This window comes from Xenorhabdus vietnamensis (assembly GCF_002127535.1).
In the GTDB taxonomy this organism is placed as follows: domain Bacteria; phylum Pseudomonadota; class Gammaproteobacteria; order Enterobacterales; family Enterobacteriaceae; genus Xenorhabdus; species Xenorhabdus vietnamensis.
Window position 1 is genome coordinate 1 of the sequence record NZ_MUBJ01000009.1, and the last position, 57,671, is coordinate 57,671.

The following is a 57,671-nucleotide window of genomic DNA, read 5'->3' on the forward strand; positions in this document are numbered from 1 at the left end:
GACGGCCTCAACTAAAGTCCGGATGTATGGCTGCAATCTTAACCTGGTTCGGGTCATAACAAATGATTGTTTGGCAAACAAGGGGCGTCCATGTATGCATGATAGAATCATTGGATATTATCTGAACATTTATCATTACCAATAAATTGGAATTATGACCTATTTTTGTTATCTATGTGCTATCCCGTGGGTTATTGAAATTGCTATAGCAACCCAATAAATTTTTTTTCTTTATCCTGTTTTTTCATTTCTGTTTAACGTCATTATGATAAGCCATTATATTATAAAAAAACATCTTCTAGAAAATACATAAATTCGATTACAAATTTAAGATAATTTATGTATTTTGTTTTTTATTACAAACAGTTAATTTCTTTGTTTTTTATTGTTTCAATATTTTTACTTTATAATTTTAAAGAAAGAAGTTTTAATTTTAAATTAAATAGGGGTGTTGTTAAAAATGGGATGTAATTATCTCAAATAAAGATATTTCTTCATGGTTAGTACTGAATGGGTTTAAATATAATAATATTTTTTATTTCACGTGTATTGACATTGATTTATTTGAATGTAACCTGATTTGTAATCTAAGTAAAAATATCTTTCCAAAAAATCAGTGTGATTTTTTTCTATAAAGTAAGTTCTAAATGTAAATGTTTTCATTCCTATTGTTTTCTAAGCAGAGTCAAAATTTGCTGTTAACCACATATCACGCAGAAGGTGGTTTTCGGTTAAAAATAAAATTTATACTTTGAAAGGATAATATAATGGCTAACATGACAACAGTTCCTGCTGATAATAAAAATATTATCAAAGGACAACCCTTCAGTGTGGTTGTTTCGATATCTGGTGAAAATAATATTAAGAGTACTGTGGAGGTCAGTGCCACTCTCCCACCGGGTATAACACTAATAAAGAAATTCCCAGGCCAAGTTTATGAGCGAGTATTTTCCCAGCAACTGATATTCCAAGCCGACGAAAGTAGCAATGCTCACAAAATCAAGTTTACCTCAAACTCACCGAGCACAGCAAATACGGAGGTAACCTATAACCCTATTGTTAACCCAGAACTGACTCCAGATACTTGTACACTGAGAGGAGCAGTGGCTTATTTGTATGACTCTACGCCTGCTGGATTAACGGGGAACCCCCCTACAACCAACCCATTTGTTTCAGCATCAATCAATCCGATGTTAAAAAGTGGTGGGCCAATCTCAAACTATGATATTCCGCTTCGTACAACAGCCCCACTGCGAATATTCACCGAGGACATGGTTGAATTTCCTCCTTATAAGACTGATGAGGAAAACTCGTATTATTACTACCTGATACAAAAAACATCAAGTGAGGCGGTGAACCTAAAAATATATGCCACTCAGGGTATTTCTAATTTCGTTGAGCTTGATACGATATTCAATGATGAGGCATACAATCAAAGACAAGTCATATTTATGACAACCGTTCCGACTAGCGAATCCGACAATCTTCAACCACCAGGGATTGAAGAAACATTTTTGTCTTCTACTTTGACAAGGCCAGATGAAGAAGATGATTTTACTTTCCAGGTTCCGAACTACAAGGGGGCCAAAAGCGGTGATTTTGTCATCGGATTTGTGACGGATGATAAAAAAGACGCTTTAAAGAAAGAACTCTTCGTTGGACGGCTAACGGTTTTGGAAAGCGGATATTACAAATTTAAAGTCGCCTACAGTGATCTGTATTCAGGGGATAATCATATTAGCTATGTTGTGCTTAACCAAGCAGGTACACCGGAAAGATCCAAGTTTGATTACATCAATTATGATAACGGCGGTATTAACGGTCCAAATCCCAATGACGAGCACCGGACTTTGGTTGCTCCAAAGATATATGATCAATATGGTCGCTATATTGGAATATATAACCCAATTAATATCAATAGCATCGGCACAAAAGGGCTTGAGGTTCGACTACTATCCGATCCTAGTAATCTAGATCATACAATTGCCGCAGGTGACAGGATCACACTTAAAGTCTATATCTCGCATTATGTCGATATCTATCCAGAAAAAGCCCGTCCTTTACCGATTGTGATGAATTTCACTGTGAAATCGTCAGCCATAGTCAATGGCTATTATACGACTACCATCACGCCCGCTCAACTGATGGGGTATGACGCAGCAGATGGTTATGATGTAGCAGTACTCACGATAGACTACAGTCGTCTTGCCCAGAACCAGAAATCAAAACTGTTCACCAGGAGCTTCGGTACAGTAGCACCAGGGGAAGAGGACTCGGCAGAGTAGCCCCCTAACCAGAATAGGTGACTGCTAATAGCTATTGCTTTTTAGCAGGCACCTCCATAAAGGTAATTGCTTGTAAAAGGTGATAGTATGTCTATAAAGAACACAATATTGAACGCCGTCCTTGTTCCTCTTGCTTTACCACAAAGCTACAATGGTGTTATTGATGAATCAGAACTATCTCAAGATGAACTGGTCACCATAATAAAAAGGTATGAAAAAGTTCGTCTTGGATATCAAATCATTGTTCATCTGACGCCATATCTATCATCAATACCATTTTTTATCACAGATGAAAATATAGAGAATCCAACGTATCAAATAACCATACCTTTTTCTGCTATTCCTTTCGGAAGCTATGATATTTACTATACCATCACTGATTTGGTAGGGAATAAAGCCAAATCTGAAAGTACCCATGTCACAATTAAAAAGTCAGATTCTCAACAACCTTTTCTTGCAGCCACACTAATAATAACCGGATATCAGCCAATCGGTGACGAATACGTAATACTTACAATCCAAATGAACGATAAAAAAACATCAGAGTTAATTAAAAATGAGAATTTTAATTATAAAACAATCCAACCTGAAAATATAAGTTACGTATCAGAAATTGGCTCAAACCCAGATACAATAAACCCAATGACTACAAATGAGTATGGGCAACTTAAAATAAACTTAAAAGGTCAGAAGGGAGGGTATTGCACTATAAAAGTGACGACTGATAAATATGTTGGCAGCATAAAATATACTATGGGACAATTTTAAGGAGATATTATCAATGGCAACGACAACACTTCATTTTCCAGATATTAAAAATGGTTGGTATATATCGTATTTTTTTCAGAAATTCGCTGGATATGATTATACAGTGAAAATACAAGATAGCGCTACTGGGGAAAATTACGCTACTTGGTACAAATCAGGTGAGTGGAATTCTAAAGATTCTAATTCATTTCTATACACAGGAGAAAATGGAAATCTTATATGTATAGTTGATTGTCCATCGAGTAGCCAGCTTGATAATACCTGGGCTGAAAGTCTTATAGTACCAAGTTCGGGAGAGCCAACTCTGGGAAGAACCTATTGTGCAGCCTTTGAAGATCACGGTGGCAAACTCGAATACAATAACCTTTTTGTCTGTCTGGTAGGATGGAAATACAACGACGAATCGTAGGACGTTAACCACTAATAAATTGCTTCGCACCATTTTTTCATCAGAGTAACTCTCTGAAAATTCTCCACCGTGGGCATCCCCCCCCACGGTTTTCTGTTAGTTACAGTGGCACTAATTTAATCACCACATTACCTTTATGCCGACTTTGGCCTTCAGCTCGTAGCTGTCTGCAAAATTATTCAGGCTGGTGTTGGCTGAGGCCTGACCATAGACGGAAGATTTTCCATTATCCCAACTGTAGGAGCCTCCTGCACCCACGTCTCCCCAGATGCGGTCATTACCACTGATAAAGGCAACATCGGCAACGTTAGTCAAGTCATTACGCCCCAAGATCTCCTGATTAATATTGAAAAAACCATATAAATGACTCAAATCATCGTGCCACTTTTGCCGATAGTCTATCGTCGTGCCTATGCGAAATTTCATACTCTCGCTTCGGTCAAAATGGATTTTGGCTCCAAACGGATCATGGAACTCATTCATATCTATAGAAGAGAACACCAGTTGTACTTGTGGGATCAATGACCATGCCTGATTCAAGTCAAGCCCTTGTCCTGCTTCCAGACTCAATGCATACCCCAGAGCGGATCTACTGCTTCCCAAAGGTTGGCTGGCAGTCTTTGAATTTAGGTCGTTGTCAAAGTAGGTTATCTGGGCTAAGCCATCCAAATAAAACTTATTCTTGCCGTACCACGTACTTGTCGTACCCAGCGTATAACCGTTTGCACGAATGTGACCTTCACCATGCACAGAACCGACGTTTGCATCGATATTCGAATATTGCAGGAAAATACCGCCAGTGACTGACCCTTGGTTATTTTCATAAAAACGTCTGTCCATGCCAACCTGAGCACGAACCATGTTATAGGTGGTCGCATCCGCACCGGATGTAGAGACTCGTGGCGACAATTTTCCATAAGAGGCTGTCATTCGTCCCCATACCCCATTGGGCATCTGGCTTGTACTATCGTCTGTGCTGTCTTCACCAGTGGGGTTTCTGAACTCATCTATGTCAGGCACCCGATCCTTACGTCCTCCGGTGCGGTCACGCAGGGACTCTGGCGCATTCAGGGTCTGCAACATTTGTCCATAAGCTTCGTAAACGCTAACTCCGGCCTGATAGTGCTGCGTTGGTTTCGGTACAGGCTCTGGGCTGGGCTTTGAACTGGCCAACGATGAGCGCAGATACCAGTTTTCATCTGAATTGTCGGTGCTATTCTTATAAAGACGGTAGGCATAAGCACCCGCCACAATGGCGGGTTCACCCTTATAACTATAGTCACCAGCTAAAGTGAAAGTTCCGTTTGATGTACCTTTTACATCAACAACTTTGATACCTTCATTCGTCGGCGCACCTTTTCCTCCGGCATTTTTGATCACGAGATGAGTTGAACCCGATGTGTTGCCCTTTATCACAAGTTTGTCAGTCTTTGAGTGATCTCCGCCCAACACAGTTGATAAAGTTACAGTGCCGTTATTTCCCTTGTAATCACCCGCGATAGTCAGTGTACGCCCAACGGTTTTGTTATCTCCGCCAATTAATACTCCGCCACTGTTACTCAAGGCGGAAATTGTCGCATTAAATCCGCCCATATCAAGCGTACCATGTTGCCCGACTGTATAAGGCGAAGTTGGGCTGAGAGCACCCTCTTTGCCCTGACGAAATGTGCCCCTCGGTACTTCTGTCATGCCTGTATAATTATTAGCGCCAGTCAGAACAAGGGTTCCTTCACCGTTTTGAACCAGTTTGCCTTCACCAGTGATATTGCCGCCAAAGGTCACATTATCTGAACGGTCAAAGATAAGAGTACCTTCACTTCCTGAGACGATATTGCCAGAGATACTGCCTTTGGTGCTGCCATCACCTATCTGAAGAACACCTCGTGTAATCTTTGTACCATCGGTGTAATCATTTTCACCCTTCAAAACCAGCTTGCCGTAATCCGTTGTCTCGAGCGTAGCCGAACCCGTTAAGTTTGACTCAATTGTTGCAACCATATCGGTTGCTGACTTCTTCCCCGTTCCAACGCGAATTTTAGCGCTGCCTTTTGGATCATTTTTTAAAGTTAATGGATTACCGCTGATTGTGTAACCGCTGGTGCTAAACTGCATGCCATTTACAGTGACATTGCCACCGCTATTATCGACCTGCACAGTTCCTGCGGTGCCGGAGAAGATGGCAAACAGGTCGGTATTACTCCAGCCTGAATTACGTTCGCCTGTGAGTTTATCTGCTTTTAACGTCCAATTATCCTGTCCGCCGATCTGCCAAACGCCATTACCTCCATCAATTTCACCATTGTTGTGTTTGCTGGTATCACCGCCATCCCAATAGTTCAGGCTCATACCTGCAGTGTTGATGAGATAGACTTTATTTTTTCTATGCGTATCGAGAGAGAGTGAACCCGGTTTTCCACCTGTGAGCAGCGTCGTGCCGTTATCGGTTAATGTGCCACGATAGTTGAATATATCGTATTCACCGATAGAGAAGCCGCCAAGATCCGTGACATCAAACGTTCCTGCCAGTGTCAGATTGCCTTTAACATCAAATAATGCGGACGCGGATACGTTCTCCGCCCCAAGTGATATATCTACATTTGCGCCGTTATTAAAAATAAGATCGTTGCCAAATGTCAAAGTATTACCTTGATGACCGACAAGATGCCCACCGTTTTCAATCGTTGTCGTACTACCGATTAGCCCCGCGCCATCAACCGTTCCCCCTTTTTTAACATTGAAGGTTGAAGTTGTTGTACCTAGCTGCCCATTAACGACAAGAGTTCCCCCTTCGACACTTGTTGATCCTGTATAAGTATTGATACCCGTTAGAGTGGTCGTGCCACTCCCTACTTGGTAAACAGAACCTGTTCCGCTTATGACATGGCTATAAGCCACCTTATCGCTGCGGTTGAAATAAAGGTTTCCTTTATTATCAATGTCATTAGAGACACTGCCTGTTTTATGTCCATCCCCCAGATGTAACGTGCTGCCGGATAATATCTTGGCAGTGCCAACATTCATGTCATGGGTATAGGTAAGATCCAGATTTTCCGTTGTAGCACCTTTTCCCCCGATGGTGACAACTGAATTTTTTGTCCCGGACACATTGCCCTTCAGGGTTGCATTTGGGCCAGACATATAAAGACTGGCACTGCCAAGGCCAAGCTCTACGTTGCCATCAATTGCGCCTGAATTATGAATATCGTTAGTAATGGTGCCATTATTCTTTATAGCGAATTTGTCTCCCTTTATTACGCCCCTATCTAAATTCGTGATGGTATCAACAACGCCTTTATCGTCGATAAAAATGCCATTTCGCTTTCCATATAGCAAGGAGGCATTGGTAATCTGTTTAATTTTGGACGACCTGATATGGGGATTAACATCCAATTGAGCCATGCCTTGCCCAGTGACCTGAATTGCGTCCTGCTCAGCCGTGAACCCTTTACTCCCAGAGTGATTATTCAGGTTTTCGAGGTATCCTCCATTCTGAATCAGAACGCTGTGGTTGGGACCAGTCACTGTTCCATCATTATTGAAAGTGCCGACATTACTGCCAGCGTCGATAACAAACGTTGCTAAAGTAGAGAGGGAATTATTCTTCTGAGATTTCAGTGTTCCAAAATTATGAAGGAGTTTAAGTGTTGAAGTTACAGAAGATATCCCATCAATCGACCCTTCCTGCTGATTTAGGATGGTATCTATTCGTCCATATTGACTATTATCATCTGAGCCACTCGCAGGTTGTATCTGTATTGCATTCAATGAGGCAGTGTCAGTGCTGGAATTAATTGAGCCATAATTATCTAGCATATTCATGTGACCAGAAACCCATACGGTTCCGTTTGTTCCGCTTATGGTTCCGTGATTACGTAACTTTCCAACAGAACCACTGTAAGTTACTGTGACTCCAGTGGTTCCCTGCAAAATTCCGTTATTCTCAATGCTATCAACGGAAATTACTTGTGCCTGATTATTGTTAGTGCCGATATTGACTGCACTGTATTTCAAACCGTAATGATCGAACTCATTTGCTTGCCCTATAGGGGCATCAATCGATGCGTTCTTCTTGATAGTAAGATTTTCGCCTTGTGAGAGATTACAGGGGACTGTCTCATTTCCAGAAATAGTGGTTATTGTATTCGAAGCGCTGCATGACGATGAGTCCGCTATTGCATCAACACTTATCCCCTGAAACAGTAAAGCCACCCTAAGAGTTATTGGAAATACAGCGTGTCTGTATATCTTCATAAGATGGACCCCTAAATAACCTGATTTTCATTTAAAGAATTAAGTGGAACCTACTACAGTATTATTACTGTAGAATACATTTACCACAGCGTCGAGGTCACATATTCAATCCGTTGATTGGCGTTAAACATCGTATTCACATTCAATGGAAGTGCCGATGACTTTATCGTGTATACATGGACGCCCTTTGTTTGCCAAACAATCGTTTGTCATGACCAGAACCCAGTTAAGATTGTAGCCATACATCCGGACTTTAGCTAAGGCCTCAAACTCTCGGCCATGTACCAGCAACGTCGTGGACCTGAAAGACATTTTTTGCCAGATCGATACCAACCGTTGTCATTTTCATGGTGGACGCTCCCGTTATTAAATGGCTGTGTTTAATACACGTCCATTTTGGCACACTGATGCTGCTTGAATGGGTATTCATCCCATTATTTCTATTAAGGGGCCAAGGCCAATAAAACCATCAGACGCTTCAGTGCCTTCTTTGTCCTTGGGCCAAAAACATGGGCGATCACTTTTCGTCTGATTCTGTCGTAAGAATAAAAGAGCCAGCGGGGTTTGTGCTTTGACTTCACATACGACCGTAGCTCATCCATTTTGCAACAGACAATCACTTCAGTGTCGGGAGAAATGGCTTTATTGCCAGAAATGGTAAAGGTCATATTGATGACCAGAATGGGAGCGTCCGTTACAGTGGATCCCTGTAATTGCTTCAATAAATTGATTGTCACGACCCCTAAAAAAGGGGAATAAAGTACCTTAGGCACTTTATTCCCCTCGTAACCAAACTACAAAAATAGGATCGAGTTTTTCACACTCAGATATCAATTCATACACTTAACTGACTAAACCCTGCAAATCCTGCCAGAATGGGCTTCTTCGTGCCAGCTGACGTTGCTCTTCAAGCATGTTCTCAAGTATTTCCAGCGTTGTCAGTGGATTTGCCAGCACGACACGCAAAACCGTTGTTGGCTGTCGATCCCATTGCACGGGTTTAATGCAGGTACGCGAAACAAAAGATTTGCCCGCAGACCACTGCATAGTCTGGATACTTTGGTTAAGCGCATTAAGCGATTCATGCAGCTGCTGTTTCACAGGTTCGGAGCCTTCGTATAGTGCCTGTAATACCATGGGTGGCACATATCGATAGGTCAACAGACAAAGCTGTGGCTCACTGATTAACTCGAAATCCTCTTGCTGGCGGATGAGGGCGGCAAATTGCCGCGCTTTTTCGATGCTTGCATCTATCAGACGAGCCAATCCCTGTCGGCCAATCAGGTGGAAGTTACTGTGCAACATCAGCGACATCGCATTGCGTGAACCTTCCAGAGTGTGGCGTCCCAGATCCTTAGACCCCTTGCGCACAATGTAATTAGCATGTTGGGCGATAGTGTTGGTGAGAGTAGGCTGACGGAACAACACCATGCCTGATCCCATTGGTACATACATTTGCTTATGGGCATCGATCGTTACGGTATCTGCGCGCTCAATACCCGCGAATAAATGCCGATAGCGCTCTGATAGCAAGCTGGCGCCTCCCCAAGCGGCATCCACATGGAAATGACATTGTTCCTGCTCTGCAATATTTGCCAGAATGTTCAGTGGATCGATAGAGCCGGTTTCTGTGGAGCCTGCTATTCCGACAATAGCCATTGGCTTGATATTGCGTTGACGCAGTTTCTGCAATTGGTTGCGCAGGTCATTAATGCAGATCCGCCCATCTCTGTCAGTATCAACTTTTATCAGCGCATCTTGCCCCAAACCAAGTACATCTACAGTTTTTTTCAGCGAATAGTGCCCCAGTTCCGATACCAGAATCGCCAAACCACTATAGCCATAATGCAGCAGTCCTCTGGCTAGCCCTTCGCGTGCAAGACCGGCAAAATCTCCATCGGCTGGCATGAGCTGGTTTCTACATGCCCACATGGCGGTCAGATTAGCCAGCGTTCCACCAGAACAGAAGGTAGCCAGAGCATGGTCACCGTTGTGAAGCCACTGCTTATAGAAAGATTCGTCGCGGTTGTATACCAACTTATGCATCATACCCAGCACCTGACGTTCCAGCGTGGTCAAAATATGCGACGTTTCCAGTTTGACCAAGTTTTGGTTCAGCGCTGTCAATATCTTGCCGAGTGCAGGTAAATGTTTGGGGAGGGCAGATGTCATATGACCAACAAAAGTTGGTGATGATACGGGCACAACATGATTGAGGATATCTTCATGCAAATATTGGGTATAGGTTCTGGTATCAACCGGAAAGTCCGGGATGATCACTGAAGAGAACTTACTTTCAAGCTCTGTCAGTTCGCACATTGGTTTGCTTAACTCGCGGAGACAATAAGTGACAGGGTCACCTGCGATATTTGTTTCCAGTTCGAGCAGTTCTTCCTCACCGACACGAGGAATAAACTGGTCGAGCAGCGTTTGCCATTCTTGCTCATCCAGATTGTCAAGAAAATGCAGCATAGTTTGCCTCTTTAGAGTCACTAATAATATCGATCATATTTTTCTCACACATACGATTCAGCAACTTTACAGTGATCAGCAGATGAGTAGCATGTTTGAAAATATCGTCATAGCAGTCAATCCGTTCCGGCCCAATAAGTTTTATCCGCCCTGACACAGGGCGGCTTTTATTTTACTGATAAGGGCCACATTACTACGAGTTATTATTTATTCATCCTATCGTGCGAATCCATGAGGTTTTACCTGCCTGAACAAGAATGTGGAATTAGGATTGTTCATGTAATCCAATTTCTGCCATAACCCTGTGAGCCATTGCTCAACTTGTGGCATAGATAACATGGTCATATGATTACCGGGCACAAGCATAGTATTCAGTTCTGTGACGTGAAGGTTCCACTGAGTTTCGCGAGTTTTCCTTTCATTCAAATCGCCTTTTTCTGCATTGATCAGATGAACCAGCCCCTCAAAACGAGTGCGGGGTATATAGCCAGTGTTCAGATTAGCCTGCATAACGCGGATGACCCCTTGCAGTAATGACATAGGCGTTTTCGCAGGGAAGAGACCGGCTTTTACCAGGGCATTGTGCAGACACTGAATCTGTTCATCCGGTTCCAGTCCATCAAAATCTTGTCTGGTGAGCGGAAGAGGTTGATTTAATATCATGTTATAGATATCCATCAACTCCACGATCGTCTCAATACGGCTGACTGACTTGAGAACACTGCCTTGCTGATTTGGCTCATCAGTATCGATAAGAATGAGATCAGATACACATTCTCCCTCGGCTTGTAATTGCAGAGCCATCTCAAAAGCAATCCAACCACCAAAAGAGTGGCCTAGCAGATGATAAGGACCATGAGGTTGGATTTGTCGGATATTCTGGATGTAGGCACGGGCAGCACCTTCGACGCTGGTGTAAGGGAAGTTGTGTTCAATAGTAAATCCACGTGCCTGCAAAGCATATACCGGGAGTTGCTGTGGGAACGATAGAGCTAGTTCGAGCAGGCTGGATGGGCTGGCACCTGCCCCAGGCATACAGAATAACGGCGGTACAGATTGAGCCCCTTGTTGAATGATCACGCGTGGATCGAAAGAAGGAACTACCTGTAAGTTTTCGGTGATTGAATCCACTATCTGATTCAGCAAAGGAGGATGCATGATGGAGAAATGCGTGCCACCAATTGGATGGAGTTCTGAATTGTGAGCAACGATGTCTTGCCAACCGCGCCAAATATCTTCGTTAACTAACTCATCCGCGGTATAGAGATGGATCGGCAAAGATGATTTTTGCGCGATATACTCCTGACCAAGTTGTGTTGTCATTTCAGCAGTGTAGAGACGGAGGAGAATATCCTCACGAGTGATACCTGCTGACAACCATTGATGTTCAATGCAGTGATCAAGAACCTGTTCCAAACTATTGAGGTTGTAAAGTGCTTCCAAAGCCGGTTCATCGCCGATATTTTTTTGAGTGCGCAGAGAGTCAATAATTAACTCAATGCGTTTTGCTTCCTTGTCTACAGATTGGACAGCCGTTGTTGCAGGTTCATTACGGTCTTTATCGGAATGATTGTAAGAATCGATCATACCAATAAACTCTACCGTCTCACCGTCACTTGTTAATTGTTGAGCTATTTCATAGGCAATCAAACCACCAATTGACCAGCCCAGCAGACGATAAGGCCCTTGTGGCTGGATACGGCGAATCGCCTGAATATGACAGGTAGCAAGTGCTTCGATTGATACAGGAGGATGCTCGAGTGTATGAATGCCAAGAGCCTGCAACGCATAAACGGGAAGTTCCGGTGGCAGTGAGGCAGCCAGTGGTGAATAAACCAGCGGATCGCCGGAAGTTTCGTGCACCAAAAACAAAGGTAGTAAAGAACCCGTCGGGCTTAGTGGTACAGGGTTTGCATCAAACGGAGATGCAGTGTGGTCAATGTGCTCACCAACGGCCAAAGCAAGATCAGACAACGTAGGATGAGCAAATAAAGTAGTCAATGTAACCTCCATATCTTGTTCACGCATGTGATTCAACAACTGTATAGCAAGCAGCGAGTGGCCGCCAAGTTCAAAGAAATGATCGTGACGACCAACTTGTTCCAATTCCAGCAAGTCTTGCCAGATTTGGGCCAGCGCAGTTTCTGTTTTGCCGATAGGGGATTCATAGCGACGAACCACAAAAGCGGACGGATCGGGAATAGGCAACGCTTGACGGTCGAGCTTGCCATTGGAAGTCAGCGGGAAAGCCTCCAATGTTACAAAAGCGCTGGGCAGCATATAGTCGGCAAGGTACCGGGCGAGCTGTTGGCGCAGTTCTGTTGGCACTAATTCAACGCCAGTTTCAGGACGCAGGTATGCAACCAGACGTTTCTGGTTTCCCTTATTTTTATCAGAATTGTCATAAGAACGGTCTTTGCGCATAAGAACGATGGCTTCACGCACGCCGGGGCATTGCTCCAATTTAGCCTCGATTTCGCCGAGTTCGATACGGAAACCACGCAATTTGACCTGAAAATCATTGCGTCCGAGGTATTCAATATTGCCGTCCGGCAGCCAGCGTCCCAGATCGCCGCTTTTATACATGCGGGTATCTGGCTCTGAAGAAAACGGGTTATTTAGGAAGCGTTCAGCGGTCAATTCAGGGTGATTCAGGTAACCGCGGGCAACACCGGCACCGGCGATATGGATTTCACCGGCGACACCGAGGGGCACGGGCTGACCATGCGGATCAAGAATATAAATCTGGGTGTTGGCAATCGGGCGACCGATAGGAATGGAACGGGCAACATCCACGGGAGATGAAATCGCATAGGTGGCGGCAAACGTAGTGGTTTCCGTTGGTCCATAGCCGTTAATCAGGTGAGCGGGTGGCGATCCCGCCAATTTTACACGTTGAATTTTTCGTGGATCGAGAACATCGCCGCCGATGAGCAGGTAGCGCAACTGCCCAAACAGGGGTTGGAGCGAATCGAGATATTCGTTGAACAAGCCAGCCGTTAACCAGAGGGCGGTGACATGTCCCCGTATCAGAGAATCGCAGAAACGTGCCGGATCGAGTAACGTAGACTGTGAAACTATGTGCAGTCGGCCACCGTTTAACAGGGCAGACCAGATTTCCCAAGTCGAGGCGTCAAAAGCAATATTGGCACAATGGGCAACACAGTCGTTCGCACTAATATCTGCATAACCACTATTGATCACCAGCCGGTTGACACTGCGGTGCTCGACCATCACGCCTTTGGGCTGTCCCGTTGAGCCTGATGTATAAATCACGTAGGCCAGATGGCGTGCTGTCAGGCCCAGCGTTTGAGCATCTGGATTGTGAATCGGTTGTGTCTCCAATAATGCTGCCTGAGTTTCACGCACAACTATAGGTAAGGTTGTCGGCACAATGTCGGACAGTTTTTCGAGTTGGGTTGTTTGGGTCAGTAATACCACGGGAGCGGCATCTTCAATCATATGTGACAGCCGCTCGGTCGGATAGGCAGGATCAAGCGGTACATAAGCCCCGCCTGCCTTAAGGATGCCGAGTAATCCCACAATCATGTCCAGACTGCGTTCAGCACAAATCGCTACCCGATCATCGGGACATACTCCCAGCGAAATAAGGTAATGAGCCAACTGATTGGCACGGCGATTCAATTCGCCATAGCTGATTTTTTGTTCTTCAAACAGTCTTTGTTCTTCAAACAGTTTCTGATTTTCAAACACCAATGCAGTAGCCTCAGGACGGCGTGTTGCCTGAGCTTCAAAAAGCTGGTGGATCAGGGCATCTTGTGGGAAGTCTGCTTGGGTAGCGTTGAAATCTACCAGCAATTGTTGACTTTCTGCCTCCGGCAGCATTGGCAGAGTGGCAATGAGTTGCGTTTCATCAGCAGTCATCGACGCCAGTATATTGGTTAGATAACCGACCATACGTTCAACGGTCGCAGCGTCGAATAGATCGGTAGCATAGGATAAAGCACCAACCAAACCAGCATCCGTTTCGACCAGTGATAATGTTAAATCAAAATGAGAACGGTGGTACGTCTGTTCAAATGGCGCGAACTGTAGCTCAGGTAAAATGAGTTCCTGAGCTGGCGTATTATTTAAGGCCAGCATTACTTGGAAGATGGGGTTATAGCTCAGGCTGCGTTCAGGCTGTAATGCTTCCACCACCTGCTCGAAGGGCAGGTCCTGATGGGCATAGGCGGTAAGTGCCCGTTCCCTAACTTGAGCAAGCAGATCCTCCACATTGAGATCATCATTTAGTCTGACACGCAAGGCCAGCGTATTGACGAAGAAACCAATCAATCCTTCAAGCTCGCTATTTGGGCGATTGGCGACCGGCGTGCCGATGACAATATCATCCTGTCCACTGAGCCGGGCGAGGACGATACTCCATGCACTCAGCACGGTCATGAATAAGGTGCTGTTATGGCGTTGTCCCAGAGTTTTAAGTGATGCCAACAAGGCGGCATCAAGGTGGAAGGAAACCTGATCACCGACATAAGTCTGCACCGCCGGACGTGGCCGATCGGTGGGAAGTGCCAATAAAGCCGGAATATCCTCAAGTTGGGCACACCAGAAATCACGTTGTGCAGCGAGGGTGGTCTCTTTTAACTGTTCATGTTGCCAGACAGCATAATCAGCATATTGGATGGGTAGTGGCGACAAAGGCGCTTCGTGTCCGTCAAGGGCTGCACGGTAGAAGACTCCCAGTTCTCGCACCAGTACACCAATAGACCAGCCGTCAGTGATAATGTGATGGAGGGTGAGCAGCAACACATGCTCGCTGTCTGCCAATTGCAGCAGTTGACCCCGGATCAGCGGGCCCTGCACAAAATCAAAAGGCGTTTGCGCCTCAAGATTGGCGAGCGCAGTAATACGGTCAGAGTGCAAAGCCGGCTCAAGCTGGCGCCAATCGTGGCCGGACAGGGCAAAACCAATGTCGGCCGGGTCGATATGCTGGCAGGGGTGGCCTTCAACCAGCACAAAGCGCGTACGCAGGCTTTCGTGGCGGGCAACCAGACGGTCAAGCGCCGTGGTCAGCGCGTGGGGGTTAAGCTGGCCGGTCAGACGCAAGGCTACCGGAAGATGGTAGGCCTGGCTGGCGGCCGGGTCGAGCTGGCCGAGGAACCACAAACGCTGCTGGGCAAAGGAGAGCGGCAACGGCTGGCGGCGGTCTGCCGTGGGAATCACCGCCTGCGGGGTGGCCGCCGCGTCAGCCAGTGCCAGGGCCAGCGTCATCAGAACCGGCTGGGCGAAGAGCGCCTGTAACGGTAACTCCCGCGCCAGCGTCCGGCGTATCCGCGCGCCGAGCTGGACGGCCAGCAGGGAATGCCCGCCCAGTTCAAAGAAGTGGTCATGGCGGCCCACCCGCTCCAGCCCCAGCAAGTCCTGCCAGATTTGCGCCAGTACGGTTTCCATTTCTCCCTCCGGCGCGGCATAGCTGCGGGTGACCACGGCAGACGCCTCCGGTGCCGGCAGGGCTGGGCGGTCCAGTTTGCCATTGGGGGTCAGCGGGAAGGTTTTCAGTGTCACAAAGGCACTGGGCAGCATATAGTCGGCCAGATGCCGGGCAAGTTGCTGGCGCAAGGCGGCCGGCACCAGTTCAGCGCCCGCCAGGGGCCGCAGGTAAGCCACCAGCCGCTTTGCCCCCGGCTCGTCTTCGCGGGCAATCACCACCACTTCGCGCACGCCGTGACACCGCATCAGTTGTGCCTCGATTTCCCCCAGCTCAATGCGGAAGCCGCGTAATTTAACCTGAAAATCATTGCGGCCGAGGTATTCGATATTGCCGTCGGGCCGCCAGCGGCCGAGGTCACCGGTTTTGTACATGCGGGCTTCCGGCCTGGCGGAGAACGGGTCAGCCAGGAACCGCTCGGCAGTCAGTGCCGGCCGGTTCAGGTAGCCACGGGCCACGCCGGCCCCGGCAATGTAAATTTCCCCCGTGACCCCCAGCGGCACGGGCTGGCGGTATGGGTCAAGGATATAAATTTGGCTGTTGGCTATCGGGCGGCCGATGGGGGGCAGGGTTGGCCAGTGTGTAATGTCTTTGTCCAATGGGTATGCAGTGACGACATGGCTTTCCGTCGGGCCGTAGTGATTGTGTAACCGGCAATTGCCGGCACGTTGCAGGAAACGCTGGATAGCTGGGGTAATGCGCAGTTGCTCACCGGCGGTAACAATGTGGGCCAGACAGGAGAAATCCCCCTCACAGTGAACCGCGGCTTCAGCAAGGTGCTGGAGGGCAATGTAGGGCAGGAAAATCCGGTTAACCTGTTTTTGCTCAATCAGCCGCAGGGCCTGTTGTGGCTCCCGCCGCAGGGCTTCATGCATCAAGACCAGACAGCCGCCTTCACTCAGGGTGGTGAAGATTTCCTGAAAGGCGACATCGAACCCCAGTGCGGCAAATTGCAGGGTTCTGCCGGTGCCGGCGGGCAGGGAAGGGGCTGGTTGTGAATGTGAAGGCGTATGGCGGTGCCATTGCAGCAAGTTCGACAAGGCCGCCAGCGGCATCTCCACGCCTTTGGGCAAGCCGGTCGAGCCGGAGGTGTAAATCACATAGGCCAGATGACACGGTGTCAGTCCCAGCGCCGGCGTGTCGGGATTGTGAGCCGGGTAAGTAGCCAGCGCGGGGTCTGGCACATCCAACAACACGGTCAGGTAGCCGGCTTCGGCAGGGGGGACGGCGGTGTTCAGCATGTCGGCGAAGGCGGACTGGGTGAGCAAGGCCACCGGTGCCGCATCCTTGAGCATATAGGCCAGCCGTTCGGTCGGGTAGGCCGGGTCGAGCGGGACATAAGCGCCACCGGCCTTGAGGATAGCCAGCAGGCCCACCACCATCTCCAGGCTGCGTTCCACACAGATTGCCACCCGTTCATCCGGCCGCACGCCCAGCGTAATCAGATGATGGGCCAGCTGGTTGGCGCGGCGGTTGAGTTCACCATAGCTGAGGGTTTGCTCATCAAAGATGACTGCCGGTGCCGCGGGCTGCCGGGCTGCCTGCGCTTCAATCCGGGGGTGGATGAAGGCCGCGGGCGGGCCATCCAGCCGGGTGGCATTGAAATCCACCAAAAGTTGCTGTTTTTCCGATTCTGGCAGCATTGGTAGGGTGGCAAGGATTTGCGTCTCATCAGCAACCATTGCTGCCAGTATATTTTGTAAGTAACCAGCCATGCGCTCAATGGTTGCGGAATCGAACAAGTCAGCGGCATAGGTCATGCCACCGAGCAAACCAGATTCGGTTTCGGTTAGTGATAATGTTACGTCAAAGTAGGCACCGTGATGTGCCTGTTCAATTGATGTAAGCTGCAAATCAGGCAATACCAGTTTCTGGGCCGGCGTATTGTTCAGGGTCAGCATTACCTGAAATATAGGGCTGTAGCTTAAGCTACGTTCCGGCTGCAATGCTTCCACCACTTGCTCGAAAGGCAGATCCTGATGGGCATAGGCGGCAAGTGCTCGTTCCTGAACCTGTGTAAGCAAATCCGCCACACTGAGGTCATCATTTAATTTGACGCGCAAAGCCAGTGTATTGACGAAGAAACCTATCAACCCCTCAAGCTCATGGTGCGGGCGGTTGGCAACGGGTGTGCCGATGACAATATCATCCTGACCACTGAGTCGGGCGAGGACGATACTCCATGCACTCAGCATGGTCATGAAGAGTGTGCTGTTATGGCGTTGTCCCAGCGCCTTCAGTGATGCCAATAATGTAGCATCAAGGTGGAAAGAGATTTGGTCACCGACATAAGTTTGTACTGCCGGGCGTGGCCGGTCGGTGGGAAGAGTCAGTAAAGCCGGAGCATCGTCAAGCTGGGCACACCAGAAATCACGCAGTGCAGTGAACGTCGTGCCTTGTAATTGCTCATGCTGCCAGACAGCATAATCAATATATTGAATAGGCAGAGGTGGTAAGGGGTCATCATTACCATCAAGAGCTGCACGATAGAAGACACCCAATTCGCGCACCAGTACACCAATAGACCAGCCGTCAGTGATAATGTGATGTAGAGTAAGCAGTAATACATGCTCTTTGTCCGCCAGTTGCAGCAGTTGACCACGAATAAGCGGGCCTTGGGCGAAATCAAAGGGCGTCTGGGCTTCAAGATTGGCGAGTTCGGCAACCCGACTGGTATGCAAGGCAGGATCAAGCTGGCGCAGATCATGGCAGGACAGGGCAAAACCAATATCAGCAGGATCAATATGCTGGCAGGGTTGTCCTTCAATTAACTGCCCTGCTATCGATACAAAACGCGTGCGCAGGCTTTCATGGCGGGCGACCAAACGGTCAAGTGCAATAGCCAGGGCATGACGATCAAGCGAACCGGTAAGGCGCAATGCCGCAGGCAGATGATAGGCCTGACTGGCGGCCGGATCGAGCTGACCGAGGAACCACAAACGTTGTTGGGCAAAGGAGAGCGGCAATGGTTGGCTGCGGTCAGCTGTGGGAATAACAGTCTGAATGGCTGTGGCTGCCTCAGTGAGCGTATGAGCCAGCAGCATCAGGACAGGCTGATCAAAGAGTTTCTGTAACGGCAATTCTAGCGCCAGTGTCTGGCGTATACGTGCGACAAATTGGACAGCCAGCAGAGAATGCCCACCCAGATCAAAGAAATGATCATGGCGGCCCACCCGCTCCACACCCAGCAATTCTTGCCAGATTTGTGCCAGCGCTGTTTCTGTTTCTCCCCTTGGTTCGGCATAGCTGCGAGTCACCACCGCAGACGAATCCGGCGCAGGAAAAGCCTGACGGTTGAGTTTGCCATTGGCAGTCAGTGGGAAAGTCTCAAGCGTCACAAAAGCACTGGGCAACATATATTCAGCCAGATGCTGGGCGAGTTGCTGACGCAGTTCAGCGGGAATCAGTTCAACACCATCCTGTGGGCGCAGATAGGCAACCAAGCGCTTCTGTCCCGGCTCATCTTCGCGGGCAAGAACTACCGCCTCGCGTACTCCGTGGCATTGCATCAGGCTGGCTTCGATTTCACCCAGTTCGATGCGGAAACCACGCAATTTGACCTGAAAATCATTGCGGCCGAGATATTCGATATTGCCATCGGGCAACCAGCGGCCGAGGTCACCAGTCTTGAACATGCGAGCGTCTGGATCCGTACTGAACGGGTCGCTGAGAAAACGTTCAGCAGTCAATTCAGGGCGATTCAAGTAACCACAAGCAACTCCCGCGCCGGCGATATAAATTTCTCCCGTCACGCCAAGGGGAACAGGTTGACTGCGGGAATCGAGAATATAGCTCTGAGTATTGGCAATCGGTCGGCCAATCACTGAAACCTCCGGCACACCTGATTCAGCAGAATACTCATACCAAGTGGCATCACCATTAATTTCTGACGAACCATAGAAATTAAGCAACCGGAGCCAGGGGCAATCTGTCACAACTTGTCGTGCCAGCTCAGGTGCCAGACGTTCTCCGCTGCAAATCAATGTCCTGATTGATTTCAGATGGTTATTTCTATCACGATGATTATCACGATTAATACCATGATCCTGCATCAAGAGTTTCAATAGCGAAGGAACAACCACCAAACAGTTAACACCAAAACGCTGCAAATTTTCACTGAAACAAACAGGGTCTTTCACTTCATGATTGTTGAAAACCACCAACTTGCCACCAGACAACAACACACCCAGCGTTTCAGTCAGTGAATCGACAAAGCTGATACTGGTTTTCACGGCACCCACCAATGGAGATGTCACGATGTCCCGGATGAACCACAACAGCCGGTTGCACAAGGCGCTGTGGCTACTCATCACCCCTTTCGGCTGACCTGTAGAGCCTGAGGTGTAAACAACATAAGCCAGATGGTGAGCGGTCAGACCGGATGTCTCCGGATTATGATCCGGCCGCATCGCCATAGCGGGATCTTGGGCGTCGAGTATTATTACGGGAGTGGAACCCGTAGGTATGGAACCGGCAGATTCAGTGCTTGTAAAGATATCAAGAAATGCCATTTGGCTCAGTATTACCACCGGTGCTGAGTTTTCAAGCATATATGCCAGCCGTTCGGTTGGATAAGCCGGATCGAGTGGCACATAGGCACCGCCAGCCTTGAGGATACCAAGCAGGCCTATCACCATTTCCAGACTGCGTTCGACACACATCGCTACCCGATCATCCGGGCGTACACCCAACGCAATCAAATGATGGGCCAGTCGATTGGCACGGCGATTTAGCTCATCATAGCTGAGTGATTGCTCTCCACACACCACGGCGATATCAGCAGGGTGACATGTTGCTTCGGTTTCAAATAATTGATGGATCAGAACATCCTGCGGGAAATCTGCTTTGGTAGCATTAAAATCTGTCAGCAGTTGTTGTTGCTCCGAGACGGGCAGAACTGGCACTTGTAGTATGGGGAGTTGCGGGTTATGGATGAGAGCATCAATCAGGCCGCCAATGGCGGTCACCAGATAACCCGTCATGCGTGCAGGATCAATACTCGTTACCGTTTGAGCGGTTAAATGGAAACCAATACCCATATCATCCACCGATAGGGTAATTGGAAAGTTAGTTCGTTCTTCTGCCGCTAAGATACGCACCCCTGCCCAAGTCGAATCAACCGTTTCTGCATCACCGGATTGACCATTATCCATGTGACTATGGCGATAGTTCAGCAAGGCGCTGAACAGTGGCATTGGTTGCGCCACACCACTGCATCGTTGTGCCAGCGATAGCGGTGCCTGCTCATGCTCCAGTAACGTTGTCAGATTGTGATAGGCGGCCTGTACCGCTTCTTGCACGTTGAGTCCGGTCAGCGCAATCCGCATCGGCAGGGTGTTGATAAACAGACCCAATATTCTGTTGGCTCCGGCGATCCCCTGTAAGCGCCCCAATAATACGGAACCAAAGACCACATCGTTGTGACCGCTGGTCTGGGCCAGTACTAGTGCCCACGCAACATGGAACAGAACACTGGTGCTGACTCCCAAACGGCGGGCCTGAAAGCGAATAGCTTCCGCCAGAATGGGGGAGAGCGAAAGGCTGTCTTCAATGATAGAACTATTATCGCTTTGTATTTTTAATAATCCGAATGGTGCAGTTGGTTCATCAACATCAGCAAACTGGCTACGGAAATAGGCTTCATGCTCTGTGATTGGTACGCTTAAAGCCTGAGCAATAAAATCGCGATAAGGCAGTGCAGCGGGCAGCATTTTGGCATTTCCCTGCAACACTTGGGCAATTTCAGCGAAAATCAGTTCCAATGTGACATGATCGCTGACCAAATGGTGAAAACGCAGAGACAACAGCCATTCATCGTGTGCTGGATTGTGGGCAATATCAGCGAAAAACAAGGGAGCACGGCTCAGGCCGAGACGGTGCTTGCGGGGATCTGTGTAGGCCCGCAGTTGTGACAAAGCATCTTGTGATAAAGCGTCATCCGGTGTTGTTGAAATAGGGGCTGAAATTAATGCTGGCGTAAACACATTGATATGCAGCGGTGCCTGACGCCAAACTACTTGAACTGGCTGAGCCAGATCTTGCCAATAAGCGGAAGTGCGTAAAATATCATGGCGATCGATAATTTGTTGCAGGGCATCCAAAAAGATATCGAGACGTTTGCGGGTATCGAAAGTAAGCAGACTTTGCAGCAGATAATCATCACCTTGTGTCTGTAACAAGTGTTGGAAGAGGATACCTTCCTGCAAGGGAGCCAGTGGGTAGATATCCTGAACATTGCTTGCTCCTCCGGGGATGGCCCTGATAATGGCGTTGATCTCGGTTTGTGACAACGAAACCAAAGGCAGCATATCGGGAGTAATGGCAGTACAGCCTTCGGGTATAAGATTGGGTGGCACTTCGAAAGCGCAAGTGTTGTCCTGATATGCCAGAATGGTTTGCGCCAGCTCACTCAGGATTGGGCTGGCAAACACACTGCGTACATCGAGCCGCCAGCCGAGGTTGTGCAGTTGTTCAATCAGGTTGACGATCATCAGCGAGTGGCCGCCGAGTTCAAAGAAATGATCATGACGGCCGACTTGTTCCAGTCCCAGCAAATTTTGCCAGATCTTGACCAAAGCTGTTTCCACTTCTCCGACTGGCGCTTCATATCCGCGTGTTGCCACTGCAGACGCATCAGGGGCAGGCAGTGCCTGACGATCGAGTTTGCCATTGGGCGTCATAGGAAAAGCATCAAGCGTGATAAAAGCACTGGGCAGCATATAGTCGGCAAGATGCTGGGCAAGTTGCTGGCGCAATTCTGCCGGAATCAGTTTTGCACCGTCCTGAGGTCGCAGATAAGCGACCAGCCGTTTTTGATTTCTTTTGTTTTCATCAGAAATATCCTGTGCCTCCAAGATATCTTCACGGGCAAGAACGACGGCTTCGCGCACACCATGACATTGCATGAGTTGTGCTTCGATTTCGCCGAGTTCAATCCGGAAGCCACGCAATTTAACCTGAAAATCGTTACGGCCAAGATATTCGATATTGCCATCAGGCAACCAGCGTCCCAGATCGCCGGTTTTATACATGTGGGCGTTCGGATCTGAAGAAAATGGATTGGTGAGGAAGCGCTCAGCAGTCAATTCTGGGCGATTCAGATAGCCACGGGCAACACCCGCGCCAGCGATATAAATTTCGCCGGTGACACCAATGGGAACAGGATGACCATTGGCATCGAGAATATAAATCTGAGTGTTGGCAACCGGGCGACCAATATGTGTGGCAGTACCCGTCGTCCGATTTATGCGTGTCCATGTCGAATAGGTTGTCGTCTCTGAGGGACCATATAGATTGCACACATTTTGTATGGAAGAACGGGCAAACAAATGTTCAACAATATGGGGTTTCAGCGCTTCACCAGCCAAATTGATGGTTTTAACCAGTGGAGGAACGGCGTTGGTTTCAAGCAAATGCGTGATGGCTGACGGCACCGTATTGATTAGACTGATTTCTGGTTTTTTGAAAGAATGCCCTGTAGATGATCGCTCAGTAGTGATTAGTGACAGTACGTCAGGAACAATATGAACCGTGCCACCGGAAATAAGTGGCGCAAAGCATTCGTATACCGACAAATCAAAATTAAATGAAGTCGCAAACAGAGTATGGGCCAACTCCTCAGGGCTGAAAGTTCGTTGTGCCCAAGTGAGGAAATTGACCGCATTGCGATGAGTAATCGCGACTCCTTTTGGCAGCCCGGTGGAGCCAGAAGTGTAAATCACATAGGCCAGATGACCTGACGTTAAGCCCAGAGCCTGAACATCAGGATTAACTGCTGACCGGTCTTCAATCGACTGAGCCTCAATAAATGGTTTTTGGTGATCAAGTATGTTGTCGATAAATACCGTAGGCACGGAGCTGGTTAGTCTGTCGGCGAGTATTTTCTGGGTAATAATGGCTACCGGAGCCGCATCCTCAAGCATATACACCAACCTGCTTGTTGGATAAGCGGGATCGAGCGGAACATAAGCCCCTCCCGCTTTGAGAATAGCAAGCAATCCCACCACCATTTCCAGACTGCGTTCAACACAAATTGCCACTCTGGTATCTGGTTGCACGCCGAGTTCAATCAGATGATGAGCCAGACGATTCGCACGAAAGTTCAATTCGCTATAGCTGAGAGAGTGTTCTCCATACACTATCGCTGTAGCATTGGGTGTTTGTACTGCTTGCGCTTCAAACAATTGGTGAATCAGGGCATCCTGTGGGAAATCAGCCTGGGTAGCATTGAACTCCACCAACAATTGTTGGCGTTCTGAATCTGATAACATCGGCAGGTCGGCAATAAGTTGTGTTTTATCGCTTGTCATTGCTACCAGAACCCGCTGCAAATGGCCGATCATGCGCTCTATGGTTGAAGAATCGAATAAATCAACGGCATATACCAGTTCACCAAACAGCCCGTGCTCTGTTTCGGTCAGTGATAATGTCATGTCGAAGTGGGTACTGTGGCGTACCTGTTCAACCGGGGTGAGTTGCAGGCCGGGCAGTGTCAGCGCTTTGGCTGGTGTGTTATTCAAGGCCAGCATCACCTGAAAGATCGGGCTGTAGCTCAGGCTGCGTTCAGGCTGTAGAGCTTCTACTATCTGCTCAAAAGGCAGATCCTGATGGGCGTAGGCGGCAAGCGCCCGTTCGCGGACTTGTGTCAACAGATCAGCAACGGTAGTGGTGTTACTCAATGTAACGCGTAAAGCCAGTGTGTTGACGAAGAAACCAATCAGCCCTTCAAGTTCATGATGTGGGCGGTTGGCGACAGGGGTGCCGATAACAATATCACTCTGACCACTGAGTCGGGCGAGGACGATGCTCCAGGCTGCCAGTATGGTCATAAACAGGGTAGTGTTATGGCGCTGCCCAAATGTTTTAAGTGATTCCAGTAGAGCAGCATCGAACTGAACAGGTAGGTGGTTCCCCGCATAAGTCTGTACTGGTGGGCGAGGCCGATCAGTGGGCAGATCCAGCAAGGCAGGGATACCTTCGAGTTGTTCACACCAGAAATTGCGTTGCTTGGTAAGGACGCTTCCTTGCAGCCACTCACGCTGCCAGACAGCATAATCGGCATACTGAATGGAAAGTGGTGCAAAGGGAGTGTCATGTTTGTCAGTATCGTGATCATCAGAATTATGCTTGTCGAGGGCAGCGCGATAGAAAGTCCCCAATTCATGCACCAAGACACCAATAGACCAACCGTCAGAGATGATGTGATGCTGAGTGAGTAATAACACATGTACTTCATCTGTCAGTTGTAATAATTGACCACGGAGCAGCGGGCCTTTAGCCAAATCGAAAGGTGTCTGAGCTTCAAGGGCCGCAAGTTCAGCGATGTGGTGAGTATGTATTTCTGAGTCCAGAGAACGTAGATCCTGATAAGACAAGGCAAAGCCGATATCAGCAGAGTCAATGTATTGGCAGGGTTGCCCTTCGACAAGTATGAAACGGGTACGCAGGATTTCATGGCGGGCAATCAGGTGATTGAGCGCGGTAGTCAGGGCATCATGATTAAGTTGGCCGGTCAGGCGCAGCGCTACCGGAATATGATAGGCCAGGCTGGCGGCAGGATCGAGCTGATTAAGGAACCACAGGCGTTGCTGGGAGAAAGACAATGGCAGAGGACGATCACGGGCTACCTGCTTGATTGGAGGCCGCTTCTGATGCTTCTGATTTTGTAATTGTTCTTTAATTTTCTTTTTTAAAATCGCACGTTTCAGATTTTCGCGATTCATGTCAGTCCTTATCATTTGTTACTGTCTCCGCCTAAAATTGCCATTAATTCTTCTGTTGACATTAAATCGAGTGCATTTTCGAGTGATTCAATATCATTTTTCCCTATGGCATCCATTTGAGCCGTAAAGATGATGTCAGCCTGTTCCGCCAATTGAGGGGAAAGAAACAATGAGGAGATGGGGATATCGACCAGAAACTCGTCTTGTATGCGCGTTGCTAATTGCACGATCATCAATGAGTGACCACCAAGTTCAAAAAAGTGATCGTGGCGACCAACTTGCTCCAGCCCTAGCAAGCCTTGCCAGATTTGGGCCAGAATAATTTCTTCCTCACTGTTTGGTGCTTCATAGTGACGTATTGCCATCGCAGACGAATCCGGCGCAGGGAGTGCCTGACGGTCAAGTTTGCCATTGGGGGTCAGAGGGAAAGTCTCTAATGTTACAAAAGCGCTCGGCAGCATATAGTCGGCAAGGTACCGGGCGAGCTGTTGGCGCAGTTCTGCCGGCACGAGTTCAATGCCAGTTTGGGGACGCAGGTATGCAACCAGACGTTTCTGGCCGCCCGTATTCTCATCAGAACGATTATCAGAACTGTTTTCAGGATAGTCATGAAAACAGTCTTCGCGCATAAGTACAATGGCTTCACGTACACCGTGGCATTGCTCCAATTTAGCTTCGATTTCACCAAGTTCGATACGGAAGCCACGCAGTTTGACCTGAAAATCATTGCGACCGAGGTATTCAATGTTGCCGTCCGGCAGCCAACAGCCCAGATCGCCGGTCTTGTACATGCGGGCATCCGGTTCAGAGGAAAATGGATCGTTCAGGAAGCGTTCAGCAGTGAGTTCGGGGCGATTCAGGTAACCACGGGCAACACCGGCACCGGCGATATGGATTTCACCAGCAACACCAAAGGGTACGGGCTGATCATGTGGATCAAGAATATAAATCTGGGTGTTGGCAATCGGACGGCCGATAGGAATGGGGCGGGCCGTATCCACGGAGGATGCAATCTCATAGGTGGTGGCAAACGTTGTGGTTTCTGTCGGGCCATAGCTGTTAATCAAATGGGCGGGTTGAGATTCTGACAATTTTATGTGGTGGATTTTTCGTGGATCGGGAACTTCGCCGCCGGTAAGCAGGTAGCGCAACTGACCAAACAGGGGTTGGAGCGAATCGAAATATTCGTTGAACAGGCCGGTTGTCAACCAGAGAGCAGTGACATGTCCCCGTATCAGTGAATCACAGAAACGTGCCGGATCAAGTAGGGTTGCCTGTGAAATGATATGCAGACGTGCACCATTGAGTAAAGCTGACCAGATTTCCCACGTCGATGCGTCAAAAGCAATATTGGCACAATGGGAAACACAATCGTTCTCACTGATATCTGCATAACCACTATTGATCACCAGACGATTGACACTGCGGTGCTCGACCATTACGCCTTTGGGCTGCCCCGTTGAGCCGGAAGTGTAGATCACGTAGGCCAGATGACGTGCTGTCAATCCCAGCGCATGAGCATCCGGATTGTGAGTTGGCTGTGCCTCCAGTGGTGTTTCTTGTGCATCAACTATTATGGTAGGCACAGATGCAGGCACAATGTCTTGCAGCCTGTCGAATAGTGCTGTCTGGGTCAGGAATACCAAGGGGGCAGCGTCTTTGAGCATATACGCCAGCCGTTCGGTCGGATAGGCCGGATCAAGTGGCACATAAGCCCCGCCGGCCTTAAGGATACCGAGTAATCCCACGATCATGTCCAGACTGCGTTCAGCACAAATTGCCACCCGAACATCCGGACGCACGCCCAGCGCAATCAGGTAATGAGCCAGACGATTGGCGCGGTAATTTAATTCGCCATAACTGAATTTTTGATCCTCAAATAGCTTTCGTTCTTCAAAGACCAATGCAGTAGCGTCAGGGCGACGTGCCGCTTGGGCTTCAAAAAGCTGGTGGATCAGGGCATCCTGCGGATAGCTTGTCTGCGTGGCGTTGAAATCTACCAGCAACTGTTGACGCTCGATCTTCGGCAAAATCGGCACATCCAGAATTAATTTTTGTGGGTTGTGGGCCAAGGCATCAATCAGGCCACTCATGGCTGTCAGCAGATAATGGGTGACACGCTCCGGATCAATACTGGCTACCGTATGGGCAGTCAGATGAAAACCAACGCCAAAATCATCCACTGATAAAGTAATTGGATAGTTGGTGCGTTCCTGTGCGGAGATAATGCGCATACCTGACCAGATGGTATTGACTAAATCAGCTTCGCTGATTTGAGAATGGCGGTAATTGAGCAAGGCACTGAACAGTGGTATGGGCTGGGCTACACCGCTGCAATTTTGTGCCAGCGCCAACGGTGCTTGCTCATGTTCCAACAGCATCATCAAATCACTGTAAGTAGTCTGCACCACGGACAGCACACTAAGCTCAGCCAGAGAAACGCGCATTGGCAGGGTGTTGATAAACATCCCCAGTATTTGGTCGGCACCGGCTCCCCCTTGCAGACGACCCAACAATACTGAGCCAAAGACAACGTCGTCACGACCGCTGGTCTGAGCCAATACCTGAGCCCACGCGACATGGAACAGAACACTGGGGCTGACTTTCAGGCGCCGGGCTTGAGTACGAATGGCCTCAGCCAGTTCAGGAGCGAGGGGAAGACGGGCTTCGGCGATGGATTCAGCATCGCTCGATGTTTCGTTGTTTGATGTTTTATGATTCGGTATTGAAAGTACACCGAACGGCGCTGTCGGAGCATCAATATCGGCAAGCCGGGTACGGAAATAAGCCTCGTGCTCTGCGTCTGGCACACTCAGGGTCTGAGCGATAAAGTTGCGATAGGGCATCGCCGCAGGCAGTGTTTCCTGTCCCTGCAACATCAGGGCAATTTCACCGAAAATCAGCTCCAATGTCATATGGTCACTGACCAGATGATGAAAACGCAAGGCCAGCAGCCATTCATTCTGTATCGGATCGTAGGTTATATCCGCGGCAAACAGTGGAGCTTGGTTCAAATTGATACGGTGTTGGCGTGGATCAGTGTGAGCCTGCAATTGTGCCGGAACATCGTTTTCTGTGGCGGGTGTAAAAACCTTGATATCCAATTGTGCCTGACGCCATACCACCTGAACCGGCTGCTCCAATCCTTGCCAGTAAACCGCAGTGCGCAGGATGTCGTGACGGTTGATAACCTGTTGCAGGGCATTCAGAAAAACATCAAGACGATCACGATTATCAAAAGCGAGCAGACTCTGTAGCAGATAAGTATCACCCTGAGTTTGTATCAGGTAATGGAACAATATGCCTTCCTGCAACGGTGCCAGTGGATAAATATCCTGTAGATTACTCGCTCCGCCAGGAACGGTATCAATGATGGCGTCAATTTCCGTTTGGGAAAGCGAAACCAGTGGCAGCATATCGGGCGTGATAGCCGTGCAGCCCTCAGGAATAAGGTTGGGTGGTACTACGAAAGCGCTTGTGTCACGCTGGATAGCCTGTGCCATATCAGTGAGAACAGGGACGGAGAAAACACTGCGAACGTCGAGTTTCCAACCAATGTTACGCAATTCTTCAATTAGGCTGACAATCAGTAGCGAGTGACCACCGAGTTCAAAGAAATGGTCATGGCGGCCAATTTGCTCCAATCCCAATAAATTTTGCCAAATCTGGGCCAGCGCTGTTTCTGTTTCACCGATTGGCTCTTCATAGCTGCGTACCACGATAGCCGATGGATCGGGTGCCGGGAGTGCCTGACGATTGAGTTTGCCATTGGAAGTGAGTGGGAAGGCGTCCAATATCACAAAAGCGCTGGGCAGCATATATTCAGCAAGGTGTTGGGTAAGTTGCTGGCGCAGTTCAGTTGGAACCAGCTCAACACCGGCCTGAGGTAACAGATAGGCAACAAGGCGTTTCTGACCCGTTGTATTTTCATGAGAAGTGTCTTCACGGGCAAGAACCACGGCTTCGCGTACACCGTGACATTGTCTGAGCTGAATTTCGATTTCGCCGAGTTCAATACGGAAACCGCGTAATTTAACCTGAAAATCATTGCGGTCGAGGTATTCGATATTGCCGTCCGGCAGCCAGCGGGCGAGGTCACCGGTTTTGTACATGCGTGCGCCTGACTCTGAAGAGAATGGATCAGTCAGGAAACGTTCTGTGGTCAGTTCGGGACGATTCAGATAACCACGGGCAACGCCGGCACCGGCGATATAAATTTCACCGGTTACGCCGAGGGGAACAGGCTGGCCTTGCCTGTCCAGAATATAGATCCGGGTATTGGAGATAGGGTGACCGATGGGGATTTTTCTTCCGCCTTTGACGTTTTCATCTTCCATAAAGGGGATTTCATAAACCGTGGCAAAAGTGGTTGCCTCCGTTGGCCCATACATATTCAGCAAATGTGTTGGTGGATGTTCAGCCTTGAGGCGTATGGCTGAATGGGTATCAGCTTGTTCACCGCCAAAAAGGACATAACGCAAACCAGATAATGATGGTGCAATCAAATTCACATATTGGTTAAACAGTGCAGTGGTGAGGAATAGCACGCTGGTACTTTCTGATGACAGGTATTGACCAAAAGAAGTGGGCTGTAGCAATAGCTTTTCTGGGATCAACAGAATACGAGCCCCATGAACTAAGCCAGCCCACACTTCCCAGGTTGCTGCGTCAAATGAAATATTGGCGCAGTGGGCAATACAATCATCAGGGCTAATATCGGCAATACCATTATTGATAACCAGACGAAGAACATTGCGATGCTCAATCATCACACCTTTCGGTTGGCCTGTTGATCCTGAAGTGTAAATCACGTAGGCCAAATGACGAGATGTCAGCCCCAATGCTTGAGCGTCCGGGTTGTTGGTTTTTTGATTGTTAATTAATTGATCTTCAACTAATACATCATCAACTAATACATTATCAAGTACATCATCAAGTAAGACCGTGGGAATATCACTGGGCAGTTTGTCAGCCTGTGCAGTATGAGTCAGTAATATCACGGGTGTGGCGTCTTCAAGCATATACGCCAACCGTTCGGCCGGGTAGGCCGGATCGAGTGGGACATAGGCTCCGCCGGCCTTGAGGATGCCTAGCAGGCCTACAATCATTTCCAAGCGGCGTTCAATACAAATCGCAACCCGATCATCTGGACGTACGCCCAGCGCAATCAAATGGTGAGCCAGACAATTGGCGCGACGGTTGAGTTCACCATAGCTCAGTGTCTGACCTTCATAAACAGCAGCGGTAGCATTAGGACGCTGTGCTGCCTGTGCTTCAAAAAGCTGGTGGATCAAGGCATCTTGTGGAAAATCGGCTTGGGTGGTGTTGAAGTTCACCAGCAGTTGTTGCCGTTCTGCTTCCGGCAGCATCGGCAGAGTGGCAACGAGTTGCTTCTCATCAGCTACCATCGCCATCAGTATATTGGTTAAATAACCGATTATTCGTTCAATAGTTGCGGCATTGAATAAATCGGTGGCATATTCGAGATCACCAACCAAGCCCGTTTCGGTTTCACTCAGTGATAACGTTAAATCAAAATGTGCGCCACGACGAGCCTGCTCAATCGTCGTGAGTTGCAAACCGGGTAGTGTCAACTCTTGGGCAGGGGTGTTATTTAACGCCAGCATCACCTGAAAGACAGGGCTGTAGCTCAGGCTGCGTTCCGGCTGTAATGCTTCCACCACTTGTTCGAAAGGCAGATCCTGATGGGCATAGGCGGCAAGTGCCCGCTCCCGAACCTGTGCAAAAAGATCCGCCACGCACAGGTCGTCATTGAATGTAACGCGCAAGGCCAGCGTATTGACAAAGAAACCAATCAGCCCTTCAAGTTCTTGGTGCGGACGGTTGGCAACCGGTGTGCCGATGACGATATCATCCTGACCACTGAGTCTGGCGAGCACAATACTCCAGGCGGTCAATACAGTCATAAACAAAGTGCTGTTATGGCGTTGCCCCAGTTCCTTAAGCGATGCCAATAATGAGGCATCAAGATGGAAAGAGATTTGACCGCCGGCATAAGTTTGTACCGCCGGGCGAGGCCGGTCGGTAGGTAATGCCAGTAAAGCCGGAGCGCCTTCAAGCTGAGCACACCAGAAATCACGCTGTTCAATAAAAGAGGCTTCTTTTAACTGTTCATGTTGCCAGACAGCATAATCAGCATACTGAATGGGCAGTGGGGGCAAAGGATCGTGATGACCATCAAGGAAGGTGCGGTAGAAAGTCCCCAATTCCTGCACCAGCACACCGACAGACCAGCCATCGGTGATAATGTGATGCAGGGTAAGCAGCAGCACATGCTCCTCATCTGTCAGTTGCAACAGTTGACCACGCATAAGCGGCCCCTGAGCAAAATCGAAAGGAGCCTGAGCTTCAGTATCAGCCAGCTCGGTGATGCGGTGGGTATGCAACGCCGGATCGAGCTGGCGCAAATCATGGCAGGACAGGGCAAAACCGGTGTCAGCAGGATCAATATGCTGGCAGGGGTGGCCTTCAACCAGCATAAAGCGGGTACGCAGGCTTTCATGGCGGGCAATCAGATGGTCGAGTGATGCCTTCAGCGCGTTCCGGTTAAGCTGGCCGGTTAGACGCAATATTACCGGCAGGTGATAGGCCTGACTGGCGGCCGGGTCTATTTGGCTGAGAAACCACAGCCGCTGTTGTGCGAAAGACAATGGCAGAGGCCGATGCCGGTTCGCTGGTTTTATCAATGACTGCTGCTGATAGCCACGGGCTTTCAATTGTTCTTCAAGTCTTTTTTCCAGAACAGCACGTTTCAAGTCATCGATATTCATGTTAATCCTTGTCATTATTTACTGTCTCCGCGGGGAACTTCTCCGCCTAAAATTGCCATCAGTTCTTCTGCCGACATTGAGTCAAGATCGTTCTGGATTGATTCAATGTCGTTTTCCCCTACTGCATCCATTTGAGCTGAGAGAATGACGTCGGCCTGTTCCATTAATTTGGGCGAAATAAACAATGAAGTAAGGGGGATATTGACCAAAAATCTGTTTTGTATGCGTGTTATCAGTCTTACGATCATCAGCGAGTGGCCGCCCAGCTCGAAGAAATGGTCGTGACGGCTGATGCGCTCCAGTCCTAATAATTCCTGCCAGATTTGCGCCAATGCTGTTTCGATTCTTCCCTGTGGAGGCTCGTAACTATGTGTCACCACGGCAGATGAGTCCGGAGCCGGAAGTGCTTTACGGTCAAGTTTGCCATTAGGGGTAAGCGGGAAGGCTGCAAGCGTCATAAAAGCGCTGGGCAGCATATACTCGGCAAGGTGCTGGGCGAGCTTCTGACGCAAATCCGCAGGGATTAATTCAACACCATCCATAGGTTGCAGATAGGCAACCAGACGTTTCTGGTTCGGTTCGTCTTCTCGGGCTGAAACTGTTTCTTGAACCAAAACCACAGCCTCACGAACACCGTGGCACTGCATGAGTCTGGCCTCGATTTCACCCAGTTCGATACGGAAGCCACGCAATTTAATCTGAAAATCATTACGGCCGAGATATTCAATACTGCCATCGGGCAACCAGCGACCAAGGTCACCCGTTTTGTACATGCGTGCATCAGGCTCGGAAGAAAACGGATCGATCAGGAAATGCTCGGCTGTCAATTCTGGGCGATTCAAATAGCCACGGGCAACACCCGCGCCAGCGATATGAATTTCGCCGGTGACACCAAAGGGAACAGGCTGACCATACTCATCAAGGATGTAGACTTGAGTATTGGCAATGGGCTTACCAATCGGAACAGAGCGAGTAATATCAACGGTAGATTCCATCGTATAAGTGATGGCAAACGTGGTGGTTTCCGTTGGGCCGTATCCGTTGATCAGATGTGCTGGCTGTGATTCAGCTAATTGCACTTGCTGTATTTTTATCGGATCGAGGACATCCCCGCCGGAAAGCAAGTAACGCAGTTGTCCGAACAAGGGCTTGAGCATATCGAGGTATTCGTTGAACAAGCCGGCCGTCAACCAGAGGGCATTGACTTGCCCATTGCTCAGCGAATCACGGAAACGTGCCGGATCGAGCAGTACGGATTGTGAAACCACATGCAGACGCGCGCCATTGAGCAAGGCAGACCAGATTTCCCAAGTCGATGCATCAAAGGCAATATTGGCACAATGGGCAACGCAGTCATCCGGCCCAATATCTGTAAAGCCATTATTGATAATCAGTCGAAGCACACTACGATGCTCAATCATGACCCCTTTGGGTTGCCCTGTAGAACCTGAGGTATAGATCACATATGCCAGATGGTGCGATCTCAGTCCCAAAGCCTGCCTATCTGGGTTATGGGTGGGGTGTTCCGCCAGAAACGAATTTTGAGTACCAAGTACCACCATAGGCGTTGATACAGACCCAGAATAGAACAACCTATCAGCCTGATTTGCCTGCGTTAGCAGAACCACGGGAGCCGAGTCTTCAAGCATATAAGCCAGTCGCTCTGCCGGATAGGTTGGATCAAGTGGCACATAAGCCCCGCCTGCCTTGAGGATAGCGAGCAGACCGACTATCAGGTCCAGACTGCGTTCGGTACAAATGGCGACCCGATCATCCGGGCGGACTCCCAATAAAATCAGATGGTGAGCCAACTGATTGGCGCGGCGATTCAGCTCACCATAGCTGCATGTTTGCTCCCCAAATACAATTGCGATGGTGTCAGGATGATTCTCTGCCTGAGCTTCAAACAGTTGATGGATCAGTGAATTTTGCGGGAATTTTCTCTGCGTGGCGTTGAAATCCACCAGCAATTGCTGGCGCTCCGTAGCTGGCAGAATTGAGATATCTCGAATCAACCGTTGCGGGGCATGAGCCAAAGCATCGATCAAACCACTTATGGCGGTAGCCAGATAATTAGTGACGCGGGTTGGCTCGATATCGGCTATTGTCTGCGCAATTAACTGGAAATTAACGCCCAAATCATCCACTGACAGGGTGATTGGATAATTGGTTCGTTCCTCGGCTGCCAAAATGCGCATACCTTTCCAGACTGTGTCAACCGCTTCAGCTTCACCGGATTGGCTGTGGCGGTAGTTCAGCAGGGTACTGAACAGTGGCATTGACTGCGTCATGCCGCTGCAACGTTGTGCCAGTACCAATGGGGCCTGTTCGTGTTCCAGCAGCATCATCAAACTGCGGTAAGTGTCTTGTACGACTTCCTGAACAGAACGATTGGTCAGGGAAACCCGCATTGGCAAGGTATTGATAAACATGCCCAACACCCGTTCAGCACCGGCACCTCCCTGAAGTCGTCCCAGCAACACGGAACCAAACACTACGTCATCGCGGCCGCTGGTTTGTGCCAATACCTGCGCCCAAGCGACATGGAACAGTACACTTGGGCTGACACCCAGACGACGTGCCTGAATACGAATGGCTTTTGCCAGATCCGGCTCGATAGAGAGACGGGCTTCATTAACAAATTCCCCGTCTGCTTGTACTTTAAGTGCCCCAAACGGCGCAGTTGGCTCACTAACATCGGCAAGCTGAGCACGGAAATAGGCCTCGTGTTCAGCGGTCGGCATATTCAGAGTTTGAGCGATAAAATTGCGATAAGGCAGTACAGCCGGCAGCATCTTCGCATTTCCCTGCAAGATCAGGGCAACCTCAGCAAAAATCAGCTCCAGTGTCATATGGTCACTGACCAGATGGTGGAAGCGCAGCGCCAGCAACCATTCATTTTGTGCCGGATCGTGGGCAATATCTGCGGTGAACAGCGGTGCGCGGTTCAGGTCGATACGATGCCGACGTGGATCAGTGCAAGCCCTTAGCTGGTCAGCAATAGATTGATTGGGAACAGATTGATTAGAAACAGATTGATTGGCAACGTCATCGGGCGTGGCTGAATCAAATGTGGTTGAATTAAATATAGCCGGATTGAAAACGTTGATGGTCAGTGGAGCCTGACGCCAGACCACCTGAACCGGTTGTGCCAGTTCTTCCCAGTAGGCAGCAGTGCGCAAAATATCATGACGGTCAATGACTTGTTGCAGAGCCGCCAAGAACGTATCGAGGTATTCACGGGTATCGAAGGCGAGCAGGCTTTGTAGCAGATAATTATCCCCCTGTGTCTGTAACAGGTGATGGAACAGTATGCCTTCCTGCAACGGAGCGAGCGGATAGATATCCTGCACATTGGCGGCACCTCCCGGAACCGTTGCGACAATGGCATCAATCTCACTTTGGGACAGAGCAACCAAAGGCAACATATCGGGTGTAATGGCAGTGCAATCTTCGGGTATACGGTTGGCTGGCACGATAAAGGTGCTGGCATCACGCTGGATAGCCTGAGCCATATCGGCAAGGACAGGAGCGACGAACACACTGCGGACGTCGAGTTGCCACCCCAGATTACGTAGCTCTTCGATCAGGCTGACAATCATCAGTGAATGACCGCCGAGTTCGAAGAAGTGGTCATGGCGACTGACCCGCTCCAGTCCCAATAGGTTTTGCCAAATCCGGGCGAGGGCAATTTCCATCTCACCGACCGGAAATTCATAATTGCGTACCACGATAGCGGACGAATCGGGGGCTGGCAGTGCCTGACGGTCGAGTTTGCCGTTGGGGGTCAATGGAAAAGCGCTGAGCGTGACAAATGCACTGGGCAACATATATTCAGCCAGATGCTGGATAAGTTGCTGGCGCAATTCAGCCGGAACCAACTCGACACCATCCAGTGGCCGCAGATAAGCCACCAGACGTTTCTGCCCCCCGATATTTTCTTGAGAAGATGCATAAGAAGCGTCTTCGCGCGCCAGCACGACGGCTTCACGCACGCCGTAGCATTGCTCAAGTCTTGCCTCGATTTCGCCCAGTTCAATCCGGAAGCCACGTAATTTGACCTGAAAATCATTGCGACCGAGATATTCAATACTGCCATCGGGTAGCCAACGCCCCAGATCGCCCGTTTTGTACATGCGAACATCTGAATCCGGGAAGAACGGATCTGCGAGGAAACGTTCTGTGGTCAGTTCAGGACGGTTCAGATAGCCACGGGCAACGCCGGCACCGGCAATGTAGATTTCGCCTGCCACACCAAGCGGTACTGGTTGACGGTAGGAATCAAGAATATACATCCGCAGATCAGACAGAGGCTGACCAATCAAGCTGCCCCGTCCTGAGCTGATATCAGTCTCCGTCAGTTCGCGGTAGGTTGCGTGTACGGTAATTTCGGTGATGCCATACATATTCACCAGACGGGTTTTCGAAGTGGGATTACGGGCAACCCACGGAGCAAGTGTGTGCAATTCCAACGCTTCGCCTCCAAAAATGATGCAACGCAGGGAATGCAAAAGAGAATGCGAAGTATCATCTTGGGCAGAAATCAACTGACGGAAAGCACTGGGTGTCTGATTCAGTATGGTGACTTGTTCACGGCACAGCAGTGAATAGAACATTTGCGGTGAGCGGGCGCAATCTGCTGAAATGACAACCAGCCGGCCACCGTAAGCCAAGGCTCCCCACAATTCCCATACCGAGAAGTCGAAAGCAAATGAGTGGAACAGTGTCCATGTGTCTTTATCATCAAACTGAAAACGTGATTGCGTCGCGGCTAACAGGCGAATGACGTTGGCGTGCTCGACCATGACTCCTTTCGGTTTTCCGGTCGATCCTGATGTGTAAATCACATAGGCCAGATGACGTGATGTCAGCCCCAGTGCCTGAGCGTCTGGATTATCGGTTGGTAATGTCGTCAGGAACGATGTTTGGCTATCAAGCTCACTACTCGGTAACGCTGTATCCAGTAAAACCGTATCCAATAAAATCGTAGGTAAGGCACAATCGAGTTTGTCGGCTAACGTTGTTTGGGTCAGAATGGCTACCGGAGTTGCATCTTCAAGCATGTATGCCAGTCGTTCGGCGGGATAGGCCGGATCAAGCGGCACGTAAGCACCGCCTGTTTTGAGAATCGCAAGTAAGCCGACTATCATTTCCAGACCGCGTTCGACACAAATTGCCACCCGATCGTCAGGATGTACGCCCAACGCAATCAGATGATGAGCCAGACGATTGGCATGGCGGTTTAGCTCCCCATAGCTGAGTGTCTGCTCACCAAATATGACTGCGACAGCATCAGGATGCTGTGCAGCCTGAGCTTCAAACAGCTGGTGGAGCAGGGCATCTTGCGGGAAATCTTCCTTATTGGCATTGAAGCCCACCAGCAGTTGTTGCCGCTCTGATTCCGGCAGCATTGGTAAGGCAGCAATAATTTGAGTCTCATCAGTGACCATTGCTGTCAGCACATTTGCCAAATAACCGATCATGCGCTTAACGGTCGTGGCATCGAATAAATCGATGGCATAGGCCAGTTCACCAACCAGACCCGCTTCGGTTTCAGTCAGTGACAAGGTTAAATCAAAGTGAGCGCTATGGTGTTCCTGCTCAATCGGTGTGAGTTGCAGATCCGGCAACGTTAACTCTTGTGGTGATGTAAGCCCTTGTAATGACACATTGTTCAAGGCCAGCATCACTTGGAAAATCGGGCTGTAACTCAGGCTGCGTTCTGGCTGGAGTGTTTCCACCACTTGTTCAAAAGGCAGATCCTGATGGGCATAGGCAGCAAATGCTTGCTCCCGGACTTGTGCAAGCAAATCAGCAACATTGGCAGAATCATCCAGTGTGATGCGCAAAGCCAGCGTATTGACGAAGAAACCGATCATCCCCTCAAGTTCGTGATGCGGACGATTGGCAACGGGTGTGCCGATGACAATATCATCCTGACCACTAAGCCGGGCCAGCACGATACTCCAGGCGCTCAGCACAGTCATAAATAAAGTGGTGTTATGACGCTGTCCAAGTTCCTTAAGCGAAGTCAGTAAATCAGCATCAAGGTGAACAGGGATCCGGCTGCCAACATAAGATTGCACTGCGGGGCGTGGCCGGTCGGTGGGTAGTGTCAATAAAGCCGGTGCGCCTTCAAGCTGAGAACACCAAAAATCGCGTTGGGCAGTGAGGGCTTCTTGCAACCAGTTACGCTGCCAGACCGTATAGTCGGCATATTGAATGGGCAATGGTGGTAAAGGATCGCCTTGACCGTCGAGGATGGCACGGTAGAGCGCTTTCATTTCATGCATCAGCACACCGATGGACCAGCCATCAGAGATAATATGATGTTGGGTGAGCAACAATACATGCTCATCGTCTGCCAGTTGCAGCAAGTGACCACGGATCAGCGGGCCTTGGGTAAAGTCAAAGGGCGTTTGTGCTTCAAAAACCGTAATTTCAGCGATACGGTTGCCGGGTGCTTCTGGTGCTAATGAGCGAAGGTCTTGGTAAGACAGGGCAAAGCCAATATCAGCAGGATCTATTTGCTGGCAAGGCTGGCCTGCAACCAGTACAAAGCGGGTACGCAAGATTTCCTGTCGGGCGACCAAGTGGTCAAGTGCACTGGTCAGGGCATGGCGATTGAGTTGACCGGTCAGGCGCAACGCCAGCGGGATATGATAAGCCAGACTGGCAGCCGGATCGAGCTGACCAAGGAACCACAGTCGTTGCTGGGCAAAGGACAACGGTAGTGGCTGGTCACGGTCAGCCAGTGGGATCGTTGCCTGAGTAGTGGTCGAAGCCCCAGTAAGCACTTTAGCCAGATCGCTCAAAAGCGGTTGGTCAAACAGTTGCTGTAACGGCAGTTCCCGCGCCAGTACCTGACGTACTCGTGCTGTAAGTTGGACTGCGAGCAGAGAATGACCACCGAGTTCGAAGAAATGATCATGGCGCCCGACCCGTTCCAATCCCAGCAAATCCCGCCAAATCCGCGCCAAAGCAATTTCTGTTTTGCCAACAGGTGCTTCATAATTTCGGGTTATCACTGCCGATGAATCAGGAGCAGGGAGTGCCCGGCGGTCAAGTTTACCGTTAGGGGTCAGCGGGAAAGTTTCCAGCGTCACAAAAGCACTGGGTAGCATATACTCAGCGAGGTACTGGGCGAGCTGCTGGCGCAGTTCAGCCGGAACCAATTCAATACCATCCTGTGGCAGCAGATAGGCGACCAGCCGCTTCTGGTTTGGCTCGTCTTCACGGGCCAGCACCACCGCTTCACGTACACCATGACATTGCGTGAGCCTCGCTTCGATTTCCCCCAGTTCGATACGGAAGCCACGTAGTTTGACCTGAAAGTCATTGCGACTGATGTATTCAATGTTGCCATCGGGTAGCCAGCGACCAAGGTCGCCGGTTTTGTACATGCGCGCATCCGGTTCTGAAGAGAATGGATCAGAAAGGAAGCGCTCGGCAGTCAATTCAGGACGATTCAGGTAACCGCGGGCAACTCCGGGGCCAGCAATGTAAATTTCGCCAGCTATACCAAGGGGTACAGGCTGGTCTTGTTTATTCAGAATATAGATCCGGGTATTGGAGATCGGGTGACCAATCGGGATTTTCCTTTCACCCTCAACGTAATTACCTTCACCATCTCCCATCAGGGGGATTTCATAGGCTGTGGCGAAAGTTGTTGTCTCTGTTGGCCCATATACATGCAGCAAGTGTTTTGGTGGATGTTCGGCTCTGAGACGAATGGCTGAACGGGTATCAGTTTGTTCACCACCGAAAAGAACATAACGCAGGCCAGACAATGCAGGGGCAATCAAATTTGCATACTGGTTGAATAGTGCAGTAGTGAAAAATAATGCACTGACGCCTTCCGATGACAGGTACTGACCAAAATGAGCAGGTTGTAACAAGGTTTTTTCCGGAACCAACAGAATATGTGCCCCATGAACTAAGCCAGCCCATACTTCCCAGGTTGCCGCGTCAAATGAGACATTCGCGCAATGGGCAATACAGTCATCAGGGCCAATATCGGCGAAACCATTATTGACAATCAGGCAGAGAACACTGCGATGCTCAACCATCACACCTTTGGGCTGACCAGTCGATCCCGAAGTATAAATCACATAGGCTAAATGACGAGATGTCAGCCCCTGAGCCTGAGCGTCTGGGTTGTCAGTCGGCTGTGTCACCAATATTGATTCTTGGCTATCAAGTAAAACCGTCGGCACGGAGCCGGGCAGTTTACCGGCTTGTGCTGTCTGGGTCAGCAAGGCAACAGGTTTTGCATCTTCAAGCATATAAGCCAACCGTTCAACCGGATAGGTTGGATCGAGCGGCACGTAAGCACCACCTGCTTTGAGGATACCAAGCAAACCGACTATCAGGTCCAGACTGCGCCCGATACAAATGGCGACCCGATCATCCGGGCTTACGCCCAATGCAAGCAAATGATGAGCCAGACGATTGGCGCGCTGGTTCAATTCGTCATAGCTCAGTGTTTGGCCTTCGTAAACCACAGCAGTGGCATGGGGATGTTGTAATACTTGAGCTTCAAACATCTGGTGGATTAATGCATTTTGTGGGAAATCCACCTTAGTGGCGTTGAAATCCACCAATAGTTGTTGCCGTGCTGCGGCAGGCAAGACTGGCACATCCAGAATGAATTGTTGTGGATTGTGAACCAAGGCATCAATCAGGCCATTAATGGCAGTAGCCAGATAGGCGGTTACCTGCGCTGGAGATATTTCATTTACAGTCAGAGCGGTCAGTTGGAAACCATCCCCTAAATCATCCACTGACAGGGTGATTGGATAATTGGTACGCTCCTCAGCCGTGACCAGACGCATATCAGCCCATATTTTTTCAATGTCATCTCCCTTGCCAGCCTGGCTGTGGCGATAATTCAGCAAGGTACTGAACAGCGGCATAGGTTGTGCTACACCACTGCAACGTTGTGCCAGTGCCAGTGGTGCCTGTTCATGTTCCAGCAAGGTTGTCAGGTTGTGATAGGTATCCTGTACGACTTCTTGCACGGTGCGTCCGCTCAGGGAAATGCGAATTGGCAGGGTATTGATAAACATCCCCAGTATGCGGTCAGCACCAGCACCACCTTGCAGGCGCCCCAACAGTACGGAGCCAAAAACCACATCGTCACGGCCGCTGGTTTGTGCCAACACTTGGCCCCAAGCCACATGGAACAGTACGCCCGGACTGACTCCCAGACGGCGTGCCTGAGCACGGATAGCTTCTGCTAAATCAGGTGCGAGCAAAATCCTGTCTCTTGCAACGGATTTGCTATTGTCAGGCGAGTCTTTGGGTGAGTCTCTAGGTATAGTAAGCACCCCGAACGGTGCTGTTGGTTCGTCGATATCGGCGAGTTGATCGCGGAAGTAATCTTCATGTACGGAAGCAGGTACGCTCAGAACTTGGGCAATGAAATTGCGATAAGGCAGCGTTACGGGCAGTGCTTCCGCATTTCCCTGTAGTATCTGGGCAATCTCAGCGAAGATAAGATCCAGTGTCATATGGTCACTGACCAGATGGTGGAAACGCAGGGCCAGCAACCACTCATTTTGTGCCGGATCTTGGGCAATATCAGCCGCGAACAACGGTGCACGGGTCAGGTCAAGGCGATGCTGGCCCGGATCGGTGTGAGTCCGTAGCTGGGCTGGGATATCGTCCGTCGTGGCAGGGGTGAGGACATTGATATTCAGTAGTGCCTGACGGCAAACCACTTGAACTGGCTGTGCCAGATCTTGCCAGTAAGCTGCGGTGCGCAAAATGTCATGACGGTCGATAACCTGCTGCAAAGCGCCAAGGAAGGCATCAAGACGTTCGCGATCGTCAAAGGCAAGTATGATTTGTAATAAATAGGCATCACCTTGTGTCTGCAACAGATGATGGAACAGAATACCTTCCTGCAACGGTGCCAGTGGGTAGATATCCTGCACATTACCTGCTCCGCCCGGAATGTTATCTACGATGGCATCAATCTCAGTTTGGGACAGGGAAGCCAGCGGCAGCATATCGGGAGTAATCGTGGTGCAGTTATCAGGAATAAGGTTAGGTGGTACTACAAAAGTATTGGCATCACGCTGGATAGCCTGAGCCATATCAGTCAACACAGGTGTAGCGAACACACTGCGAACACTGAGTTGCCAGCCGATAGTGCGCAGTCCCTCGATCAGACTGACAATCAACAGCGAATGACCACCGAGTTCAAAGAAATGGTCATGGCGACTGACTTGTTTCAATCCCAATAATTTTTGCCAGATTTGAGCCAGAGCAGTTTCTGCTTCCCCTATCGGGGATTCATGGCTGCGCATCACAATAGCAGACGAATCAGGGTCAGGAAGCGCTTGATGATCGAGTTTTCCATTCGGAGTTAAAGGGAATGACTCAAGCGTTACAAAAGCACTGGGTAGCATGTATTCAGCGAGGTGCTGAGCAAGTTGCTGGCGCAGTTCGACCGGCACCAGTTCAACACCCGCCTGAGGCAACAGATAGGCAATCAGGCGCTTCTGGTTTTTTCCATCTTCTTTGCGGGCTAAAACGACAGCTTCACGTACACCTTGGCATTGTCTGAGCCGGTTTTCAATTTCACCCAGTTCAATACGGAAACCACGGAGCTTGATTTGGAAATCATTGCGGCCAAGATATTCGATATTGCCATCAGGCAACCAGCGTCCCAGATCGCCCGTTTTGTACATCCTTGCGTCTGGATTTGAAGAGAACGGATCGATGAGGAAACGTTCGGCAGTCAGTTCAGGGCGATTCAGATAGCCACGGGCAACGCCGGCACCAGCAATATAGATCTCACCAATGACACCAAGCGGAACCGGTTGGGCGTTGGCATCAAGGATATAGATTTGAGTATTGGATATCGGGCGACCAATCGGTGGTGGATTATTTTCTTCTGAACGATCATATGGATAACGGTTATTCAAATAACCGTTGTTCAAGTAACTGTTACATAAGTAAAGCGTGGCGCAGACAGTAATTTCTGTCGGCCCATATGCATTGATCATCTGCCGTCCCTGTGACCAGCGTTTGACTAAGCTCGACGGACAGGCTTCACCCCCCACAAGTAAGGTTTGCAATGTATCAGGCAGGGAATCCATTGCTGCCAAAGCTGTTGGTGACAACAGAACATGGCTGATGGCATGGTCTGCTAAGTAACTGGATAGTACCGCACCGGGCAGGAGATCGGCACGCTTGGCCAGATAGAGGCGCGCTCCCGCCACAAGAGCCATACAACATTCCCAGATACAGGCATCAAAACTATTCGAGGCGAATTGCAGGAAACGGCTATCCGGGGTGAGTGCCAGCGTATTTTGCTGAGTGGTGATCAGATTGCACAGGCCACGGTGTTCGACCATAACCCCTTTCGGTTGGCCGGTTGACCCCGAAGTATAAATGACATAAGCCAGATGGTGTGGTGTCAGCTCCAGAGCCTGAATATCTGGATTATCCGTTGGCTGAGTTGCCAGAAATGCTTCTTGGTTATCAAATGCATTATCAAGTAGAACCGTTGGCAAGGTACTGGAAAGTTTATCGATCCACTCAGTTTGAGTTAGCAAAGCGATCGGTGCCGCATCCTCCAGCATATATACCAGCCGTTCAGTCGGATATACGGGATCGAGTGGTACATAAGCACCACCGGCCTTGAGGATGGCAAGTAAGCCGACCACCATCTCCAGATTGCGTTCGACACAGATCGCAACCCGATCATCCGGGCGTACTCCCAGCGCAATCAGATAATGAGCCAGGCGATTGGCTCGGCGGTTTAGCTCACCGTAGCTCAGGGTATGACCTTCGTAAACTACAGCGGTAGCATCAGGACGCTGTTCTGCCTGCGCTTCAAAAAGCTGGTGGATCAAGGCATTCTGCGGGAAATCTGCCTGAGTGGCGTTGAAATGCACCAGCAGTTGTTGCCGTTCTGATTCCGGCAGCATTGGCAGAGTGGCAATCAGTTGCGTTTCATCAGCCGTCATGGCTGTCAGCACATTTGCTAAATAACCGGCCATGCGTTCAGCGGTTGCGGCATCGAACAGATCAGCAGCATAGGCCAAATCACCGACCATACCCGCCTCGGTTTCGGTCAGCGACAACGTTAAATCAAAGTGAGCGCTGGGGTGTGTCTGTTCAACAGGTATGCACTGTATATCGGGTAACGCCAGTGCCTGAATGGGTGTGTTGTTTAAGGCCAACATCACTTGGAAGATTGGACTGTAGCTTAGGTTGCGTTCAGGCTGTAGTACTTCAACAACCTGTTCAAAGGGCAGATCCTGATGCGCATAGGCGGCGAGCGCTCGTTCCCTAATTTGTTTGAGCAGGTCAGCAACATTGGTGGAATTATTCAGTGTAACGCGCAAGGCCAGTGTATTGACGAAGAAACCGATTAATCCCTCAAGTTCATGATGCGGGCGATTGGCAACCGGCGTACCGATGACAACATCATCCTGACCACTGAGTCGGGCAAGTACGATACCCCATGCGCTCAGCACAGTCATAAACAAGGTAGTGTTATGGCGTTGTCCGAGTTTTTTAAGGGATGCCAATAAACCCGCGTTAAAGTGAACAGGCACCCGACCCCCGACAAAGGTTTGTGTCACCGGACGCGGCCGGTCAGTCGGGAGTGTCAGTAAGGCCGGAGCACCTTCAAGCTGAGTGCTCCAAAAATCACGTTGTTCAGTAAGGGCAGCTTCTTGCAGCCATTCACGTTGCCAGACAGCGTAATCGGCGTATTGAATGGGCAACGGTGGCAAAGGAGCGTCTTGACCGTCGAGAATAGCGCGGTAAAGGACGCTCAGTTCGTGCATCAGTACACCGATGGACCAGCCGTCAGAGATAATGTGATGTTGGGTGAGCAACAATACATGTTCATCGTCTGCCAGTTGCAGCACATGACCACGGATCAGTGGGCCTTGAGTAAAATCAAAAGGCGTCTGTGCTTCGGATGCGGCAAGTTCAGTAACGTGGGCAGAGTGTGTTTCCGGCGCTGACGGGCGTAAATTTTGGTAAGACAGAGTCAGGCCAGTATCAGCAGAATCGATGCATTGGTAAGGTTGGCCTGCCGTCAGAACAAAGCGGGTACGCAAGATTTCATGTCGGGCGATTAAATGGTTGAGTGCGCTGGTCAGGGCATGGCGATCGAGTTGGCCTACAAGGCGCAATGCCACCGGAATGTGATAAGCCAGATTGGCAGCCTGATCGATCTGACCAAGGAACCATAGCCGTTGTTGAGCGAAAGATAAAGGCAATGGCTGGCTTCGATCTGTAACAGGAATCATCATCTGAGCCGCTGTCGAAGTGCCGGTGAGCGCTTGAGCCAAATTCATCAGAACGGGCTGGTCAAAGAGTTGCTGTAGTGACAAATCCCGTGTCAAATCTTGACGTATATGTGCGACAAGTTGGACAGCAAGCAGTGAATGACCACCCAATTCAAAGAAGTGATCGTGGCGACTGACCTGTTCCAGTCCCAGTAATTTTTGCCAAATCCGGGCCAATGCGATTTCTATCTCACCTATCGGCGCTTCATAGCCGCGAGCCACCATTGCCGACGAATCAGGAGCAGGAAGTGCCTGACGGTCAAGTTTACCGTTAGGTGTCAATGGAAAGGCATCGAGTGTTATGAAAGCACTGGGCAACATGTACTCGGCAAGGTTCCGGGCAAGTTGTTGGCGCAGTTCAGCCGGAGCCAATTCAGCACCTGTCTGAGGCAGCAGATAGGCAATCAGGCGTTTTTGATTTGTTTCATCTTCGCGAACTAAAACGATAGCTTCGCGCACACCGTGACATTGTGTGAGTTTTGCTTCGATTTCGCCCAGCTCAATCCGGAAACCACGCAATTTAACCTGAAAATCATTACGGCCGAGATATTCGATACTGCCATCGGGCAGCCAACGACCGAGATCGCCGGTTTTGTACATGCGGGCTTCTGGATCTTGTGAGAACGGATCAGCGAGGAAACGTTCGGCAGTCAATTCAGGGCGATTGAGATAACCACGGGCAACGCCGGCACCGGCAATATAAATTTCGCCTGCCACACCGGTAGGAACAGGCTGACCATGTGGATCGAGAATATAAATCTGGGTATTGGCAATCGGGTATCCGATAGGAATGGAACGGGCAACATCAACAGGGGATGTGATCGCATATGTTGCGGCAAACGTTGTGGTTTCCGTCGGGCCATATCCGTTAATCAGATGTGCTGGCCGGGATTCAGCCAGTTGCACCTGCTGTATCTTTTTCGGATCAAGTGCATCACCACCAATAAGTAAATATCGCAATTGACCAAGCAACGGTTTGAGCGCATCAAGGTATTCGTTGAATAGGCCAACTGTTAACCAAAGGGCGGTGACTTGTCCTGTGATCAGTGCATTGCAGAAATGTTCTGGATTAAGCAGTACTGATTGTGCAACCACATGCAGGCGAGCACCATTGAGTAAGGCAGACCAGATTTCCCACGTCGATGCGTCAAAAGCAATATTGGCACAATGGGCAACGCAGTCATTCGGGCTAATATCAGCAAAACCATTATTAACGATGAGGCGAAGGACATTGTGGTGCTCGACCATCACGCCTTTAGGTTGCCCGGTAGAACCAGAGGTATAGATCACATAGGCCAGATTTCTTGATGTCAGGCCCAGTCCCTGTATATCTGGGTTGTGAGTTGGTTGTGCCGCCAGCAACGGTTCCTGAACATCAATTAATACTGTAGTTATATGGTCAGTAGTTATATGGCCGATAGTTATATGGCTGCCCAGTTTGTCAGCCTGTGCCATTTGAGTTAGCAAAGCCACAGGCTTCGAATCCTCAAGCATATACATCAACCGTTCTGCCGGATAAGTGGGATCAAGCGGCACATAAGCGCCCCCTGCCTTGAGGATGGCAAGCAGACCTACGATCAGCTCCGGACTGCGTTCGATACATATTGCCACCCGATCATCCGGACGCACGCCCAGCGTAATCAAATGATGGGCTAAACGATTGGCGCGGCGGTTAAGTTCTCCGTAGCTTAGTGACTGACCTTCAAATACTGACTGGTTTTCAAATACCGACTGGTTTTGAAATACTGATTGGTTTTCAAATACTATGGCAGTGGCATCGGGGTGCTGTTCTACTTGCGCTTCGAACAGTTGATGAATCAATGCATTCTGTGGGAAATCCGCCTGAGTGGCATTAAAACCCAGCAATAATTGTTGTCGTTCTGTGGCTGGCAGAATAGATATATCTTGAATCAACCGTTTTGGATCGTGAGCCAGAGCATCAACCAGACCACTGATGGCAGTTGCCAGATAGGTGGTTATGCGTGCCGGATCAAGGCTTGTTACAGTCTGAGCGGTTAGACGAAAACCGATTCCCATATCATCTATTGATAAGGTAATCGGATAGTTAGTCCGTTCCTCAATGGCGAGGATACGCATATCTATCTGTGGTATTTCAATCACATTGGCTTCGTCACTTTCATTGATTTGACTGTGACGATAATTGAGCAGGGTACTGAACAGCGGTACTGACGACGGTACACCACTGCAACGTTGTGCCAGTGCCAATGGTGCCTGCTCGTGTTCCAGTAGAGCCGTTAAATTGTGATAGGTAGCCTGTACCACGTCCTGCACACTGTGGTTGGCTAAGGAAACTCGCACCGGCAGGGTATTGATAAACATCCCCAATGTTTGGGAAACGCCTGCACCTCCCAATAGGCGGCCCAGTAGTACGGAGCCGAAAACTACATTTCCGTGATCGCTGGTTTTGACGCGATCAATGGTTTGTGCAAGTACTTGCGCCCAAGCAACGTGGAAAAGTACCCCCGGACTGACTCCCAGACGGCGGGCTTGCGTACGGATAGTTTCCGCCAAAGCAAGGTCGAGTGAGAGATGGGTTTCAACGACAGGATCATTATCACCCTGCATTGAGAGTACCCCGAACGGTGCTGTCGGTGTATCGATATCAGCCAGTTGAGTACGGAAATATGCTTCGTGCACATCGGTCGGTACGCTCAACGTCTGGGCAATAAAGTTGCGATAAGGCAATGTTGCGGGCAATGCATCAAAATGTCCCTGTTGTATTTGGGCAATTTCGGCAAAAATCAGCTCCAGTGTCATATGGTCACTGACCAGATGGTGGAAACGCAGGGACAGCAACCATTCGTCTTTTGCCGGATCGTGAGCGATGTCAGCAGCGAACAGTGGCGCCCGGCGCAAATCGAGGCGGTGCCGACGCGGATTTGTGTGTTCCTGTAGCTGAGATGGGACATCATCCGCTGTGTCAGGCTCGAAAACGTTGATATACAGCGGAGCCTGACGCCAGACCACCTGTACTGGCTGTACTAATCCCTGCCAACAGACGACAGTGCGCAAAATATCGTGGCGAATGATGACTTGCTGGAGTGCGGACAGGAAAGAATCAAGGCGCTCGCGGGTTTTGAACGCAAGCAGGCTCTGTAGCAGATAAGTATCACCTTGAGCCTGTCGCAAATGATGGAACAGGATGCCTTCCTGTAGTGGTGCCAATGGATAAATATCCTGCACATTGCCTGCTCCACCGGGAGTCGCCGCGACGATGACATCAATCTCGGCCTGAGACAGTGAGATTAGCGGCAGCATATCAGGTGTAATCGCTGTACAGTCTGTAGGAATGCGGTTAGGCGGCACGATAAAGGTGTCGATATCCCCTTTAATTGTCTGCGCCATTTCAGTCAGGACAGGCGCAGAGAATACACTGCGGACATCAAGCTGCCATCCGAGGCTGTATAGTCGTTCAATCAGGCTGACAATCATCAGTGAATGACCACCCAGTTCAAAGAAATGGTCATGGCGGCCGACTTTTTCCAATCCCAGTAAATCCTGCCAGATGTGTGCCAGAGCAGTTTCCGCCTCTCCGCGTGGGGCTTCATAACCACGGGTTATTATAGAGAATGCATCAGGAGTGGGGAGCGCTTGACGATCAAGCTTACCGTTGGAAGTCAGCGGGAAAGTGTCAAGTATCACAAAGGCACTGGGCAGCATATATTCAGCGAGATGTTGGGCAAGTTGCTGACGCAGTTCAGCCGGAATGAGCTCAATGCCGTTTTGGGGCCGCAGATAGGCAACTAGTCGTTTCTGCCCTGGTTCATCTTCACGGGCAATAACCAACGCTTCTTGCACCCCGTGACATTGCATCAATTGGGTTTCTATTTCACCAAGCTCAATACGGAAGCCGCGTATTTTGACCTGAAAATCATTGCGACCGAGGTATTCAATATTGCCACCAGACAGCCAGCGGCCAAGGTCGCCCGTTTTGTACATGCGGGCATTTGGTTTTGAGGAAAATGGATTGGTGAGAAAACGTTCCCTCGTCAGTTCAGGGCGATTCAGATAACCACGGGCAACACCCGCACCAGCAATATATATTTCTCCAACAACACCCAATGGTACAGGTTGACCCAATGAGTCCAGAATATAAATCTGGGTATTGGCGATCGGACGGCCGATATGGCTATCAAACCCTGTTGTCCGGCTCATCTGAGTCCAGGTTGAATAAGTCGTCGTCTCAGAAGGCCCATACAGATTGCACACATTCTCTACGGCAGAGTGAGCAAATAACTGTTCAACAATATGTGATTTCAGTGCTTCACCGGCTAAATTGACAGTTCGGACGCTCATGGGTACAGCGTTGGCTTCAAGCAGGTGGGCAATGGCTGATGGTACGGTGTTAATCAGGCTGACCGGTTTTGTGTTGGCTGGGTTTGTATTGATCAGTGACAGCACATCAGAAACAAGGTGAACCGTACCTCCAGAGATCAGAGGGGCAAAACATTCGTACACGGCTAAATCAAAATTCAGTGAAGTAGCAAATAGAGTATTTGCCAATTGATCAGCACTGAAAGTTCGTTGCGCCCAGGTTAGAAAATTCACTGTATTGCGGTGAGCAATCGCCACACCTTTGGGCAGGCCGGTAGAACCAGAGGTATAGATCACGTAAGCCAGATGATTTGATGTCAGCCCCAGCCCCAGCGCCAGAGCATCCGGATTGTGAGCCGGCAGTTCTGCCTTGAATGGTTCTTGGGCGTCGAGTATTACTGTGGGAACAGAGCTGGTCAGCTTGTCGACCAATGTTGTCTGAGTCAGCATCACTACCGGCGCTGAATCTTCAAGCATATATATCAGCCGCTCGGTTGGGTAAGCCGGATCGAACGGTACATAAGCCCCGCCTGCCTTAAGGATACCGAGTAGACCCACCACCATGTCCAGACTGCGTTCAACACAGATTGCTATCCGATCATCGGGACGGACACCCAATTCAATCAGGTGATGAGCCAGACGATTGGCACGAAGGTTTAATTCATCATAACTGAGCCTCTGGTCTCCACACACTACCGCTACGGCAGTGGGATTGTGTCTCGCCTGTTCTTCAAACAGTTGGTGGATCAGGGTATCTTGTGGGAAGTCTGCTTGGGTAGCGTTGAAATCTACCAGCAATTGTTGTCGCTCTGAAGCTGATAACATCGGCAAACTTGCAATAGTTTGTGTTGCGTCGGCAGCCATTGCTGCCAGTACCCGCTGCAAATAGCCGACCATACGTTCAACAGTTGCAGCGTCGAATAAATCGGAGGCATATTCCAGCCCACCGACTAAACCTGCATCGGTTTCCGTCAACAACAGCATTAAATCGAAGTGAGCACTATGAGTTGCCAGTTCAATTCGGGAAATCTGCAAATCGGATGATGCTTTGTCCTGAACTGGAGTGTTGTCCAAGGCCAGCATCACTTGAAAAATGGGGCTATGGCTTAAGCTGCGTTCAGGCTGTAATGCCTCCACCACCTGTTCGAAGGGCAGATCCTGATGGGCATAGGCGGCGAGTGCCCGTTCCCGAACTTGAGCAAGCAGATCCGCCACACTGAGATCATCATTTAGCCTGACACGCAAGGCCAGCGTATTGACGAAGAAACCAATCAGTCCCTCAAGTTCACTATTCGGGCGATTGGCGACCGGCGTGCCGATGACGATATCATCCTGACCGCTCAGGCGGGCGAGGACGATACTCCATGCACTCAGCACGGTCATGAATAAGGTGCTGTTATGGCGTTGTCCCAGCGCCTTAAGTGCTGTCAGTACAGCGGCATCAAGATGGAAAGGAACTTGACTGCCGACATAAGTCTGTATCGCCGGGCGTGGACGGTCAGTCGGAAGCGATAATAAAGCGGGGATATTTTCAAGTTGGGCACACCAGAAATCCCGTTGTGCAGTAAAAATTTCACCCTGCAACCACTCACGCTGCCAGATGGCGTAATCAGCGTATTGAATAGTTAGAGGTTGCAAAAAATCGTCATGATTGTTGAGGATCGCTTGATAGAGAATGTTCAGTTCTCGCACCAGTACACCAATAGACCAGCCGTCAGTGATAATGTGATGGAGGGTGAGCAGCAACACATGCTCGCTGTCTGCCAATTGCAGCAGTTGACCCCGGATCAGCGGGCCCTGCACAAAATCAAAAGGCGTTTGCGCCTCAAGATTGGCGAGCGCAGTCATACGGTCAGAGTGCAAAGCCGGCTCAAGCTGGCGCCAATCGTGGCCGGACAGGGCAAAACCAATGTCGGCCGGGTCGATATGCTGGCAGGGGTGGCCTTCAACCAGCACAAAGCGCGTACGCAGGCTTTCGTGGCGGGCAACCAGACGGTCAAGCGCCGTGGTCAGCGCGTGGGGGTTAAGCTGGCCGGTCAGACGCAAGGCTACCGGAAGATGGTAGGCCTGGCTGGCGGCCGGGTCGAGCTGGCCGAGGAACCACAAACGCTGTTGGGCAAAGGAGAGCGGCAACGGCTGGCGGCGGTCTGCCGTGGGAATCACCGCCTGCGGGGTGGGCGCTGCGTCAGCCAGCGCCAGAGCCAGCGTCATCAGGACCGGCTGGGCGAAGAGCGCCTGTAACGGTAACTCCCGCGCCAGCGTCCGGCGTATCCGGGCGCCGAGCTGGACGGCCAGCAGGGAATGCCCGCCCAGTTCAAAGAAGTGGTCATGGCGGCCCACCCGCTCCAGCCCCAGCAAGTCCTGCCAGATTTGCGCCAGCGCGGTTTCCATTTCGCCTGTCGGCGCGGCATAGCTGCGGGTGACCACGGCAGACGCCTCCGGTGCCGGCAGGGCTGGGCGGTCCAGTTTGCCATTGGGGGTCAGCGGGAAGGTTTCCAGTGTCACAAAGGCACTGGGCAGCATATAGTCGGCCAGATGTCGGGCAAGTTGCTGGCGCAAGGCGGCCGGCACCAGTTCAGCGCCCGCCAGGGGCCGCAGGTAAGCCACCAGCCGCTTTGCCCCCGGCTCGTCTTCGCGGGCAATCACCACCACTTCGCGCACGCCGTGACACCGCATCAGTTGTGCCTCGATTTCCCCCAGCTCAATGCGGAAGCCGCGTAATTTAACCTGAAAATCATTGCGGCCGAGGTATTCGATATTGCCGTCGGGCCGCCAGCGGCCGAGGTCACCGGTTTTGTACATGCGGGCTTCCGGCCTGGCGGAGAACGGGTCAGCCAGGAACCGCTCGGCAGTCAGTGCCGGCCGGTTCAGGTAGCCACGGGCCACGCCGGCCCCGGCAATGTAAATTTCCCCCGTGACCCCCAGCGGCACGGGCTGGCGGTATGGGTCAAGGATATAAATTTGGCTGTTGGCTATCGGGCGGCCGATGGGGGGCAGGGTTGGCCAGTGTGTAATGTCTTTGTCCAATGGGTATGCAGTGACGACATGGCTTTCCGTCGGGCCGTAGTGATTGTGTAACCGGCAATTGCCGGCACGTTGCAGGAAACGCTGGATAGCTGGGGTAATGCGCAGTTGCTCACCGGCGGTAACAATGTGGGCCAGACAGGAGAAATCCCCCTCACAGTGAACCGCGGCCTCAGCAAGGTGCTGGAGGGCAATGTAGGGCAGGAAAATCCGGTTAACCTGTTTTTGCTCAATCAGCCGCAGGGCCTGTTGCGGCTCCCGCCGCAGGGCTTCATGCATCAAGACCAGACAGCCGCCTTCACTCAGGGTGGTGAAGATTTCCTGAAAGGCGACATCGAACCCCAGTGCGGCAAATTGCAGGGTTCTGCCGGTGCCGGCGGGCAGGGAAGGGGCTGGTTGTGAATGTGAAGGCGTATGGCTGTGCCATTGCAGCAAGTTCGACAAGGCCGCCAGCGGCATCTCCACGCCTTTGGGCAAGCCGGTCGAGCCGGAGGTGTAAATCACATAGGCCAGATGATGCGGTGTCAGCCCCAGCGCCGGCGTGTCGGGATTGTGAACCGGGTGGGCAGCCAGCGCGGGGTCTGGCACATCCAGCAGTACGGTCAGGTAGCCGGCTTCGGCAGGGGGGACGGTGGTGTTCAGCATGTCGGCGAAGGCGGACTGGGTGAGCAAGGCCACCGGTGCCGCATCCTTGAGCATATAGGCCAGCCGCTCGGTCGGGTAGGCCGGGTCGAGCGGGACATAAGCGCCGCCGGCCTTGAGGATAGCCAGCAGGCCCACCACCATCTCCAGGCTGCGTTCCACACAGATTGCCACCCGTTCATCCGGCCGCACGCCCAGCGTAATCAGATGATGGGCCAGCTGGTTGGCGCGGCGGTTGAGTTCACCATAGCTGAGGGTTTGCTCATCAAAGATGACTGCCGGTGCCGCGGGCTGGCGGGCTGCCTGCGCTTCAAACCGGGGGTGGATGAAGGCCGCGGGCGGGCCCTCCAGCCGGGTGGCATTGAAATCCACCAGCAATTGCTGCTGCTCTGCCAGTGGCAATATCGATAAACTTTGCACCTGTTTCTCAGGAGAAGTGAGAGCGTCTTCGATCAACACCATGAGACGAGACTGGAGTGCGATGACTTCATCACGGCTCAGGTAATCAGGGGAGAAATTAAACTCAAGTGTGATAGGTTTATGGACATCTTCACTGTTGGCGAAAGCGTATTTATGGAAGGAAATGCTAAGAGGGAACGGAGTACCACGCTGTATTCTTGAGTATTTGAGTGTAGCGTTTGGTATCTCAGCGTTTACTTCGACCCACTCAAATGACAGTAGGATATCGAATAGTTGAGCATGTCCGGTTTTCTGTTGGATTTGTACAAGCCGGTTAATTTCTGCTATTGGCAAGCGCTGACGTTTATAGCAACGGCGCAGTTCTGTTGCGGCTTTGTTCATAACATCAAGGAAAGTATCATGAGGCGATACAGTGATACCGACTGGAATGACTGACGAAAACATCCCCACCGTGCGTTTTTGTTTGATGTTTTTACGGTTGTGTACGGGAATGCCAATGACAATTTCTTCAGAACTATTTGTATGTGAGAAATTTGTATGTGAGAAATTTGTATGTGAGAAATGAGTAGTACGTGAGAAATAACAGGCCAGAATGGCATACATGAAGTGCAGGACAGATAATCCATGATCAGCTACAGTATCTTCCATCCGCTGAAAAAGCGCTTTATCCAATTGCCAGATTAAAGGTTCGATGTGTTCGTTATCTGCGGTTTTATCTGAAAGTTTTGATGCTTGTATTGATGGTTGCAGTAACGCAGGAGGTAAATTTTTGTAACGTTCCAACCAGAATTGCTGGTCTTGTATATGGCGTTGAGAGTTCAGGTAGGCATGATCTTCGTTAACAAAGTCGAGATAAGAGGGCGCTGTTTCTGTGAACTCTTCACCTCGGCTTAACAGGCTATAAATATTGGCTATCTCTTCAGGAATGAGTCCCAAAGTGATCGCATCCCCAATTAGGTGATGACAGCAGAATTGCCAGTACCAACGATGCTCATTTACCCGTAATATTTCAAATCGCCACAGTTCACTATTCAAATCAAATGGACGCATGAAAGCGGCTCGGATGTGCTGCCAGGTTTGTTCTTCGGAATCAACATGGCCTGAGAAATCATGGATTGTCACGGATACAGGCAAGGTGTCTGTGAGTTCTTGCAGTGGTAATTCCTGAGTATTAATGAGCCGTAAACGCAATGCATCATGACGATAAACAACGGTCTCAAAAGCGCGTACTAACAGCGCTTCATCCAACTCCCCCTCAACGAGAATCACTGAACCAAGATTGTAGCAGGTGCTATTGGGACGGAGGAACTGATCGAGCCAGACGACTTGCTGGGTAGAACTGAATGAGAATTTGCAAGAGGGAGAAGATGCAGAAGAATTCTCTAATGAAAGTTGCTCCTCGTTGTTAATACGGTTCCATGACATAGGCATTGCTTAACTCCTGCTTGTGAGGCTAATGAACTAGGCTAATGAATTAAATATGATTTATGTGACACTGCTGCGCACTGAATATATTGAATGACTAACTCTTTCATAAATAGATACTTTATTTTTTTAATTCCTATTATAAAAGGACTTTAATTCATCTATTTTTGATATGTATTATTAAAAATACTGATGGGTATATTGTGATGAATAGCGTTTAGATATCCTTTTGAAATACATTCAGGGCTTGATTCCTGTACGCTACAGTGCTGTGAACAGACTATTTGAAAACTATGATTTAACCGTTATTACTCGGTTTTTTTGAGTACTGGTGAATGAGGGGAACGATATCGTTGTGTTATAGCTTTCAATTTATTTATTGAGGATATTAGAAAAATCACCGCCGGTATTTTGGTGGTGATTATATTTTGATGGTGATTATATTTTAATGGTTATTATGTTCAGGCCGAAATTAACAATTCAAATGATTATAACAATTCAAATGCTTGCTTAATAACCGTGTCGGAATAAGGTTGCTGACCGTTTTCCATTTGAATAATAGCCTTAATCAGCCGGCTCATTGTGGTTGTATTTTCCACATCCACTACGGCGCTGCTGGCCATGCCAACCGATTTACATACATAAGCAATGTAATTCTCGGTATTATTTTCATTTGGTGGTGCCCAGCGGGAAATAAACTGGTGAATAGTGTTATCCCCATATTTGCGTTCATAATTACGCAGAATTTTCAGCATCGCCCGTATGCCATATTCCGGTGCCACAAACTGACAAAATGATTTGTCTGTCTGGGTATCACGCAAGCCTTGCCATTTATCACCGTGGCGAATATTGCCCGGGTTGTGGTTACGAATCCCTCTTGTCATTATTTATCTCCTAAACGTTTATTGATGGCACGGAGAGCAAACTCTCGTATTTTTTCTACTCCAATAAAGCCAACAGCACCGCCGAGTGCGGGTGAAACACTGCTTGGAATGCCGAATAGTTCCAGTCCACTGGAGAACCCCCACGACAGCGCCCCGCACAGTAGCGGTTCGACCCAGCGATTTTTCCGCTCCACACCGTCATAAATAAGCCTGCCATAACAAATCATGATGGCTAAAATAGAGCCAGAAATTTGTGGCCAGGCATTTTTCAGGCCATTTAATAAATCGGCCCATAAATCAGGATGTTCTTTCATTGTTAGTTCCATAATTGAATGATGGGCGTCATGGAAGCAAAGTTTTCAACTAGTTCAATTTTGAAGACATAAGGCTGAACAACCTTCAAATCAGCTTAATCGGGGTTAGCTTCCAGCACTTACTTAATGACGTCCCGTACTTTTCCATATTAACGTCAGTAAAGAAAATCTTCATTGTTATGCTATTGTGCTCTGGCTCTTACTAAATTAACGGTTAAATCAACGTCATTCAGGTGATCTTTATGGTTAAAAATAGGAGGTGTTGAATTTGCTAAAATTAGGCTGAGGTCTGGGGATGTGAAGGATATGAATAGGGTATAATGGAGGAAATAATAATTTGAGAAATATATTTTATGTTAATTTCAATATAGCAATTTAAACTCGTCTGGTTTAATTAAATTAATATATTTCTTAAATGTTCAATAAATGAGTCGCAACCCCCCAATTTACTACTTCAATATTCTTGTCTTTGATATCAATAACTGAATAGCTACAATTCAGATGAGCATATTTCTTTGTTTCCTCGTGTAAATGACCGCCTTTTAATTGCCAAATCAAAGATTGTAGTGCAAAGCCGTGGGTAACCAAACAAAGCATTTTATCGTGACTTTTTATTGAGCAACTGCTTGTTGATAAATCGTTTGTTGCTAAAAACTGTAAATAAGAAAGCATTCGCTGGGCAACATCATTGGCAGATTCGCCTTCAGGGGCTGCTATCATTGGTTCTCCAGCTAAAAGGTCTGGGGTAATTGTTGGGGAAGGTTCCATTGGGTTTCGGCATGCCGTATGACGATAATGCGCATTTGTATTTTCCGTGGATTACATAAAAAACAGATAGAATAAAAATAATTTAATCAAAAAAGTAATCATATTCAGTTGTTAAAATAACAATACTTAACATTTTTTCCTTTTATTTCAATATGTATGGTATTCGTTCTATGCAGAGTCGCCGGTTTTCTCCGATTTGTTTAGATTGCACAAATATAAATAGACACTATATTGATCAGAGTTATTTTAAGTTTAAAAATTATATTTTAACAAATAGTTAATTAATGCGATTATTTTATAGTGTCTGACATTCCATGGCCATTGCCAAGTAATTCTAAATTTATCCTGTCAGTTCAAGTAGAGATAGTGTAAGGAATAATGTCATGAAAGTAT

Annotated in this window: 14 protein-coding genes and 2 pseudogenes (1 of these 16 running past the window's edge); 4 read left to right on the forward strand and 12 right to left on the reverse strand. The window is 49.4% G+C overall.

The window, feature by feature from the left end; translation table 11 throughout:
• Positions 1-767: 767 nt before the first annotated feature.
• From Xvie_RS09765 to Xvie_RS09775, 3 genes are all read left to right on the forward strand, one after another.
• Positions 768-2,285, forward strand: a complete 1,518-nt coding sequence (locus Xvie_RS09765; RefSeq protein ID WP_086109141.1) for a hypothetical protein — start codon at positions 768-770, stop codon at positions 2,283-2,285.
• Positions 2,286-2,372: 87 nt separating this feature from the next.
• Complete coding sequence (locus Xvie_RS09770; RefSeq protein WP_086109142.1) at positions 2,373-3,053, forward strand: hypothetical protein; 681 nt, start codon at positions 2,373-2,375, stop codon at positions 3,051-3,053.
• Positions 3,054-3,066: 13 nt separating this feature from the next.
• Positions 3,067-3,462, forward strand: coding sequence for a hypothetical protein (locus Xvie_RS09775; RefSeq protein ID WP_086109143.1), 396 nt, complete (start codon positions 3,067-3,069; stop codon positions 3,460-3,462).
• 120 nt (positions 3,463-3,582) lie between these two features.
• Here the strand turns inward: Xvie_RS09775 and Xvie_RS09780 are convergent, their stop codons facing one another.
• From Xvie_RS09780 to Xvie_RS09820, 12 genes and pseudogenes are all read right to left on the reverse strand, one after another.
• Positions 3,583-7,713 (reverse strand): autotransporter outer membrane beta-barrel domain-containing protein, encoded by a 4,131-nt coding sequence (locus tag Xvie_RS09780; protein ID WP_086109144.1) that lies wholly within the window; start codon positions 7,711-7,713, stop codon positions 3,583-3,585.
• Positions 7,714-7,836: 123 nt separating this feature from the next.
• Positions 7,837-8,025 carry a hypothetical protein gene (locus Xvie_RS20950; protein ID WP_139838840.1) on the reverse strand — a complete coding sequence of 63 codons (189 nt, stop codon included), beginning with the start codon at positions 8,023-8,025 and terminating at the stop codon, positions 7,837-7,839.
• A gap of 131 nt (positions 8,026-8,156) precedes the next feature.
• Complete coding sequence (locus Xvie_RS09785) at positions 8,157-8,486, reverse strand: IS1 family transposase (RefSeq protein WP_086109145.1); 330 nt, start codon at positions 8,484-8,486, stop codon at positions 8,157-8,159.
• Between the two features lie 70 nt (positions 8,487-8,556).
• Positions 8,557-10,185, reverse strand: coding sequence for a pyridoxal-dependent aspartate 1-decarboxylase PanP (panP, locus tag Xvie_RS09790; RefSeq protein ID WP_086109146.1), 1,629 nt, complete (start codon positions 10,183-10,185; stop codon positions 8,557-8,559).
• 216 nt (positions 10,186-10,401) lie between these two features.
• Complete coding sequence (locus tag Xvie_RS09795; RefSeq protein ID WP_244175562.1) at positions 10,402-25,356, reverse strand: non-ribosomal peptide synthetase; 14,955 nt, start codon at positions 25,354-25,356, stop codon at positions 10,402-10,404.
• Positions 25,357-25,367: 11 nt separating this feature from the next.
• On the reverse strand, positions 25,368-32,147 hold the full coding sequence (locus Xvie_RS09800; protein WP_244175563.1) for a non-ribosomal peptide synthetase: 6,780 nt from the start codon (positions 32,145-32,147) through the stop codon (positions 25,368-25,370).
• A 14-nt stretch (positions 32,148-32,161) separates the two neighbouring features.
• Positions 32,162-42,247 carry a non-ribosomal peptide synthetase gene (locus tag Xvie_RS25730; protein WP_483053300.1) on the reverse strand — a complete coding sequence of 3,362 codons (10,086 nt, stop codon included), beginning with the start codon at positions 42,245-42,247 and terminating at the stop codon, positions 32,162-32,164.
• 39 nt (positions 42,248-42,286) lie between these two features.
• A pseudogene (locus tag Xvie_RS26610) lies at positions 42,287-47,287 on the reverse strand (amino acid adenylation domain-containing protein); the annotation flags it as partial.
• A pseudogene (locus Xvie_RS26615) lies at positions 47,276-55,318 on the reverse strand (amino acid adenylation domain-containing protein); the annotation flags it as partial. The pseudogenes Xvie_RS26610 and Xvie_RS26615, both read right to left, overlap by 12 nt.
• Before the next feature lie 482 nt (positions 55,319-55,800).
• Positions 55,801-56,196, reverse strand: coding sequence for a structural protein (locus Xvie_RS09810; protein ID WP_086109150.1), 396 nt, complete (start codon positions 56,194-56,196; stop codon positions 55,801-55,803).
• The gene (locus Xvie_RS09815; RefSeq protein WP_086109151.1) at positions 56,196-56,510 is read right to left on the reverse strand and encodes a phage holin, lambda family; all 315 of its coding nucleotides are present in this window, start codon (positions 56,508-56,510) and stop codon (positions 56,196-56,198) included. The genes Xvie_RS09810 and Xvie_RS09815 overlap by 1 nt, the downstream gene beginning before the upstream one ends.
• A gap of 411 nt (positions 56,511-56,921) precedes the next feature.
• The gene (locus Xvie_RS09820) at positions 56,922-57,278 is read right to left on the reverse strand and encodes a histidine phosphatase family protein (protein ID WP_086109152.1); all 357 of its coding nucleotides are present in this window, start codon (positions 57,276-57,278) and stop codon (positions 56,922-56,924) included.
• Between the two features lie 383 nt (positions 57,279-57,661).
• On the opposite strand from Xvie_RS09820, the gene adiA reads away from it, so the two are divergent.
• Positions 57,662-57,671, forward strand: the 5' end (the start) of a protein-coding gene (adiA, locus tag Xvie_RS09825; protein ID WP_086109153.1) for an arginine decarboxylase. Its footprint extends 2,264 nt past the window's final position; the window shows 10 of its 2,274 coding nt (coding positions 1-10); its start codon is at positions 57,662-57,664; its stop codon lies off the right edge, out of view.

Coding starts and splice junctions, on each gene's coding strand:
- Xvie_RS09765 (WP_086109141.1), top strand. CDS start 768: ATGGCTAACATGACAACAGTTCCTGCTGATAATAAAAATATTATCAAA.
- Xvie_RS09770 (WP_086109142.1), top strand. CDS start 2,373: ATGTCTATAAAGAACACAATATTGAACGCCGTCCTTGTTCCTCTTGCT.
- Xvie_RS09775 (WP_086109143.1), top strand. CDS start 3,067: ATGGCAACGACAACACTTCATTTTCCAGATATTAAAAATGGTTGGTAT.
- Xvie_RS09780 (WP_086109144.1), bottom strand. CDS start 7,713: ATGAAGATATACAGACACGCTGTATTTCCAATAACTCTTAGGGTGGCT.
- Xvie_RS20950 (WP_139838840.1), bottom strand. CDS start 8,025: ATGTCTTTCAGGTCCACGACGTTGCTGGTACATGGCCGAGAGTTTGAG.
- panP (WP_086109146.1), bottom strand. CDS start 10,185: ATGCTGCATTTTCTTGACAATCTGGATGAGCAAGAATGGCAAACGCTG.
- Xvie_RS09795 (WP_244175562.1), bottom strand. CDS start 25,356: ATGAATCGCGAAAATCTGAAACGTGCGATTTTAAAAAAGAAAATTAAA.
- Xvie_RS09800 (WP_244175563.1), bottom strand. CDS start 32,147: ATGAATATCGATGACTTGAAACGTGCTGTTCTGGAAAAAAGACTTGAA.
- Xvie_RS25730 (WP_483053300.1), bottom strand. CDS start 42,247: ATGGCTCAGGCTATCCAGCGTGATGCCAATACTTTTGTAGTACCACCT.
- Xvie_RS09810 (WP_086109150.1), bottom strand. CDS start 56,196: ATGACAAGAGGGATTCGTAACCACAACCCGGGCAATATTCGCCACGGT.
- Xvie_RS09815 (WP_086109151.1), bottom strand. CDS start 56,510: ATGAAAGAACATCCTGATTTATGGGCCGATTTATTAAATGGCCTGAAA.
- Xvie_RS09820 (WP_086109152.1), bottom strand. CDS start 57,278: ATGGAACCTTCCCCAACAATTACCCCAGACCTTTTAGCTGGAGAACCA.